General features: G+C 73.9%; 54 protein-coding genes and 1 tRNA gene (2 of these 55 only partly in view). 36 read left to right on the plus strand and 19 right to left on the minus strand.

Annotated elements, in window-relative coordinates; translation table 11 throughout:
* The 3 genes in view from ACI793_RS14675 to ACI793_RS14685 are tightly spaced (at most 45 nt apart) and all read left to right on the plus strand, a layout consistent with a single transcriptional unit that may run on beyond the window.
* Positions 1-224 carry the final stretch of a methyltransferase domain-containing protein gene (locus tag ACI793_RS14675; protein WP_456607116.1) on the plus strand. It extends 484 nt beyond the left edge of the window, so 224 of the gene's 708 nt are visible here — the last part of the coding sequence; its start codon lies beyond the left edge, outside the window; it ends in the stop codon at positions 222-224.
* Between the two features lie 36 nt (positions 225-260).
* Positions 261-1,289, plus strand: coding sequence for a type III polyketide synthase (locus ACI793_RS14680; RefSeq protein ID WP_456607117.1), 1,029 nt, complete (start codon positions 261-263; stop codon positions 1,287-1,289).
* 45 nt (positions 1,290-1,334) lie between these two features.
* Entirely contained in the window at positions 1,335-1,985 is a 651-nt protein-coding gene (locus tag ACI793_RS14685) for a response regulator (protein WP_456607118.1), read from the plus strand.
* A 10-nt stretch (positions 1,986-1,995) separates the two neighbouring features.
* Here ACI793_RS14685 and ACI793_RS14690 read toward each other — a convergent pair whose 3' ends face one another.
* The 3 genes from ACI793_RS14690 to ACI793_RS14700 all read right to left on the minus strand — a co-directional run bounded on the left by ACI793_RS14690 (position 1,996) and on the right by ACI793_RS14700 (position 4,346).
* Positions 1,996-3,630 (minus strand): GAF domain-containing protein, encoded by a 1,635-nt coding sequence (locus ACI793_RS14690; protein WP_456607119.1) that lies wholly within the window; start codon positions 3,628-3,630, stop codon positions 1,996-1,998.
* A gap of 93 nt (positions 3,631-3,723) precedes the next feature.
* A complete protein-coding gene (locus ACI793_RS14695) occupies positions 3,724-4,170 on the minus strand; it encodes a universal stress protein (RefSeq protein ID WP_456607120.1) in 447 nt (148 codons plus the stop codon).
* 102 nt (positions 4,171-4,272) lie between these two features.
* Positions 4,273-4,346, minus strand: a tRNA-Gly gene (locus ACI793_RS14700).
* A 184-nt stretch (positions 4,347-4,530) separates the two neighbouring features.
* Here ACI793_RS14700 and ACI793_RS14705 point away from each other — a divergent pair.
* From ACI793_RS14705 to ACI793_RS14715, 3 genes are read left to right on the plus strand one after another with little or no spacing between them, the layout of a single operon-like run.
* A complete protein-coding gene (locus ACI793_RS14705) occupies positions 4,531-4,857 on the plus strand; it encodes a hypothetical protein (protein ID WP_456607121.1) in 327 nt (108 codons plus the stop codon).
* Positions 4,847-6,301, plus strand: coding sequence for a sensor histidine kinase (locus tag ACI793_RS14710; protein WP_456607122.1), 1,455 nt, complete (start codon positions 4,847-4,849; stop codon positions 6,299-6,301). The genes ACI793_RS14705 and ACI793_RS14710 overlap by 11 nt, the downstream gene beginning before the upstream one ends.
* Positions 6,298-6,960, plus strand: coding sequence for a response regulator transcription factor (locus ACI793_RS14715; RefSeq protein WP_456607123.1), 663 nt, complete (start codon positions 6,298-6,300; stop codon positions 6,958-6,960). Before ACI793_RS14710 ends, ACI793_RS14715 begins: the two co-directional genes overlap by 4 nt.
* A gap of 83 nt (positions 6,961-7,043) precedes the next feature.
* On the opposite strand, the gene ACI793_RS14720 is transcribed toward ACI793_RS14715, so the two are convergent.
* From ACI793_RS14720 to ACI793_RS14730, 3 genes are all read right to left on the minus strand, one after another.
* Complete coding sequence (locus tag ACI793_RS14720; RefSeq protein WP_456607124.1) at positions 7,044-7,373, minus strand: hypothetical protein; 330 nt, start codon at positions 7,371-7,373, stop codon at positions 7,044-7,046.
* Positions 7,374-7,464: 91 nt separating this feature from the next.
* Positions 7,465-8,715: a hypothetical protein gene (locus tag ACI793_RS14725; RefSeq protein ID WP_456607125.1), complete on the minus strand. Its 1,251-nt coding sequence runs from the start codon at positions 8,713-8,715 to the stop codon at positions 7,465-7,467.
* A gap of 239 nt (positions 8,716-8,954) precedes the next feature.
* Positions 8,955-11,657 carry a S8 family serine peptidase gene (locus tag ACI793_RS14730; RefSeq protein ID WP_456607126.1) on the minus strand — a complete coding sequence of 901 codons (2,703 nt, stop codon included), beginning with the start codon at positions 11,655-11,657 and terminating at the stop codon, positions 8,955-8,957.
* Between the two features lie 163 nt (positions 11,658-11,820).
* Here ACI793_RS14730 and dcd point away from each other — a divergent pair, with 163 nt between their 5' ends.
* Positions 11,821-12,408: a dCTP deaminase gene (gene dcd / locus ACI793_RS14735; RefSeq protein WP_456607127.1), complete on the plus strand. Its 588-nt coding sequence runs from the start codon at positions 11,821-11,823 to the stop codon at positions 12,406-12,408.
* On the opposite strand, the gene ACI793_RS14740 is transcribed toward dcd, so the two are convergent.
* Both ACI793_RS14740 and ACI793_RS14745 read right to left on the minus strand, forming a co-directional pair.
* Positions 12,377-13,735, minus strand: a complete 1,359-nt coding sequence (locus ACI793_RS14740) for a CynX/NimT family MFS transporter (protein ID WP_456607128.1) — start codon at positions 13,733-13,735, stop codon at positions 12,377-12,379. The two genes, dcd and ACI793_RS14740, sit on opposite strands and share 32 nt — an antisense overlap.
* 119 nt (positions 13,736-13,854) lie before the next feature.
* Positions 13,855-17,502 carry a heterodisulfide reductase-related iron-sulfur binding cluster gene (locus ACI793_RS14745; protein ID WP_456607129.1) on the minus strand — a complete coding sequence of 1,216 codons (3,648 nt, stop codon included), beginning with the start codon at positions 17,500-17,502 and terminating at the stop codon, positions 13,855-13,857.
* 263 nt (positions 17,503-17,765) lie between these two features.
* On the opposite strand from ACI793_RS14745, the gene dnaK reads away from it, so the two are divergent.
* From dnaK to ACI793_RS14780, 7 genes are all read left to right on the plus strand, one after another.
* A complete protein-coding gene (dnaK, locus tag ACI793_RS14750; protein ID WP_456607130.1) occupies positions 17,766-19,637 on the plus strand; it encodes a molecular chaperone DnaK in 1,872 nt (623 codons plus the stop codon).
* On the plus strand, positions 19,634-20,326 hold the full coding sequence (gene grpE / locus ACI793_RS14755; protein WP_456607131.1) for a nucleotide exchange factor GrpE: 693 nt from the start codon (positions 19,634-19,636) through the stop codon (positions 20,324-20,326). The genes dnaK and grpE overlap by 4 nt, the downstream gene beginning before the upstream one ends.
* Before the next feature lie 22 nt (positions 20,327-20,348).
* Positions 20,349-21,581, plus strand: a complete 1,233-nt coding sequence (gene dnaJ / locus ACI793_RS14760; protein ID WP_456607132.1) for a molecular chaperone DnaJ — start codon at positions 20,349-20,351, stop codon at positions 21,579-21,581.
* Entirely contained in the window at positions 21,578-22,027 is a 450-nt protein-coding gene (locus tag ACI793_RS14765; RefSeq protein ID WP_456607133.1) for a heat shock protein transcriptional repressor HspR, read from the plus strand. Before dnaJ ends, ACI793_RS14765 begins: the two co-directional genes overlap by 4 nt.
* Positions 22,024-22,503: a MarR family winged helix-turn-helix transcriptional regulator gene (locus tag ACI793_RS14770; RefSeq protein ID WP_456607134.1), complete on the plus strand. Its 480-nt coding sequence runs from the start codon at positions 22,024-22,026 to the stop codon at positions 22,501-22,503. The genes ACI793_RS14765 and ACI793_RS14770 overlap by 4 nt, the downstream gene beginning before the upstream one ends.
* 143 nt (positions 22,504-22,646) lie before the next feature.
* Complete coding sequence (locus tag ACI793_RS14775; protein ID WP_456607135.1) at positions 22,647-23,138, plus strand: MarR family winged helix-turn-helix transcriptional regulator; 492 nt, start codon at positions 22,647-22,649, stop codon at positions 23,136-23,138.
* Between the two features lie 62 nt (positions 23,139-23,200).
* Positions 23,201-24,793, plus strand: a complete 1,593-nt coding sequence (locus ACI793_RS14780; RefSeq protein ID WP_456607136.1) for an MFS transporter — start codon at positions 23,201-23,203, stop codon at positions 24,791-24,793.
* A gap of 91 nt (positions 24,794-24,884) precedes the next feature.
* On the opposite strand, the gene ACI793_RS14785 is transcribed toward ACI793_RS14780, so the two are convergent.
* Positions 24,885-25,319 carry an OsmC family protein gene (locus ACI793_RS14785; RefSeq protein ID WP_456607137.1) on the minus strand — a complete coding sequence of 145 codons (435 nt, stop codon included), beginning with the start codon at positions 25,317-25,319 and terminating at the stop codon, positions 24,885-24,887.
* A gap of 84 nt (positions 25,320-25,403) precedes the next feature.
* Complete coding sequence (locus ACI793_RS14790) at positions 25,404-25,859, minus strand: MarR family winged helix-turn-helix transcriptional regulator (protein WP_456607138.1); 456 nt, start codon at positions 25,857-25,859, stop codon at positions 25,404-25,406.
* Between the two features lie 191 nt (positions 25,860-26,050).
* On the opposite strand from ACI793_RS14790, the gene clpB reads away from it, so the two are divergent.
* Both clpB and ACI793_RS14800 read left to right on the plus strand, forming a co-directional pair.
* Positions 26,051-28,642 (plus strand): ATP-dependent chaperone ClpB, encoded by a 2,592-nt coding sequence (gene clpB, locus ACI793_RS14795; protein ID WP_456607139.1) that lies wholly within the window; start codon positions 26,051-26,053, stop codon positions 28,640-28,642.
* Positions 28,643-28,731: 89 nt separating this feature from the next.
* The gene (locus ACI793_RS14800) at positions 28,732-29,454 is read left to right on the plus strand and encodes a hypothetical protein (RefSeq protein WP_456607140.1); all 723 of its coding nucleotides are present in this window, start codon (positions 28,732-28,734) and stop codon (positions 29,452-29,454) included.
* On the opposite strand, the gene ACI793_RS14805 is transcribed toward ACI793_RS14800, so the two are convergent.
* The gene (locus ACI793_RS14805; RefSeq protein ID WP_456607141.1) at positions 29,455-29,913 is read right to left on the minus strand and encodes a hypothetical protein; all 459 of its coding nucleotides are present in this window, start codon (positions 29,911-29,913) and stop codon (positions 29,455-29,457) included.
* Between the two features lie 92 nt (positions 29,914-30,005).
* Between ACI793_RS14805 and pyrE the strand changes: the two genes are divergently transcribed.
* On the plus strand, positions 30,006-30,560 hold the full coding sequence (gene pyrE, locus ACI793_RS14810; RefSeq protein WP_456607142.1) for an orotate phosphoribosyltransferase: 555 nt from the start codon (positions 30,006-30,008) through the stop codon (positions 30,558-30,560).
* Between the two features lie 119 nt (positions 30,561-30,679).
* A complete protein-coding gene (locus ACI793_RS14815; RefSeq protein WP_456607143.1) occupies positions 30,680-32,107 on the plus strand; it encodes an FAD-binding oxidoreductase in 1,428 nt (475 codons plus the stop codon).
* 5 nt (positions 32,108-32,112) lie between these two features.
* Here ACI793_RS14815 and ACI793_RS14820 read toward each other — a convergent pair whose 3' ends face one another.
* Both ACI793_RS14820 and ACI793_RS14825 read right to left on the minus strand, forming a co-directional pair.
* Entirely contained in the window at positions 32,113-33,213 is a 1,101-nt protein-coding gene (locus ACI793_RS14820) for a GNAT family N-acetyltransferase (RefSeq protein WP_456607144.1), read from the minus strand.
* 5 nt (positions 33,214-33,218) lie between these two features.
* A complete protein-coding gene (locus ACI793_RS14825; RefSeq protein WP_456607145.1) occupies positions 33,219-34,067 on the minus strand; it encodes a class I SAM-dependent methyltransferase in 849 nt (282 codons plus the stop codon).
* 158 nt (positions 34,068-34,225) lie between these two features.
* Between ACI793_RS14825 and ACI793_RS14830 the strand changes: the two genes are divergently transcribed.
* From ACI793_RS14830 to ACI793_RS14850, 5 genes are all read left to right on the plus strand, one after another.
* Positions 34,226-35,578, plus strand: a complete 1,353-nt coding sequence (locus ACI793_RS14830; protein ID WP_456607146.1) for an FAD-dependent oxidoreductase — start codon at positions 34,226-34,228, stop codon at positions 35,576-35,578.
* A gap of 3 nt (positions 35,579-35,581) precedes the next feature.
* On the plus strand, positions 35,582-36,190 hold the full coding sequence (locus ACI793_RS14835) for a pentapeptide repeat-containing protein (RefSeq protein ID WP_456607147.1): 609 nt from the start codon (positions 35,582-35,584) through the stop codon (positions 36,188-36,190).
* Positions 36,191-36,251: 61 nt separating this feature from the next.
* Complete coding sequence (fbaA, locus tag ACI793_RS14840) at positions 36,252-37,286, plus strand: class II fructose-bisphosphate aldolase (RefSeq protein ID WP_456607148.1); 1,035 nt, start codon at positions 36,252-36,254, stop codon at positions 37,284-37,286.
* The gene (locus ACI793_RS14845) at positions 37,286-37,708 is read left to right on the plus strand and encodes a DUF3151 domain-containing protein (protein ID WP_456607149.1); all 423 of its coding nucleotides are present in this window, start codon (positions 37,286-37,288) and stop codon (positions 37,706-37,708) included. Before fbaA ends, ACI793_RS14845 begins: the two co-directional genes overlap by 1 nt.
* A gap of 185 nt (positions 37,709-37,893) precedes the next feature.
* On the plus strand, positions 37,894-38,037 hold the full coding sequence (locus ACI793_RS14850) for a GPGG-motif small membrane protein (protein ID WP_456607150.1): 144 nt from the start codon (positions 37,894-37,896) through the stop codon (positions 38,035-38,037).
* Positions 38,038-38,085: 48 nt separating this feature from the next.
* Here the strand turns inward: ACI793_RS14850 and ACI793_RS14855 are convergent, their stop codons facing one another.
* The 3 genes from ACI793_RS14855 to ACI793_RS14865 all read right to left on the minus strand — a co-directional run bounded on the left by ACI793_RS14855 (position 38,086) and on the right by ACI793_RS14865 (position 40,667).
* Positions 38,086-38,883 carry an ATP-binding cassette domain-containing protein gene (locus ACI793_RS14855; RefSeq protein WP_456607151.1) on the minus strand — a complete coding sequence of 266 codons (798 nt, stop codon included), beginning with the start codon at positions 38,881-38,883 and terminating at the stop codon, positions 38,086-38,088.
* Positions 38,880-39,950, minus strand: coding sequence for an ABC transporter permease (locus ACI793_RS14860; protein WP_456607152.1), 1,071 nt, complete (start codon positions 39,948-39,950; stop codon positions 38,880-38,882). The genes ACI793_RS14855 and ACI793_RS14860 overlap by 4 nt, the downstream gene beginning before the upstream one ends.
* A 102-nt stretch (positions 39,951-40,052) precedes the next feature.
* The gene (locus tag ACI793_RS14865) at positions 40,053-40,667 is read right to left on the minus strand and encodes a hypothetical protein (RefSeq protein ID WP_456607153.1); all 615 of its coding nucleotides are present in this window, start codon (positions 40,665-40,667) and stop codon (positions 40,053-40,055) included.
* A gap of 115 nt (positions 40,668-40,782) precedes the next feature.
* On the opposite strand from ACI793_RS14865, the gene ACI793_RS14870 reads away from it, so the two are divergent.
* Positions 40,783-42,072: an adenylosuccinate synthase gene (locus tag ACI793_RS14870; protein ID WP_456607154.1), complete on the plus strand. Its 1,290-nt coding sequence runs from the start codon at positions 40,783-40,785 to the stop codon at positions 42,070-42,072.
* Between the two features lie 217 nt (positions 42,073-42,289).
* Here the strand turns inward: ACI793_RS14870 and ACI793_RS14875 are convergent, their stop codons facing one another.
* Entirely contained in the window at positions 42,290-43,318 is a 1,029-nt protein-coding gene (locus ACI793_RS14875; protein ID WP_456607155.1) for a glycerophosphodiester phosphodiesterase family protein, read from the minus strand.
* Positions 43,319-43,585: 267 nt separating this feature from the next.
* Here ACI793_RS14875 and rsgA point away from each other — a divergent pair, with 267 nt between their 5' ends.
* The 11 genes from rsgA to ACI793_RS14930 all read left to right on the plus strand — a co-directional run bounded on the left by rsgA (position 43,586) and on the right by ACI793_RS14930 (position 54,182).
* Positions 43,586-44,617 carry a ribosome small subunit-dependent GTPase A gene (gene rsgA, locus ACI793_RS14880; protein ID WP_456607156.1) on the plus strand — a complete coding sequence of 344 codons (1,032 nt, stop codon included), beginning with the start codon at positions 43,586-43,588 and terminating at the stop codon, positions 44,615-44,617.
* Between the two features lie 26 nt (positions 44,618-44,643).
* The gene (purD, locus tag ACI793_RS14885) at positions 44,644-45,912 is read left to right on the plus strand and encodes a phosphoribosylamine--glycine ligase (RefSeq protein WP_456607157.1); all 1,269 of its coding nucleotides are present in this window, start codon (positions 44,644-44,646) and stop codon (positions 45,910-45,912) included.
* Positions 45,909-46,307: a hypothetical protein gene (locus ACI793_RS14890; RefSeq protein ID WP_456607158.1), complete on the plus strand. Its 399-nt coding sequence runs from the start codon at positions 45,909-45,911 to the stop codon at positions 46,305-46,307. The genes purD and ACI793_RS14890 overlap by 4 nt, the downstream gene beginning before the upstream one ends.
* Positions 46,308-46,375: 68 nt before the next feature.
* Positions 46,376-47,683 carry an adenylosuccinate lyase gene (purB, locus tag ACI793_RS14895; protein WP_456607159.1) on the plus strand — a complete coding sequence of 436 codons (1,308 nt, stop codon included), beginning with the start codon at positions 46,376-46,378 and terminating at the stop codon, positions 47,681-47,683.
* Positions 47,680-48,537 carry a phosphoribosylaminoimidazolesuccinocarboxamide synthase gene (locus ACI793_RS14900; protein WP_456607160.1) on the plus strand — a complete coding sequence of 286 codons (858 nt, stop codon included), beginning with the start codon at positions 47,680-47,682 and terminating at the stop codon, positions 48,535-48,537. Before purB ends, ACI793_RS14900 begins: the two co-directional genes overlap by 4 nt.
* A gap of 134 nt (positions 48,538-48,671) precedes the next feature.
* Positions 48,672-49,550 carry a DUF559 domain-containing protein gene (locus ACI793_RS14905; RefSeq protein WP_456607161.1) on the plus strand — a complete coding sequence of 293 codons (879 nt, stop codon included), beginning with the start codon at positions 48,672-48,674 and terminating at the stop codon, positions 49,548-49,550.
* 137 nt (positions 49,551-49,687) lie between these two features.
* Positions 49,688-49,927, plus strand: coding sequence for a phosphoribosylformylglycinamidine synthase subunit PurS (gene purS, locus ACI793_RS14910; RefSeq protein WP_135143865.1), 240 nt, complete (start codon positions 49,688-49,690; stop codon positions 49,925-49,927).
* Positions 49,928-49,929: 2 nt separating this feature from the next.
* A complete protein-coding gene (gene purQ / locus ACI793_RS14915; RefSeq protein WP_456607162.1) occupies positions 49,930-50,601 on the plus strand; it encodes a phosphoribosylformylglycinamidine synthase subunit PurQ in 672 nt (223 codons plus the stop codon).
* On the plus strand, positions 50,598-52,967 hold the full coding sequence (purL, locus tag ACI793_RS14920) for a phosphoribosylformylglycinamidine synthase subunit PurL (RefSeq protein WP_456607163.1): 2,370 nt from the start codon (positions 50,598-50,600) through the stop codon (positions 52,965-52,967). Before purQ ends, purL begins: the two co-directional genes overlap by 4 nt.
* A complete protein-coding gene (locus ACI793_RS14925; protein WP_456607164.1) occupies positions 52,967-53,356 on the plus strand; it encodes a sterol carrier family protein in 390 nt (129 codons plus the stop codon). The genes purL and ACI793_RS14925 overlap by 1 nt, the downstream gene beginning before the upstream one ends.
* A gap of 58 nt (positions 53,357-53,414) precedes the next feature.
* On the plus strand, positions 53,415-54,182 hold the full coding sequence (locus ACI793_RS14930) for a thioesterase family protein (RefSeq protein ID WP_456607165.1): 768 nt from the start codon (positions 53,415-53,417) through the stop codon (positions 54,180-54,182).
* A gap of 56 nt (positions 54,183-54,238) precedes the next feature.
* Here the strand turns inward: ACI793_RS14930 and ACI793_RS14935 are convergent, their stop codons facing one another.
* Together ACI793_RS14935 and ACI793_RS14940 are read right to left on the minus strand one after the other, a co-directional pair.
* On the minus strand, positions 54,239-54,400 hold the full coding sequence (locus ACI793_RS14935; protein WP_456607166.1) for an MFS transporter small subunit: 162 nt from the start codon (positions 54,398-54,400) through the stop codon (positions 54,239-54,241).
* Entirely contained in the window at positions 54,397-55,812 is a 1,416-nt protein-coding gene (locus ACI793_RS14940; protein ID WP_456607167.1) for an OFA family MFS transporter, read from the minus strand. Before ACI793_RS14940 ends, ACI793_RS14935 begins: the two co-directional genes overlap by 4 nt.
* Positions 55,813-56,016: 204 nt before the next feature.
* Here ACI793_RS14940 and ACI793_RS14945 point away from each other — a divergent pair, with 204 nt between their 5' ends.
* Positions 56,017-56,139, plus strand: partial view of an S-(hydroxymethyl)mycothiol dehydrogenase gene (locus tag ACI793_RS14945; protein ID WP_456607168.1) — the start only. Its footprint extends 963 nt past the window's final position; the window shows 123 of its 1,086 coding nt (coding positions 1-123); the start codon lies at positions 56,017-56,019; the stop codon falls past the right edge of the window.

The raw sequence follows: 56,139 nt of genomic DNA on the forward strand, positions 1-56,139 counted from the left end.
TCCCCGGGGGCCCACCGCCGGGGATCCACGACCCGGCGCTGTTCGTCGACCGCGCCCGCCTCCTCGCCGCGGCCGACCGGCTGGGCCTGGACCTGCGGCTGGTGGGGCTGCGCCCCTCGCTGCGCGACGCCGTCCGCTGGCTCGCCGGGCGGCGCCCGGGCGTGCGCATGAAGCCGGTCCGCTCCACCGCCGCCCTCTTCGCCGGGTACGGGCGCAAGCGCTGAGCGGCAGGGGATGCCCACCGCACGTACCGTCGTGGCATGAGCGACGCCGTCCTGACCGGGGCCGGATCGGCCCTCCCCGCCGCGCTGGAGCAGGAGGCGGCCTGGGACGGCTTCTTCGCCGGCCACTACGCCGACGTCCGGGCCGCGAAGCGCATCTTCCTGGGCGCGGGGGTGCGCCGCCGGCACGCCGTGGCCAACCCGCTGGACGAGGACCTCAGCAACTGGGGCACCGGCGCGCGCATGGCGCGCTACGTGCAGGAGGCGCTGCCGCTCGGGAAGCAGGCCGTGGCCGGAGCGCTGGACGCCGCGGGGCTGGCGCCCGGTGACGTCGGCCTGTTCGCCGTCGCCACCTGCACCGGGTACGCCACCCCGGGCCTCGACATCCGGCTGGCCAGCGACCTGGGCATGCCCCCTGGACTGCAGCGGCTGCTGATCGGGCACATGGGCTGCTACGCCGCGATCCCCGGCCTGGCCGCGGTGGGCGACTTCGTCGCCGCGCGCTCCCGGCCCGCGGTGCTGCTCTGCTGCGAACTGACCAGCCTGCACGTCCAGCCGGCCGAGCGGGACCTCGAGCAGGTCGTGGCGCACGCGCTGTTCTCCGACGCGGCGGCCGCCGTCGTCGTCGAGCCCGGCGCGGGCCGCGGCCGCCGGCTGGCCGGCGTGGTGGCCCGCACCGATGCCTCCACCGCCGACCTGATGACCTGGGACGTCACCGACCTCGGCTTCCGCATGGGTCTGTCGCCGCGGGTGCCCGGCGTGCTGTCCAAGCACGTGGGCGAGGCCGTCGAGGAGCTGCTGGCCGGCGCCGGCCTGCGCGTCGAGGACGTCGCCGGCTGGGCCGTGCACCCCGGCGGGCCGCGCATCATCGACGTCGTCCGGGACGAGCTCGGGCTCGTGGAGGAGCAGGTGGCCGCCTCCCGCCACGTGCTCTCCGAGCACGGCAACTGCTCGTCGGCCACGGTGCTGCTGGTGCTGCAGGAGATGGCCGACGTGGACGGCCCGGTGGTCGCCATGGCCTTCGGCCCCGGCCTGACGCTGTACGCGGCGCTGTTGCTCCCGGCCTGACACGCCTAGTGTCTGTGGCTCGGGTCACAGCTCCGGAGGTGGTCGGTGGCAGGCCAGGGCGCGACCGTGCGGGTCTTCCTCGTCGACGACCACGAGGTGGTCCGCCGTGGCGTCGCGGAGGTGCTCGAGGACGATCCCGCCCTGGTCGTGGCCGGGGAGGCAGGATCGGTGGCCGAGGCGCTGGCGCGGGTGCCCGCGGTGCGGCCCGACGTCGTCGTCCTCGACATGCGCCTGCCCGACGGCAGCGGGGCGGATCTCTGCCGGTCGCTGCGCCAGCGTCTGCCGGGCCTGCCCTGCCTGGTCCTGACCAGCTTCTCCGAGCCCGAGGCGCGGGAGGCGGCGGTACGGGCCGGGGCGACGGGCTTCCTGCTCAAGCAGGTGCGCGGGCCGGCGCTGGTCTCCGCCGTCCACACCATCGCCGCCGGCGGCACGCTGCTGGAGGAGATGCCCGTGGCGCCGCCGCGCCCCCGCGCCCCCGCGGCCGGTGACCGCCTCGAGCTCCTCACCGACCAGGAGCGCATCGTGCTGCGGCTGATCGGCGAGGGCCTGACCAACCGGCAGATCGGCGCCCGCATGGGGCTGGCCGAGAAGACGGTGAAGAACTACACCAGCCACCTGCTGGCCAAGCTCGGGCTCGAGCGGCGTACGCAGGCGGCCATCCTGGCGACCCAGCTGAGGGATCCGGCCGCCGGCTGAGCAGGTGCGGTCAGCGGGCCAGCGGCACGGTCCACTCCACCTCGGTGCCCGACGGCCCGCCGGAGGCGGTGAGCCGTCCGCCCCGTCGTTCGGCGCGGTCGGCCAGGTTGGCCAGCCCGCTGCGCACGGTGATCGACGGCAGCCCGCGACCGTCGTCGGTCACCTGCACGCGGAGGACGTCGGTGACGGTGACCGTGACGGTGACCCGCTCGGCACGGGCGTGCCGCACCACGTTGGTCACCAGCTCGCGCACCGTCGCGACGACGTCGGGCACCAGGTCGGCGGGGAGCTCCTCCACCTCCCCGTGTACCCGGAGGTCCGGCCGCATGCCGTGGCCGTCGACCACCGAGCGGACGACCTCGGCGAGCCGGTGGCGCACGCCCTCGGGGGAGGCGTCCCGGTGCTGGAGCTCGAAGATCGACGACCGGATGCGGGAGATCGTGCCGTCGAGCTCGTCCACCCTCTCCGCGAGGCGTGCGGCCACGTCCGGCAGCTCCGCCTCGAGCGAGCGCCCGATGCGGTCCAGAGCGAGGGCGGTCGCGAAGATCCGCTGGACCACGTGGTCGTGCAGGTCGCGGGCGATGCGGTCGCGGTCGGACTGCACCTGCAGCCGGCGCTCCCGCTGCTGGCTGCGGACCAGCTCCAGCGCCACCGTCGCCTGTGCGGCGAAGGCGGCGGCGAGGTCGAGCAGCTCCGGTTCGAACGGCTCCCGGTCCTGCTGCCGGAGCACCACCAGCGTGCCCAGCGCGGGCGGCCCGCCCACCGGGATGAGCATGGCCGGGCCGTACTCGTAGGAGAACTCCGCCGCGAGCGCCGGAGCGGAGCCGGCCAGCCGCTGGAACTCGTCGTCGGTGACCAGCCTCGGGACGCCGGACGTGTGCGCCTCCCGCAGGAGCTCGTCGTCCATCGGCACGCGGACGCCCTCCGCGTCGGCGCCCTTCGGGCCGAAGGCCACCGTGACACGCAGCGCCGCGTCGTCCCCCGGGACGGGGACGAGCACCCCGCCTGCCTGCGCCTGGGAGAGCTCGGCGATCCGGCCCGCGGCGATGCGCAGCACCTCGTCGGGGTCCGCGCCCTCGAGGAGGGTGGTCGAGACGTCCATCCCCGCCTGCGCCCAGGCGCGCCGCCGCTCCGCCCGCTCCAGGAGGCGCGCGTTCTCGATGGCCAGCCCGGCGACCGCGGCCAGCGCCTGCGTCGCCTCGACGTCGGCATCGGTGAACGGGCCACCGCCCCGCTTCTCGGTCAGGTAGAGGTTGCCGAACACGGCGTCGCCCACGCACACGGGCACGCCGAGGAAGGAGCGCATCGGCGGATGCCCGTCCGGGAAGCCCCGGAAGGCCGGGTGGTCGGCGAGGTCGTCCAGCCGGAGGGTGACCGGCTCGGCCACCAGGAGCCCGAGCAGCCCCTGCCCGGTGGGCGGCGTGCCGATCCGCTGTCGGGTGTCCTGGTCCATCCCCTCGATGACGAACCGGTCGAGCCGGCGACCGTCGTCGCTGAGCACGCCCAGGGCGCCGTAGGTCGCCTCCACGTGCTGGACCGCTGCGTGCACAACCTCGTGCAGGGTCGCCTCGAGATGGTTGCCGGAGGCAGCGGCGAGGACGGCGGCGGCCAGCTCGGGAGTGCCCCGTGAGGCGTCCTCGCTCATCGGGCCACTCCCAGGTCGGGCGGGGTCACGGCCCGACGGTAGGGGGGGCCGTCGTCTCCGGGAAGGAGGTGCGGCGGCGGTCCGGACCGCCGGTCAGGCGCCACGCGAGACGCGACGGAGCGGTGGGCGGGGGAGGGCGGGACGGAGCACGCGCTTGCGCCCGGCGCCCACGACCACGAGGTCGGCACCGTGCACCGCCGCGTCCAGCGCCTCGAAGACGGGGCGCTCGAGAACCGCGGTGCGGGTCCGCCCGCTGATGCCGGTCTCCGCGACGGCGCGCAGGACCAGCGCCTCCAGGCGGTCCCGGGTCGCCTCCCGGGTGCGCGGCGGCATCCGGGAGCAGCCCGTCAGCGGATCGTTCCCGGGTGCGTCGAGGACGCTGACGGCCACCACGGTGGCCTCTCGCCGGGCGGCCTCGCGCAGCGCCCAGACCAGGGCGTGGTGCCCCTCCGCGGAGCCGTCCACCTCGACGAGCAGCCACGGGGCGCGGCGACGCGACGGCATCGGTGTCACGTGCGCGGACGGAACGGGCGTGCTCATGCGGACGATCCTGGCCCGTAGGGCGGCCCTGCCCCAGGGACCAAGGGCCCCCGTCGCGGAAGGCGTGTGGGGAGCGTCGAGCACGTGAGAGCGCCCCGGATGTGGAGCGGGTGACGAGAATCGAACTCGCACTGTCAGCTTGGGAAGCTGATGTTCTACCATTGAACTACACCCGCGTACCGCCCTGACCTGCACGTTCTCCCGGTCAGATGCCCGGCGCGGAGCCGGGCGTTCGGTCGGGGAGAGACTACACGCTGCCGCGCGCGGACCGGTGCCCGGCCGCCCTGACCGGCGAGGTGGATGAGAGCACTCTCATCCACCTCTCACGCGCCGGTCGCCGGTCCGGTGCAGGCTGGGGGCGTGCGGATCCGCCCGGCCCTGCTCGCTGCCTCGGCGGTGGTGCTCCTTGCCGTCCTGCTCGGGGGCTGGCTGCTGCTGCGTCCGGTGGACCCGGGCGGCGGCACCCTGCCCGCGCCCATCACCGTGCCCGAGCAGCCGTCCGCGCCGGCTGCGCCGACGCAGCTCCCGTCGGACCCGCCCCCGGCCCCGGTACCGAGCGACGTGGTCCCCCCGCCGCCGCTGCCCGACGACGACGATGACGACGACGGGCCCGACGACGACGGGCCCGACGACGACGGCCCCGGCGCCGACCTGGACGGCGACGGTCCCGACGACGATGACGACTGACCGCCGCGCGCTGCGACGGTGGGCGCCGCGTGCCGCGCGCACCCGGATCATCGGCTGGGTCCTGCTGCTGGTGCTGCTGGCCCTCGCCCTGGTCACCTTCGTCACGTGGCGGCTGCTGATCCGGACCATCGACGAGCGCATGGACACCGCGCTGCGGGCCGAGGTGGAGGAGTTCACCCAGATCGCGTCCGCGGACGTCGATCCCGGCACGGGGCTGCCCTTCGCCTCCGTCGACGACGTCCTGCAGACGATGATCACCTACAACCTGGCCCGCCCCAACGAGAAGTTCCTCGGCTACGTCGACGGGCGGTACCGCTTCCAGAGCCGGATCGAGGCACCGGTCCTGCTGAGCGAGGACGCCGCCTTCACAGAGCTGGCCGGCTCGGTCACCGGGACCGCCACCGGCACCTACGACAGCGCGGCCGGGGAGGTGCGGTACCTCGCCGTCCCGGTGTCCCTGGAGGGCGACCCGTCGCAGGGGGTCGCCGTCGTCGCCTACTTCGCCGACCAGGAGCGGGAGAGCGCCGACGACGCCGCGCAGACGATGCTGCTCGTGGGTGCGGGCACGATGCTGCTGGCCGCGGCCGGCGCGTGGGTGGTGGCCGGCCGGGTGCTCCAGCCCGTCCGCGACGTCGCGGCGACCGCCCAGGGCATCACCGAGACCGACCTGTCCGGCCGGATCCCGGTCGAGGGGCGGCCCGGCGACGAGCTCACCGAGCTGGCCGTCACGGTCAACGCCATGCTGGACCGGGTGGAGCGCGGCGTGGCCGCGCAGCGGCGCTTCCTCGACGACGCCGGCCACGAGCTGCGGACGCCCATCACGATCGTGCGCGGGCACCTCGACGTGCTGGACGCGGCCGACCCCGCCGACGTCCGGGAGACCGTCGCCGTCGTCGACGACGAGCTGGACCGGATGAACCGGCTGGTCTCGGACCTGCTGCTGCTGGCACGCGCCGAGCAGCCCCGGTTCGTGCGCCCGCAGCCGGTGGACGTCGCGGCGCTGACCGCCGACGTCTTCGGCAAGGTGCGCCGGCTGGCCGAGCGCGAGTGGGTGCTGGAGACCGCGGCGGAGGCCGACGTGCCGCTCGATCCGCAGCGGCTGACCCAGGCGCTGGTCGCGCTGGCCGACAACGCGGCCCGGTACACCGCCCCCGGCGACCGGATCGCGCTCGGCAGCCAGGTGGCCGGGGGTGAGCTGCGCTTCTGGGTGGCCGACTCCGGGCCGGGGATCGCGGAGGAGGACCGGGCGCGGGTGTTCGAACGGTTCGCCCGCGGCGCCGCAGGCGCCCGCCGGTCCGACGGCGCGGGGCTGGGGCTGTCCATCGTGGAGGCGATCGCGGCGGCCCACGGCGGCCGCGTCCTGCTCGACAGCCGGCCCGGAGCGGGCGCCACCTTCACCATCGTGCTGCCGGCCGAAGTCCAGGCTCCCGAGGAGGACGCATGAGCCGCGTGCTGATCGCCGAGGACGAACCCCGCATCGCCTCGTTCATCGAGAAGGGGCTGCGCGCCAACGGGTTCGCCACCTCGGTGGCGGCCGACGGACCCACCGCCCGCGCCCAGGCCGCCAGCGGCGAGTTCGACCTGCTGGTGCTGGACATCGGGCTGCCGGGTATGGACGGGTTCGAGGTGCTGCGGCGGCTGCGCGCGGAACGCAATCCGATCCCGGTGATCATCCTGACCGCGCGGGACAGCGTGCAGGACACCGTGGCCGGGCTCGAGGGCGGCGCGGACGACTACATGCCCAAGCCGTTCCGCTTCGAGGAGCTCCTGGCCCGGGTGCGGCTCCGGCTGGCGACCGACCGCACCGCCGAGCTCACCGTGCTCACCTGCGGCGACCTGTCGCTGGACCTGCGGACCCGCCGCGCGCGGGTGGGTAGCTCGACGGTCGACCTGTCGGCGCGCGAGTTCGCGCTCGCCGAGACGTTCCTGCGGCATCCGGGACAGGTGCTGTCCCGGGAACAGCTGCTCAGCCAGGTGTGGGGCTACGACTTCGACCCCGGCTCGAACGTGGTGGACGTCTACGTGCGGTACCTGCGCAGGAAGATCGGTGCCGAGCGGGTCGAGACCGTGCACGGGATGGGCTACCGCCTCGTCGAGACCTGACGACCCGCCCCGCACGACGAGATCGCCGATCTCGCACGCTTCCCGCGGGGAAGACGCGCGAGATCGGCGATCTCGCCGGTCGCTCAGTTGTCGGGGGAGGCGGCGGACTGCGCCGACTCGGCGCTCTGGACGTCGTCGGGGGTGGCGTCGTCGGGGCTCGCGGTGTCGGGCGAGGCGTCGTCCGCGCTGTCGGTGGCGCTCTCGTTCGGCGAGTCGGCGCTCTCCGGGGAGGCGTCCACGGGGGCGTCCGCGGGCGCGTCGGCCGGGGCGTCCACGCCGGCGACCGAGATACCGGCGGGCAGCGGCCGGTCGCGGTCGTCGTCGGCGGCCGCGACGCCGATGCCGGCGGCACCGAGGCCGGTCAGCGCGGCACCGAAGGTGACGATCTTCCAGGTGGCGGGGCGGGTGGTCATCTGGGGCTCCTCCTGCGGGTGGTTCTCTCTCGGACGACTCCAGGTTTCCCACGGCAGGTGAGGGCCCCGGGAGCTGCCGATGAGGGCTCTCTCATCCCCGCGCGGGAGCCGCCCACCGCTCGGCCAGCGCGATCCGGGCCTCGGTCCCGGCGGCCCAGTCCGCCTGCAGCACCCGGAACGGGCCGGTGGCCAGGCCCAGCAGCACGGCGGCGACGCGCGGCCGCAGCTGGGTGGCCGGCCATCGGCGGAGGGCTGCCCCCTCCAGCTCCGCGCGGTAGCGGCCGGCGCCGGCCGGCGCGGGCAGGATCGTCTCCAGCAGCGCCAGGTGCCCGAGCAGGGTCGCCCAGTCGTCGATGCGGTGCCCGCGGCCGACGGTGTCCACGTCGAGCAGGCCGACCACCGAACCGGCCTCGACCAGCAGCTGGGACTCGTAGAAGTCGCCGTGCACCGGCACCTCGGGGTGCTTCCCCGGCTCGGCGGCGCGCAGGACGGCGGTGAGCCGGTCCAGCCGGGGCCGCAGCTCCGGTGCGACCAGCCCGAGCACCGTCGCGTGGTCGCCGGCGCGTCCCCGGGCATCCCCGGGGCGGCTCCGGCCGACGGCGGTCACGTGCGCCGCTGCCTCGGGGAGCCCGTCGAGCAGGGCGTCCAGGGCTGTCGCGTCGGGCAGCCCGCCCCCGCCGGCGGCGATCAGGTCCCGCATCGGCGTCCCGGTCAGGCCCGGCAGCACGACCACGCCGTCGTCGGTGGCGGCCAGCACCGGCGGCACCGGCACACCGGTGAGGACGGCGTGCCGCTCCACCAGCCGGGCGACGGCGACCGGCCGCACCACCTTGAGGAAGAGCGATCCCGCCCCCGTCGTCGCCTCGATCACGGCGCGGCGGCCGGGCCGGTAGGAGCGCAGCCGCAGGCGCACGGGGCCGTCGGTCAGGCCGAGCTCCGCGAGCCGGGGAGCGGCGGCCGCGGCGCTGCTCGCCCAGGCCAGCGCCGGCAGCGCCGGGTCCAGGGGCCAGCGCCAGACCCCGACCGTGACGCGTTCGCCGTCGGCCTCGCCCTCCAGGACCGTCGCCCCGACCGGGATCCGGGCGCCGCTGGTGGCCGCGAGCGACTCACGGGTGGACCGGCCGTCGGCCCAGGTGACCTCGGCGGCGTACTGCACCGTCGCCGCCCCGCCGGGCTGCACGGACGTGCCGGTGGGGCGCAGCCGGGTCAGGCGGCCGCCGCCCGGAGCCAGGGCAGCGTCCCAGAGTTGCGCGGCCTCCTCTCCGAGCAGCAGGCGCAGCGCGGGTGGCCAGGCCCGCCGCAGCGACGGGGGTGCCGGCGGCTCGAGCACGGGCGGAGGCACCCGGTCACGCTAGAGCGCGCGCATGGCACTCGGATGAGAGCGGGATGAGCCGCCGCGCCTAGCGGCGCATCTCCGCCAGGAAGCAGATCGCCTCGGTGCGCAGCCGCTCGGCCACCCGCGACAGCCCCGGTGCGAGAGGGAGGACGGCACCGGGCCGGGACGACACCGTGCCCCGTCCGCACTGGGGAAGTCGGACGGGGCACGGTGGTCGGGGAGCGCCGGTCAGCCGCGCGGCGCGCTCAGATCGCGACGCCGGCGCAGGAGGCGGAGCAGTTCACCGACCAGATCCCGCGGAGCGCGGAGAAGGTCGCCGACCGGACCAGCCGCTCACCCGACGGGCCGGTGCGCTCGACCGGTCCGGTGCCCGGCGTGCCGGGGGTGGTCCCGGGGTCCGGGGTGCCGGTCGGGGGCGGGGTGGTGCCGGACCCCGGCGGCGTGCCGCCCGGGGCCGACCCGTCACCGGGCTGGGTGCCCGGAACAGGGGTGGCACCGGTGCCCGGCGGTGTGTCCGCGCGGTAGGTGAGCGCCGACGGCAGCACCGTCGAGCGCCCGTCGGCCGCGAAGACGGCGACGTCGTAGGCGCCCGCCACGCGTGCCGGCACCCGGAACTGCACGCGGGTCGCCGACTCCGTGACGACGGTGGCCCGGGCGGTGCCACCGATGAGGATCTGCGGCCGCGGCGGCAGGGCCGTGCCGGAGATCGTCACCAGCGTGCCGCCGTCGACCGAGACGGTGTTCGGGCTCAGCGAGGTGATGCCGAAGGCGCCGACCGAGGGATAGCTGGTCGTCGTGTCACCCGGGTCGCCGGGCGCGGTCCCACCGCCGGTGGGCGGCGTCGGGGCCGGGCCGGAGGCGCCCGGAGGCGTGCCGGTCCCGGGGGCGATGGGGGTGGTGCCGGTGTCAGGGGTGCCGGGGGCGCCGGGGGCCGGCGTGCCCGGGGTGGGCGCCGGCGTGCCCGGAGCGGGCGTGCCGGGGTTCGAGCCCCCACCCGGGGTCGAGCCATCGGGGCCGGGCGTACCGGGAGCGGGCGTACCGGGAGCGGGGGCGCCGGGAGTGGGCGCGCCGGGAGCCGGGGTGCCGGGCGTCGTGCCGGGGGCGGGTGCGCCCGGGATGGGTGCCCCGGGCGTGGGGGCGCCCGGCGTGGGGGTGCCGGGAGCCGGGGGCACGTCGCCGCCCGGGGCGGGCGCGCCCGGGGTGGGCGTGCCCGGCGTCGTCCCGGGCGTGCTCCCGCCACCGGAGCCGGGCAGGGAGGTGCGCACGAGCAGCGGAGCGGCCGACGCGCGGCCCACGGGGGTGCCGTCGCGGAGCAGCTGGACGGTCATGACGTAGCGGCCGTCGCCCAGGGGCAGGGACGGCGAGAGGCCGAGGCCGTCGAGGCTGGCGAGCCGGCCCAGGTCGAACACCGCGCTGCCGGTGTCGTCGGTGGTGACGGTCTCGCCGCCGAGCGTGACCGGCTTGTCCGCGAGGGCCCAGATGTCGCCCTCGAACTCCATGCCCAGGCCCAGGGCGACGGAGTAGTCGCCACCGGCGGCCGAGCCGCTCACGCCGATGCGCGGGGAGACGGTGCCCGCGGGCGCGCTCATCGAGGTGAACGCGTACCGGACCGACTCGGCCGGGGTGCCGGACAGCCGGCTGAGCGTCAGCCGGCCGCCGGTCACGGACTTGCCGGCGAAGACCGTGAGCTTGTCGACGTCGTCGAGCAGCGCCTGCTTCAGCTCGGCGTAGCCGGCGGTGGGCATCTGCTCGCGGTACAGCGCGTAGGCGGCTGCCACCTGCGGCGCCGCGAGGGAGGTGCCGCTCACCAGGCGGTAGCCACCGTCGTTCCAGGTGGTGGCGATCTTGTTGCCGGGGGCGAACAGGTCCACGACCGTGGCGCTCCAGGCGGAGGTCGGGGAGATCGTGTCGAGGGCGGTCGAACTGCCGACCGTCACGATGTTGTCGTCGGGCAGGCTGGCCGGGTACAGCACCTTCGTGTCCCGGTTGACGCCGTCGTTGCCGGCGGCCGCGACCACCAGGACATCCTTGGAGGCGGCGTACGCGATGGCCGACTTGAGGCTGTCCAGCGGCTGGCCGGCGATCGGGCCTCCCCAGGAGGCGTTGATGACGTCCGCGCCGTTGTCGACCGCGTAGCGGATGGCCTTGGCGCCCAGGTTGGCGTCCACCGAGTCCCCGCCGCCGATGACCAGCGGCATCATGGTGACCTCGGGGGCTACACCGGCCGAACCGACGCCGTTGTAGGCGCGGGCGCCGATGACGCCGGCGACGGACGCGCCGTGCGTCCCCAAGGCGCCGTTGTCGACGTCGGCGCTGTCGGTGTAGAAGTTCCAGCCGTGGCAGTCGCCGACCAGGCCGTTGCCGTCCTGGTCGGTGGGCCCGCAGCTCTGCCGGGGGTTGGTCCAGAGCGAACCCACGAAGTCGGGGTGGTCCGAGTCGAAACCGGTGTCCACGACCGCGACGACCATCCCGGTGCCGGTTCCGCTCTGCCACCCGTCGGTCGCATCCACGTCGGCGTCCGCCGTGGCTTCCTGCTGGTAGACGTTCGTGCCCGTGTTCTCCAGGTTCCAGCCGTAGGCACTCCAGTACGGGTCCTGCACCTGGCCCAGCACCGACACGGCGACGGACAGCTCTACCCCCGCGACCCCGGGCACCGAGGCCAGTGCGTCGGTGGGCACGTCGTCCACGGCGACCAGCGCGCGGGCGTCGTCCAGCGGCTGCGCGTGCGCCACGCCTTCGACGGCCTCCAGTTCGGCGAGCAGTGCGGCCTGATCGCTTCCGGAGGCCGTCACGACGTACCGGGTCAGCCCGTCGCCGGGGCCGAAGCCGGTGGCGACGGGGAGGGGCGGCACGGCGGGCGCGGCCCATGCCGAGTACGCCGCGGCGCCGGCGTACCCGAACGCCAGCGCCGAGACCAGGACCAGCGCCTGGATCCGCTTGCTCTTCATCCGTGGAGCCCTCCGCACGCCGCCACCCGGCCCATCCGGGATGGTCGGTGGCCCCGGAGGACCGCCGACGGGCGTCATCGCGCTGCCAACGGCGCGCACGCGGGCGGCCTTGAGCAGGTTCACCCGGACGGAGCAGGGAAGCCCGTTCCCTAGACTCCGCGCCATGCTGCTGAGCGACCGCGACATCACGGCCGCGATCGCCGAGGGACGCCTCGGCATCGAGCCCTACGACCCGGGCCTCGTGCAGCCCTCCAGCATCGACGTCCGGCTGGACCGGTTCTTCCGCGTCTTCAACAACTCGCGGTACACCCACATCGACCCGGCGGAGCAGCAGGACGACCTCACGACGCCGGTCGAGCCCGAGGGGGACGAGCCGTTCGTGCTGCACCCGGGGGAGTTCGTGCTCGGGTCGACGCTCGAGGTCATCAGCCTCCCGGACGACCTGGCGGCCCGGCTCGAGGGCAAGTCCTCGCTCGGCCGGCTGGGGTTGCTCACCCACTCCACCGCGGGCTTCGTCGACCCGGGCTTCTCCGGGCACATCACGCTGGAGCTGTCCAACGTGGCCAACCTGCCGATCACGCTGTGGCCCGGCATGAAGATCGGCCAGCTGTGCATGTTCCGGCTGAGCAGCCCGGCCGAGCACCCGTACGGCTCGGCCGTCTACGGCTCCCGCTACCAGGACCAGCGCGGGCCCACCCCGTCACGGTCCTACCGCAACTTCACCCGCGCGGAGACCCGTCGGCCGGAGTGATCTGGGCGTTCACCGGGGGCTCGGCACCGGCGCTCTCCAGCACCTCGGTGTCCGGACGGGCCCGTCCCGCCGTCGACCAGCCCGGGACGGAGCGGTCCACCTCGTCGTCGACGAACCGTGGCCGCGTCACCAGCCACCCCAGCGCCCACAGCCCGGCGACGCCGGCGAGCATCAGGACGAACATCCCGTCGTAGCCGCCGGTGGCGCCGCGCAGCACGCCGACCAGCAGCGGCCCGGCGCCGGCGATGAGGTATCCCCAGCCCTGGGCGACGGTGGACAGCGCCGCCGTCGTCTCGGGCGTGCGTGCCCGGAGCCCGAACAGGGTGAGCACCATCGAGAACGTGCCCAGGCCCAGGCCGAGCAGCACCATCCACAGCCACGGAGCGGCCAGCGGCGCCGTCCAGAGGCCGATCCAGCCGGCCAGGTAGCAGCACATGAAGAACGACAGCAGCGGCCACTGGACCCGCGGCCGCACGGTGAGGGTCGGCACGAGCGCGTTCACCGGGATGGCGACGATCGAGTTCACGCCCAGGAGCAGCCCGGCCGTGGCGGCGGACAGCCCGGCGTCGCGCAGGTACTGCGCCGACCAGCCGACGATCACGTAGGCCTGCATCGCCTGCAGGCCGAAGAACGCGGTCAGGGCGATGGCCAGGCGGCTGTGCACCAGGTCCCGCATCCGGACGGCGACGTGCGAGGCGCGCGACACCCCTGGCGTGGCCCGGACGAAGAACCAGGAGAGGGCGGCGACCAGCGCGAGGGCGGCCCACACGCCGAGCCCCCAGCGCCAGCCGTCGTCGGTGCCCACGGCGTCGGCGATCGGCTGGGTGCTCACCGACACCACGGCGGCGCCGGCGCTCAGCGCCGTGCCGTAGGCGCCGACCATCAGCCCGGTGCGGTCGGGGAAGTAGCGCTTGACCAGCCCGGGGAGCAGCACGTTGCCCAGGGCTCCGCCGACCATGGCCAGCACGGTGCCGACGAGGAACAGCCAGAAGGAGCCGGCCAGCGAGCGCAGCACCATCCCGGCGGCCATGGTGAGCAGGGCCCCGCCCAGCACGTGCGCGTCGCGGAAGCGGGCCGACAGCGGCGGGCCCGCGAACCCGATCGCGGCGAAGCAGAGCACCGGCAGCGAGGTGATCAGGCCGGCCACCCCGCTGGAGAGGCCCAGGGCGTTCTCGATCTCCTCCAGCACCGGGCCGACGCTGTTGACGGCGGTGCGGAGGTTCAGGCCGGTGAGCACGATCGCCACGCCGATGAGGACGAGTCCGCCGGCCGGTGAGGCGGGGGCGGGCGCGGTGCTCCTGGCTGCGGTGCGGGTCACTCCGCTCATGGTCCTCCGTGGCGCGAGCCACACCGCCCGCGGGGGACGGCGCGTCCCCGCACCCCGGGAACGACGACGGCGCGTGCTCCCCGGCCGGGGAACACGCGCCGTCGCCGGTGCGGGTGGGGCTACTTCGGGTCGTGCTCCGTCGCGGCGGAGTCCAGGCCCACGACGTCGTCGCCCTTGGTGCCGACGTCGGCACCGGAGGCCGCGCCCTGGACACCGGCGGCGACCGGCTGCATCGAGCGCAGCAGGATCTGGCTGACGTCGAGGACCTCGACGTGCTCGCCGGCCTCGCCGTTCTGCTTCTTCGACGTGAGGGCGTCGGAGAGCATCGTGATGCAGAACGGGCACGCGGTCGAGATGACGTCCGGATCCAGCTCGAGCGCCTCCTCGGTGCGCTCGACGTTGATCCGCTTGCCGATCTTCTCCTCCATCCACATGCGGGCACCGCCGGCGCCGCAGCAGAAGCCGCGGTCCTTGCAGCGGTGCATCTCCTGCGTGGTGAGGCCCTGGACGGAGTCGAGGATCTCGCGCGGAGGCGTGTAGACCTTGTTGTGCCGGCCCAGGAAGCACGGGTCGTGGTAGGTCACCTTGCGGTCGATCGGGGTGACCGGCACGAGCCGGCCCTCCTCGATCAGCTGGCCGAGCAGCTGCGTGTGGTGGATGACCTCGTACTCGCCACCGACCTGCGGGTACTCCTTGCCCAGCGAGTTGAAGCAGTGCGGGCAGGTGGCGACGATCTTGCGGGTGCCCGGCACGCGGCCCTCGAAGACGCCGTTGAGGGTCTCGACGTTCTCCATGGCCAGCTGCTGGAACACGAACTCGTTGCCCAGGCGGCGGGCCGGGTCGCCCGAGCAGGTCTCCCCGTTGCCGAGGACGGCGAACTCGACGCCCGCCGTGTGCAGCAGCTCCGCGACGGCCTTGGTGACCTTCTTGGCGCGGTCGTCGACGGCGCCGGCGCAGCCGACCCAGAACAGGTACTCGACGTCCGCGGGCAGCGGGCCGTCGGCCATCCGCACCTCGAAGTCGAGCTCCTTGATCCAGTCCTCGCGGACGTTGCCGCCCATGCCCCACGGGTTGCCGCGCTTCTCCAGGTTGGTCAGCATCACGCCGGCCTCGGAGGGGAAGTTCGACTCGATGAGCACCTGGTAGCGGCGCATGTCCTCGATGTGGTCGATGTGCTCGATGTCCACCGGGCACTGCTCCACGCAGGCGCCGCAGTTGGTGCAGCTCCACAGGACGTCGGGGTCGATGACCCCGCCCTCCTCGAGGGTGCCGACCAGCGGGCGGTGCGCCTGGGCGTCGTTGGTGCCCTCGATGCGGGCGTAGCCGCTGGCCCAGACCTGCTCGTCGCTGGGCTTGAGGACGTCGTAGTCCGGCGCGGTCTCGCTGGCCGTCTTCTCACCCAGGAGGTAGGGAGCCTTCGCGTAGAGGTGATCGCGGAGGTCCATGATCACCATCTTCGGGCTGAGCGGCTTGCCCGTGTTCCACGCCGGGCACTGGCTCTGGCACCGCCCGCACTCGGTGCAGGTGGTGAAGTCCAGCATCCCCTTCCAGGTGAAGTCCTCGATCTTGCCGCGACCGAAGATGTCGTCCTCGCCCGGGTCCTCGAAGTCGATCGGCTTGCCGCCGCTGGTCATCGGCAGCAGCGGGCCGAGCGCGGGGGCGCCGTCGGCGTTGCGCTTGAAGTAGATGTTGAAGAACGCGCTGAACCGGTGCCAGGCCACACCCATGTTCAGGATCCGGCTGAGCACCACGAGCCAGGCCAGCGACACCATGATCTTGATGAACGCCACGACGGTGAGCAGGTCGGGGCTGTCCGGGAGGATCTGGCCGAGGGCGCCGGAGATCGGGTGCGACCAGCCGGGGGCGTCGGTCAGGTCGGAGGAGACCTTGAGCGCGCGGATCAGCAGGATGCAGATGCCGACGGTGAGGACGATCGCCTCGACGAAGTAGCCACGGCCCTCGTTGCTGCCGGCGAAGCGGCTCTTGCGGCCCTGCCGGCGCGGGTGGTCCCGCTGGCGGCGGTAGATCAGGTAGAGGATCCCGAGGATCGTCGCGGTGCCGATGAGGTCGGCGAAGAGGTTCCAGATGGCCCACTCGCCGATGAGCGGCAGGTGGAAGGCCGGGTTGAACACCTCACCGAAGGCCTCGACCAGCGTGAGGAACAGCCCGTAGAAGCCGACGAAGACGAACCAGTGGGCGATGCCGATGCTCGACCACTTGAGCATCCGGGTGTGGCCCAGCGACTCGATGGCCAGGGTCTTCAGGCGGGTCTTCACCGGCCCCCACCGGGTGCCGTCGGGCTGGCCGGAGCGGATGATCCGCACCTGGGCCCGCACCGCGCGGTAGGCCAACACCGAGGCCACGATCAGGAACAGGACGCTGATCGTCCCCAGGACGATCTGCAGCGGGCCCGTCATCTTTTCCTCCCCGCACGCCTGTCGGCGTCGGTTGACTCCCGTGCGCCCGTTCGGCGACGGCGAAGCTCTGGTCGGTACGCGCGCCGTCGTCCGCGCCGGTCCGGGACCGGCGCGCGGAACGCATGCGGGCACGGCGTGCCCGCACGGATCGCACGATAGCTGGCGCGCCCGCAGGCTACTCGGGCCCAGGCGAAGGGCGGCGATCACGATCCGGCCATCACCCCGTCGGGCTGCGTTCACCGGAGCCGCCGTGTCGCCCCCGGAGCCGCCGTGTCGCCCCCGGAGCCGCCGTGCGCCGCGGCTCCCGCTGCTGCGCGGTGGCTCCCGTGGCGTCAACCGCTGCGGCGCAGTCCTCGCGCACGCGGATGCACCGTGAACCGCCGGGCGACCGGCCCGGTCGACGACGTCAGCTGCCGCAGGCGCTGTTCCATCGCCGCCCACCCTGCGCCCCACGTCGGCGTCGGCGATGCGCACGACGCGGATGTCGAGGGCCCGGAGTGCGTCCTCACGGCGCTTCTCCTCCCACAGCACCTGGCCTGCGGAGCGGTCCCGCGACGGATCGGTGTACTTCACACGCCCGTCGAACTCCACCGCGACGGCGGCGTCGTCGAACCAGCCGTCGACGACGGCGACGAGCCGCCCGCCGGCCCGGATCTCCACCTGCAGCTCCGGCGTCGGCAGCCCCGCACCGACGATCCGCAACCGGCCCCGGGTCTCGAGGGGCGATTCCGCCCGCCCGTCGGCCAGCCCGACCGCGCGCCCGGCGCCGCGCGCTCCCGGCCACGACGTGACGGCGGCCGCCGTCTCCCTCAGCTGCTCCGGCGTCACCCGATCCGCGAGCAGTGCGGCGTCGAGGGCGATGACGGCGTCCTCCGGCGGCCACTCGCGTGCGCAGTCGACGAGCGTCCGGGCGACGGACGTGAGCCGCAGCGGCCCGCGCGTGACCACCTCGCCCGGCCGCAGCGGGGCCCGCGACATCACGAATCCCCGCCCTCGGCGCCAGCGCTCGGGGTCGGTCAGCCGGACGGCCGGGTCGAGCGAGCGGGGGAGCGGCAGTCCGCGGAGCGCAGCAGCGGTCGCATGGCTGAGCGCGGCGTGCGGCCTGCCGAGATGGAGGAGCACCGCCATGCACTCCACCTCGCGGCGCGCACGCCCGTCCCCGGCTGGGGGCAGGTCTCCGGCAGCGATGTAGACGCCGCGCCGCAGGCGGATCCAGCGGCCGGACGCGCACAGGTGCCGCACCTCCGCGTGGTCGTAGGCGGCCCGCCGGACGTCGGCGGCGGTGAAGACGCCGAGCCGGCGCTCGGCTGCGGCCCGGAGCATCGGATGCACCGCGCGAGTGTCGGCCACCGTGGGGACGCTGCGGGGCGATCCAGGGCCGCGCTGTGGACGACGGCCACGCCGGAGCCGGCGTGCGGACTCGTAGCCGGGGTGTGCGGTGGCTCGGGTGCTGTGCCGCGGCTCTCGGGCACGTCACCCCGCCCCGGGAACACGTTCCCGCACCCTGCCGTTATGGTGGGCAGGAAAGTTGAGCGGACCACGCGCAAGGCGGTCCGGGCTCGACTCCCACACGGACCAGCACCACCCCCGCACACGGAAGAGAGGCCATCCCCATGGCACGAGCTGTCGGTATCGACCTCGGCACCACGAACTCCGTCGTCACCGTCCTCGAGGGCGGTGAGCCCACCGTCATCGCCAACTCGGAGGGCTCGCGCACCACCCCGTCGGTTGTCGCGTTCGCCAAGAACGGCGAGGTCCTCGTCGGCCAGTCGGCCAAGAACCAGGCCGTCACCAACGTCGACCGCACCATCCGGTCCGTCAAGCGCCACATGGGCACGAACTGGACCACCGACGAGATCGACGGCAAGAAGTACACCGCGCAGGAGATCAGCGCCCGCACGCTGCAGAAGCTGAAGCGCGACGCCGAGACCTACCTGGGCGAGCCGGTCACCGACGCCGTCATCACCGTCCCGGCCTACTTCGAGGACGCGCAGCGCCAGGCCACCAAGGAGGCCGGTGAGATCGCGGGCCTCAACGTCCTGCGCATCGTCAACGAGCCGACCGCGGCCGCGCTGGCCTACGGCCTGGACAAGGGCGAGACCGAGCAGACGATCCTCGTCTTCGACCTCGGTGGCGGCACCTTCGACGTCTCCCTGCTCGAGATCGGGGACGGCGTCATCGAGGTGAAGGCCACCGCCGGTGACAACCACCTCGGTGGTGACGACTGGGACCAGAAGGTCATGGACCACCTGGTCAAGACCTTCAACGCCTCCAACGGCATCGACCTGTCCAAGGACAAGCTGGCCATGCAGCGCCTCCGCGAGGCCGCCGAGAAGGCCAAGATCGAGCTGTCGGGCGCGCAGTCGACCAACATCAACCTGCCCTACATCACCGCCGGTGCCGAGGGCCCGCTGCACCTCGACGTCACGATCACCCGTGCCGAGTTCCAGCGGATGACCCAGGACCTGCTCGACCGCACCCGCGCGCCGTTCAACCAGGCGATCCGCGACGCCGGCATCTCGGTGAACCAGATCGACCACGTCGTCCTCGTCGGTGGCTCGACCCGCATGCCCGCGGTGTCCGACCTGGTCCGCGAGCTCACCGGGGGCAAGGAGCCGAACAAGGGCGTCAACCCCGACGAGGTCGTCGCCATCGGTGCCGCGCTGCAGGCCGGTGTCCTCCGCGGCGAGGTGAAGGACGTCCTGCTCCTCGACGTCACCCCGCTGTCCCTGGGTATCGAGACCAAGGGCGGGATCATGACCAAGCTCATCGAGCGCAACACCACGATCCCGACCAAGCGCTCGGAGATCTTCACGACGGCCGACGACAACCAGCCGTCGGTGCAGATCCAGGTCTTCCAGGGCGAGCGCGAGATGGCCGCCTACAACAAGAAGCTCGGCATGTTCGAGCTGACCGGTCTGCCCCCGGCGCCGCGCGGCGTCCCGCAGATCGAGGTGGCCTTCGACATCGACGCCAACGGCATCGTGCACGTCCACGCGAAGGACCTCGGCACGGGCAAGGAGCAGTCGATGACCATCACCGGCGGCTCGGCCCTCCCGAAGGACGACATCGAGCGGATGATGAAGGACGCCGAGGCGCACGCCGAGGAGGACAAGAAGCGCCGCGAGGAGGCCGAGACCCGCAACCTGGCCGAGTCGCTGCAGTACCAGACCGAGAAGTTCCTGGCCGAGAACGGTGACAAGATCCCGGCCGAGAAGAAGGACGAGCTCGGCGAGGCGCTGACCGAGCTCCGCTCCTCGCTGGGCGGCTCGGACATCGAGGCGATCAAGACCGCTCAGGAGAAGGTCGCCCGGATCTCCCAGGAGGTCGGCGGCGCGCTGTACGCGCAGAACGCCGAGGCCGCCGAGGGTGCGCCCGGTACCGAGGGTGCTGCCCCCGGCGGGGCGCAGGCCGGTGGGTCCACGACCGCGGACGACGACGTCGTCGACGCCGAGATCGTGGACGAGGACGACGACCGCCGATGACCAGCGGGGAAGAGCAGCCGCGGGTCGTGATCCGCGACAAGCGGCGCATCGACCCGATCAGTGGTGAGGTGCGGGCACCGGCCGGCGAGCAGCCGGCCGGTGCCCGGCCGGACCCGACCGTCGCAGGGGAGCAGATGAGCGAGCACGAGATGCCCGTGGACGACCAGCCGCAGGCGGAGGCCCCGCCGGCGGCGGGTGCAGCCGGGGACGACCTGGCCGCGCAGTTGGCCGAGCGCACCGAGGACCTGCAGCGGGTCACCGCGGAGTACGCCAACTACCGGCGTCGGGTGGACCGCGACCGGACCCTCGTCGTCGACCAGGCGGCCGAGCGGTTCGCCACCGGCCTGATCCCGATCGTGGACGACATCGAGCGGGCGCGGGACCACGGTGACCTGACCGGCGCGTTCAAGCTGGTCGCCGAGCGCATCCTGGGGCTGCTCGACGGTCTCGGGGTCGAGGCGTTCGGCAAGGCCGGCGACGAGTTCGACCCGGCGCTGCACGAGGCGGTCATGCACGACACGTCCGCCGACGTCACGGTCCCGACCGCGACGACGGTCCTGCGGCAGGGTTTCCGCCGCGGGGACCGGGTGCTGCGGACGGCGATGGTCGCGGTCACCGAGCCGGAGAACCCGGCACCCGCCGGCGACGGCGCCGTGCCGGCCGACCCGGGCGCCGCGGCGTCCGACTGACTCCCAGGAAGGGGGACACCCGATGAGCACCCGGGACTTCATCGAGAAGGACTACTACGGCGCGCTGGGCGTCCCCCAGAGCGCGGACGCGGCAGAGATCAAGAAGGCCTACCGCAAGCTGGCGCAGGAGCTGCACCCGGACAAGAACCCGGGCAACGCCGAGGCGGAGACCCGGTTCAAGGAGGTCTCCGAGGCCTACGACGTCCTCTCCGACCCGAAGCGGCGCGGCGAGTACGACGAGGCGCGGCGGCTCTTCGGCGCCGGAGGAGCGGGCGCTCGCGCCGGCTTCCCGGGCGGCGGGGGCGGTTTCCCCGGCGGCGGGCAGACCTTCGACTTCGGCGACCTCTTCGGGGGCGCCGCGGGCGGCCCCGGCGCGGCCGGCGGTCCGGGAGCCGCCGGCCGCGGACCCGGTGGGCTGGGGGACCTGCTCGGCGGCCTCTTCGGCGGTGCCGCGGGCGGAGCCCGCGCGCGCAGCCAGGCGGCGTCGGGCCCGGCGCGTGGTCAGGACGTCGAGACCGAGGCGACCCTCTCCTTCGAGGAGGCCGTCCTCGGCGTCACGGTGCCCCTGCGCATGCAGAGCCCGGGCAGCTGCCCGACCTGCGCGGGCAGCGGCGCGAAGCCCGGGACCAGCCCGCACACCTGCCCGGTGTGCCAGGGGGCCGGTGTCACCAGCCGCAGCCAGGGGGCCTTCGCCTTCTCCGAGCCCTGCCGCAACTGCCGCGGCACCGGCTCCGTCGTCGACGACCCCTGCCCGACCTGCTCGGGCAGCGGCATCACCAGCCAGACCCGCACCATCACCGTCCGGATGCCGGCCGGTGTCAAGGACGGCCAGCGCATCCGGCTGGCCGGCAAGGGCGCGCCCGGGCGGCGCGGAGGACCGGCCGGTGACCTGTTCGTCGTCGTCCACGTCGCCGAGCACAGCCTGTTCGGCCGCAAGGACGACGACCTGACGCTCAGCGTGCCGATCACGTTCGCGGAGGCGGCCCTGGGAACGACCCTGACGGTGCCGACGCTCGACGGCACGGTCTCGCTCAAGGTGCCCGCCGGCACCGCGAGCGGCCGGACGCTGCGGGTGCGCGGACGGGGCGTCCCGGCGAAGGGGCGCACCGGCGACCTGCTGGTCACGCTGGACGTCGCGGTGCCCGTGCGGCTCACGCCGGCCCAGCGGAAGGCCATAGAGGCGCTCGCCGAGGAGATGGACGAGGACCCGCGCCCGCACATCACCGCGGCCCTGCAGGCGGGAGCCGACCGGTGACCGGGCGGGTCGACCCGGTCCCGGGCGCCGCCCGGTCCGTCGCCGAGGACGCGCCGGTCTTCGTGATCTCGGTGGCGGCCGAGCTGGCCGGCATGCACGCCCAGACCCTGCGCCAGTACGACCGGCTCGGGCTGGTCCGCCCCGGGCGCACCCCCGGGGGCGGTCGCCGGTACAGCCCCCGTGACGTCGCACTGCTGCGTGAGGTCCAGCGGCTGTCGCAGGAGGACGGCGTCAACCTCGCCGGGATCAAGCGGATCATCGAGCTCGAGTCGCAGGTCGAGGCCCTGCAGGCGCGGGTGCACGAGCTGCTGGCCGAGCTCGAGCACAGCGAGCACCGCCGGATCGCCGCCGAGGCCGCGGTCCCGGTGGGGTACCGCGCGGAGCTGGTGCCGCAGCGCCGGCCGGGCAACGCGCTGGTCGTGTGGCGCCCGCGGAGCGGCCGGTGAGCCGGCCCGACCCGCACGCGGCCTTCGTCGACCTGGAGCGGGAGATCGGCCTGCTGCTGCGCCGCTCGCGGGCGATCTCGGCCCGGCTCGCCGGCCAGCTGCACCCCGACCTCGACGGCGCCGCCTTCGGCCTGCTCGCCCTCCTCCAGGACGCCGGTCCGCTGCGGGCCAGCGACCTGGTCGCGCGGCTGGGCCTGGACAAGAGCACGGTGAGCCGGCAGGTGGCCAGCCTCGTGGCGCTGGGCCTGGTGGATCGCAGCGCCGATCCCGACGACGGCCGGGCGCAGGTGCTGACGCCGTCCGCCGAGGGGGCGGCCCGGCTGGCCCACATCCGCACCGCCCGGCGGGAGCTCTGGGAGGCCGATCTCGGCGACTGGCCGGCCGAGGACGTCGCCACGCTGGCCGAGCTGCTGGCTCGTCTCAACCGGCTCGGGGATGCACGGGCGCGCGAGGCCGGGGAGGACCCGGAGGCCTAGGGGCGCGGGTCAGCCGGGTCGGACGGGTCGCGCGGGAGCGGACGGTCAGGACGGAGGACTGTGTCCGGTCGTTCGTTGCAGACCGCAACCAAGCGGTTTATGGTTGCACTCTGCACACGTCTCGACCGTCAGGAACTCCGCTCATGTCCATCAGTCCCGACACGCGGGACCGGCTGACCGCCAGCATCGCCTCGCTCATCCGCACGGGCCGGCAGATCAGCACCCGCGCGGCCAACCAGCTCTACGGCGAGCTGCCGTCCTATGGCTGGACGCTGCTGCTGCCGCTGGAGCAGGACGGCGACCAGCGCTGCAGCGCGCTCGCCGCGCGCGCCGGCATCGACGTCTCGGTGGCCAGTCGGCAGCTCGCCGTCCTGGAGCGGTCGGGGTACGTGGAGCGCCACCCCGACCCGCGCGACGGGCGGGCCACCCTGCTCCGGCTCACGCCGCAGGGCGCCGAGGCCCTCGCCGCCACGCGCGCCATGCGCGCCGACTGGGCGCTCGCCGCGCTGTCCGGCTGGTCCGAGCTCGACGCCCGCCGGCTCACCGACCTGCTCGACCGCCTGCGCGCCGACATCGAGGTGGCCGTCCCGGCGGCGCCGTCCGCCGGCCGCGAGCCGCTGGGCGCCGGGCGATGACCCGCGCCCGCGCCGTCCCGGCCACCGCGCACGACCGCCCCTCGCACGAGCCCAGGAGACCCATGACCAGCACCGCCGACAGGCCGGCCGCCGAGGCCCCCGTCGAGCAGCAGGGGCGGATGACGCACCGGCAGATCCTGTCGGCGCTGTCCGGGATGATGCTCGCGATGTTCGTGGCGTTCCTGTCGGGAACCATCGTCTCCAACGCGCTGCCCACGATCATCACCGAGCTGCGGGGCTCGCAGGGCCAGTACACCTGGATCGTCACGGCCACCCTGCTGTCCTCGACCGCCTCGACCCCCATCTGGGGCAAGCTCGCCGACCTCTTCAGCAAGAAGCTGCTGCTCCAGCTGGCCATCGTGGTGTTCATCGTCGGATCGATGCTCGCCGGCGTCTCGCAGTCGGTGGAGACGCTGATCGCCTGGCGGGTCGTGCAGGGCCTGGGGCTCGGTGGGTTGCAGGCCCTCGTGCAGATCGCGATGGCCGCGATGATCAGCCCGCGGGAGCGCGGTCGGTACTCCGGCCTGCTCGGCAGCGTCATGGCCGTGGCCACCGTCGGCGGCCCGCTCATCGGCGGCCTGCTGGTGGACACCAGCTGGCTGGGCTGGCGCTGGTGCTTCTTCGTCGTCGTCCCCTTCGCCCTGGCGGCCCTGGTGCTGCTCCAGCGGACGTTGCACCTGCCGGTGACCAAGCGGGACGTGCACATCGACTACATGGGCGCGGTCTTCCTGACCGCCGGCGTCTCCACGCTGCTCATCTGGGTCACCCTCGCGGGCGGCAGCTTCGCCTGGGCGTCGGTCGAGACGGCGTACTACGTCGGTGGCGGCGCGCTGGCGATCGCCGCCTTCATCGTCACGGAGCTCCGGGCCAAGGAGCCGATCGTCCCGCTGCGGCTGTTCCGCGACCGGACCACGACGCTGGCGATCGCCGCGAGCGCGGCGATCGGCGTCGCGATGTTCGGGTCGACCGTCTTCCTGGGGCAGTACCTGCAGATCTCGCGCGGCTACTCGCCGACCGCCGCCGGCCTGCTCACCGTGCCGATGGTCGGCGGGATCCTGCTCTCCTCGACGGGCTCGGGGCTCATGATCACCCGGACCGGCCGCTGGAAGCGCTTCCTGGTCGGCGGCTCGCTGCTGGTCGTCGCCGGGTTCGCGATGCTGTCCACGCTCGACCACGACACCAACATCGTCGCGATGTGCGGCTTCCTGTTCGTGCTGGGCACCGGCATCGGGGCCACCATGCAGAACCTGGTGCTGGCGGTGCAGAACACCGTTGCCGCCAAGGACCTGGGGGCGGCGAGCTCGGCGGTCGCCTTCTTCCGCAGCCTGGGCGGGACGGTGGGTGTGTCCGTGCTCGGTGCCGTGCTGTCCAGCCGGGTGAGCGGCATCATCGCCGAGCGGCTCGAGGGCATCCCGGGTGCGGCCGAGGCGGCCGGGTCGGGGACGGTGGGGCTGGCCGACCTCGCCGATGCCCCGCCCGCCGTCGAGGAGCTCATCCGGCTCTCCTACGGCGACGCGACCGGCCGGATCTTCCTCGTGTCGGCGGTGGTCGCGGTGATCGCGGTGGCCGCCATCCTGCTCATCCGCGAGATCGCGCTCGGGACGGAGAGCGGCGAGGAGCGGCTGCAGCGCGAGGCCGGCGAGCAGGCGCAGTAGGACCGACGACGGCCCGCCTCCAGGAGAGGCGGGCCGTGCGGCCCCCTCCCTGCCCCCTGGGGGGTCCGAGGGGTGGGGAGGGGGGCCTTCGTCAGTCGAGCGAGGCGTCGAGGGTGATCTCGGTGCCGGCCAGCGCCTTGCTGACCGGGCAGCCGACCTTCGCCGCCTGGGCGGCCGTCTGGAAGGCGTCGGCGTCGAGCCCGTCGACCTCGCCGCGGACGGTGAGGGCGATCCCGGTGATGGCCGAGGCGCCGTCCTTCTTGCCGAGGGTGACCTCCGCGGTCACCTCGAGCGCGGTCGGCGTCCCCCCGGCCTTGCCGATCTCGTTCGAGAGCGCCATGGCGAAGCACGACGAGTGGGCGGCCGCGATGAGCTCCTCGGGGCTGGTGGTGCCCCCGGCCTCGTCGGCGGCCCGCTTGGGGAACGAGACCTCGTAGGTGCCGATCTTGGAGCTGGACAGCTCGACCTGGCCGGAGCCCTCCTGGAGGGTGCCGTTCCAGGCGGTGCGTGCGGTGCGAGTGGGCATGTTCCTTCTTCCGTGCCGGGCGCCGCCCGCTCCTGGACGGCGCGTCGACGCCCCCCTACCCGGTGACGAGCGCGGTCAACGCACTCAGCAGACGGCCTCTCCGCTGTTCACCCGCTCGATGACCACCTGCAGCCGGGCCTTGAGCTCGTCGAACTCACCGCTGTCGAAGCCGATGGCGCCGATCATCTCCTCGGAGATGGCATACGCCTTGTCCTGCAGCGCACGACCGGCGTCGGTCAGGGCGATGGCCACCGAGCGCTCGTCCTCGACGCGGCGGTGCCGGGTGACCAGGCCGGCGGCGGTGAGCCGCTTGAGGAGCGGGGACAGCGTGCCGCTGTCCAGCGCCAGCCGGGAGCCGAGCTGGCCCACCGTCTGGTGGTCCTCTTCCCAGAGCAGCATCATGACCAGGTACTGCGGATAGGTCAGGCCGATGGCCTCGAGCATGGGCCGGTAGCGCGCGGTCACGGCTCGCGAGGCTGCGTACAGCGCGAAGCAGAGCTGGTCGTCGAGCGCCACGCTCGGAGCCGGCAGTGCAGTCATGCCCCGAGTCTAGGGCGCGTCGGGGCGGATACCAGTGCCTGTGCCCGCTCGGGTGGCCCGAGACCGACGGTGCGGTGGGTGGACTCAGCCAGGTTGAGTGGAACAGACTCAACTCCCCGGTCGTTCGAACCCATGACAGCCCAGACCGCCGGGCCGGCGGTACGACCGACGAGAGGACGCGGACCACGACCATGGAGAGCAAGCTGACCACCCGTTCGCAGGAGGCCATCGCCGCCGCCCAGCGGCTCGCGGTCGCCCGTGGCCAGGCCGCCCTCGAGCCGCTGCACCTGCTGGCCGCGCTGCTCGAGCAGGACGACGGCATCGCCGGGCCGCTGCTGAAGGCCGTCGGTGCCGACGCCGCCGACGTCCGCGCCAAGGCGGACGCCGCCGTGCGCCGCCTGCCCAGCGTCTCCGGGGCCACCGTCCCGGCGCCCTCGCCCAGCCGCGAGTTCCTGCGCGTCATGAACGACGCCGGGGAGCAGGCGAGCGCACTGGGCGACGAGTACATCTCCACCGAGCACCTGCTGGTCGGGCTGGCCGGCTCGGAGGGCGAGGCCGGTTCCGTGCTGACCGGTGCCGGTGCCACGCGGGACGCGCTGCTCGCGGCGTTCCGCACCGTCCGTGGCACCCGCAAGGTCACGACGCCGGACCCCGAGGGCACCTTCCAGGCGCTGGAGAAGTACGCCGTCGACCTCACCGAGCGCGCCCGCGAGGGCAAGATCGACCCGGTCATCGGGCGCGACACCGAGATCCGCCGCGTGGTGCAGGTGCTGTCGCGCCGCACCAAGAACAACCCGGTGCTCATCGGTGAGCCCGGCGTCGGCAAGACCGCCATCGTCGAGGGTCTGGCGCAGCGCATGGTGGCCGGCGACGTGCCGGAGAGCCTCAAGGGCAAGCGGCTGATGGCGCTGGACCTGGGCTCGATGGTCGCGGGCGCCAAGTACCGCGGCGAGTTCGAGGAGCGGCTCAAGGCCGTGCTGCAGGAGATCACCGACGCCGAGGGGCAGATCGTCACCTTCATCGACGAGCTGCACACGATCGTCGGCGCCGGAGCGACGGGTGACTCCGCCATGGACGCCGGCAACATGATCAAGCCGATGCTCGCCCGGGGCGAGCTCCGCATGGTCGGTGCGACGACACTGGACGAGTTCCGCGAGCACATCGAGAAGGACCCCGCGCTCGAGCGCCGCTTCCAGCAGGTCTTCGTGGGCGAGCCGAGCGTCGAGGACACCATCGGCATCCTGCGCGGGCTCAAGGAGCGCTACGAGGTGCACCACGGTGTCCGCATCACCGACACCGCGATCGTCGCCGCCGCCACCTTGTCGGACCGGTACGTCACGGCCCGGTTCCTGCCGGACAAGGCGATCGACCTCGTCGACGAGGCGGCCAGCCGGCTGCGCATGGAGATCGACAGCCGCCCCGTCGAGGTCGACGAGGTCGAGCGCGCCGTGCGCCGGCTGGAGATCGAGGAGATGGCGCTGTCCAAGGAGGACGACCCCTCCTCGATCGAGCGGCTGGCGGCCCTGCGGTCCGACCTGGCCGACCGGCGCCAGGAGCTGGCCGAGCTGACCGCCCGGTGGCAGCAGGACAAGAGCGCGATCGGCCGCATCCAGCAGATCAAGGAGGAGCTCGAGCGGGCGCGTCTGGAGGCCGAGCGGGCCGAGCGGGACGGCGAGCTCGCCAAGGCTGCCGAGCTCCGCTACGGCCGGCTCCCGGAGCTGGAGCGGTCGCTCACCGACGCCGAGACGTCGGTGGCGACCGGCGAGTCGATGCTCAAGGAGGAGGTCGGCCCCGACGACATCGCCGAGGTCGTCCAGGCCTGGACGGGCATCCCCGCGGGCCGGCTGCTCGAGGGCGAGACCCAGAAGCTGCTGCGGATGGAAGAGGGTCTCGGCGCGCGGGTCGTCGGTCAGCCCGACGCCGTCCGCGCGGTCTCCGACGCGGTGCGCCGGGCACGCTCCGGCGTCGCCGACCCCGACCGGCCCACCGGGTCGTTCCTGTTCCTCGGCCCCACCGGCGTCGGCAAGACCGAGCTGGCCAAGGCGTTGGCGGAGTTCCTGTTCGACGACGAGCGGGCGATGGTCCGCGTCGACATGAGCGAGTACTCCGAGAAGCACTCCGTGGCGCGGCTGGTCGGGGCGCCCCCCGGCTACGTCGGCTATGAGGCCGGTGGCCAGCTCACCGAGGCGGTGCGACGGCGCCCGTACACCGTCGTGCTGCTCGACGAGGTGGAGAAGGCGCACCCCGACGTCTTCGACGTCCTGCTGCAGGTGCTGGACGACGGCCGGCTCACCGACGGTCAGGGCCGCACGGTGGACTTCCGGAACACCATCCTGATCCTGACGTCGAACCTGGGCTCGCAGATCATCGCGGACCAGTCGGTCCCGGAGGACCGCCGGCGCGAAGCCGTCATGGACGTCGTCCGGACGCACTTCAAGCCGGAGTTCCTCAACCGGCTCGACGACGTCGTGGTCTTCCGGGCGCTCGGCACCGACGAGCTGGCTGGCATCGTCGACATCCAGGTCGCCGTGCTGGGCCGGCGACTGGCGGCGCGACGGCTCACCCTGCGGGTCACCGACGCCGCACGCGAGTGGCTGGCGCTCAACGGCTTCGACCCGGTCTACGGCGCCCGGCCGCTGCGCCGCCTGGTGCAGTCGGCCATCGGCGACCAGCTCGCGCGGGCACTGCTGGCCGGGGAGATCCGGGACGGCGACGAGGTCGTCGTCGACTGGCCGGCCGACGTCGCCGAGGGCGACGCCGGGCTGAGCGTCACCCGCGGCTGAGCCGCGAGCCCGCCGGGGTCCACCCGACCCCGGCGGGCCGCACGCGCGTCCGACATGATCAGGGGGCACACCGAGGCGGGGAGGTAGCGATGACGTCCGACCAGGGCGGCCGGTACGGCGAGCCCACGGGCCGCCCCGAGGACGGCTCCGACGGGCCCCCGCAGCAGCAGGGCTGGAACGCGCCACCTCCGCCGCAGGGCTGGAACGCGCCGCCCCCGCAGCAGGGCTGGGGTGCGCCGCCTCCGCAGCAGGGCGGCTGGAACGCCCCGCCCCCGGGATGGCAGCCGCAGGAACAGCAGTGGTCCGGCTACGGCGCCCCGTACGTCCCGCCGCCCCCGCCCGGTTCGGCCGAGCGGCCGCTGACGGTGCGGGCCGGCATCGGCGCCTTCGTCGTCAACTTCGTGCTCGGGCTCGTGGGTTCGCTGGTGGCGTTCTCCGACATCGACTCGCTGGTCCAGGAGGCGCTGCGGACCACCGACGACCCCGCCGTCACCGAGGAGATCCTGCGCACCGCCTTCCTGATCGGCGCGGTGATCGGGCTGGTGCTCGTCGTCCTGCACGCGCTGTTCATCTGGTGGGCCTGGCGGGGCCGCAACTGGGCGCGGATCATGCTGTGGGTCTTCGGGGGCATCGCCGTCCTCGCCGGGCTCAGCATGCTGGGCGGCAACACCAACGGGACCGACTTCCTCTCGGCCCTCAGCGTCTTCCAGTTGCTGGCCCTGCTCGCCGGCATCGTGCTGCTGGCGCTCAAGCCCAGCAACGACTGGTACCGGTACATGGGCTGGGCGCGCACCTACGGCCAGCACCGCTGATCACGCCGCGCCGGCTCCCTGCAGCCAGGCGCGGGTCGTGCCCGCCATCAGGCTGGTCAGCCCCGCGACGGACAGCACCAGCAGGAGCAGCGAGGCCACGCTGACGCCACCGGTCGCCAGCACGCTCAGGATGGTGAGCAGAGTGAGCAGCGCCGTCGCGGCCACGCCGGCCCACCGTGCCCAGCTGCGCCGCCGCGCCACGAACACCGCGGCAACGACCAGGAGCAGTCCCAGCAGGAGGTAGGGGACCAGGGACAGCAGCACGAACTGCTCGGCGTCGGCGCGCGAGACGTCGTCGGCCTCCTCGAGGATGCGGTCCACGGCGACGTCGAAGCCGACCCAGAGCAGCACGGCGTTGGACAGCAGCAGGAGCGCGAGCACCGCCATCACCCCGACCGCGACCCGGGCCGAGGGGGGCATGACCGGCGCGGGGTCACCGGGGACAGGAGGCTTGGCCACGGGCCCACCCTGGCAGACCGGCCGCCGCCGACCGTCGAGGACGCCCGGATCCGCCGGCACACCATCACCGTCCGAGCCCTAGGGTCGGTGCCATGACGGCCCCCGCTGCCCTGCCCGACCGCGACCGCCTGCTGGAGCTGATCGTCGACCTCGCGGTGGTGCACGGGAAGGTGACGCTCTCCTCCGGGCGGGAGGCGGACTGGTACATCGACATGCGCCGGCTCACCCTCCACCACGAGGGCGCCCCCCTGGTCGGCCGCGTCATGCGCCAGCTCACCGGCGACCTGCGCTACGACGTCGTCGGCGGGCTCACCCTGGGTGCCGACCCGGTGGCGACGGCGATGCTGCACGCCGCCGCGGCCGGCGAGGGCTTCCTCGACGCCTGCGTGGTGCGCAAGGAGGGCAAGGCGCACGGCCTGCAGCGCCGGATCGAGGGCCCGGACGTCGCGGGCCGCGCCGTCCTGGTGGTCGATGACACCTCGACGACCGGCGGCAGCCCGCTCACCGCGGCGGAGGCGCTGCAGGAGGCGGGTGCGGAGGTCATCGCGGTAGCGGTGATCGTCGACCGCGGCGGCCGCGAGGCCGTCGAGGCGGCGGGATTCGAGTACCGGGCGGCCTACACCGCCGCCGACCTCGGCCTCGTCTGACCCGACCACGATCAGGTGACCTGATCCCCGAGCGTCCTCCCTGACCGTGGGACGTGAGGGAGGACGCAGCACGATCAGGGTCCCTGATCCCGGCGGGGAAGCCGTCGTACCGTGTGACGGTGACCACTTCCTGGGTGACCGACCTGCAGGATGCTCTCGGCGCCGACAGCGTCCTCACCGATCCCGACGTCACCGCCGGGTACGCCCGCGACGCGGCGATGATGGCGCCGGCGGGCACCCCCGCCGCCGTCGTGCTCCCGCGCAGCACCGCCGACGTCGTCGCGGTCATGCAGGTGGCCAGCCGGCACGGCGTGCCGGTCGTGCCCCGGGGGGCCGGGTCGGGGCTCGCGGGGGCCAGCAACGCCGTGGACGGCGCGATCACCCTGGTCATGACCCGTATGGACGCCGTCCTGGAGGTCTCACCCGCCGACCGGCTCGCCGTGGTCCAGCCCGGCGTGGTCAACAAGACGCTGCGCGACGCCGTCGCGGACTTCGGCCTGTTCTACCCACCGGATCCCTCCAGCTACGACTGGTGCACGATCGGCGGCAACCTCTCCACCAACTCCGGTGGCCTGTGCTGCGTGAAGTACGGCGTGACCACCGACTACGTGATGGGGCTCGAGGTCGTGCTCGCCGACGGGCGGGTGCTGCGCACCGGACGGCGCACCGTCAAGGGCGTTGCGGGCTACGACCTGCCTCGGCTGTTCGTCGGGTCGGAGGGCACGCTGGGCGTCATCACCGAGGCGACGCTGGCCCTGCGCCCGGCCCCGAAGCGCCCGGTCACCCTCGCCGCATCGTTCGCGACGACGGCCCAGACCGGCCAGGTCGTCGAGCGCGTGGTCACCAGCGGCCTGGTGCCCAGCCTGCTCGAGGTCATGGACAACACCTGCATCTGCGCCGTCGACGACCTGCTCAAGGCCGAGCTCGACCGCGGCGCGCACGCGCTGCTCGTGGCCCAGTCCGACTCCGGGGGCGCGGTCGCCACCGAGGAGATCGAGGCGCTCGCCCAGATCTGCCGGGAGGCGGGTGCGGAGTTCGTGCACACAACCGAGGACCCCGCCGAGGGCGACCTCCTGCTGCAGGCCCGCCGGATGGCGCTGCCGGCGCTGGCCCAGCTGGGCAGCGGCATGCTCGTCGACGACGTCGCCGTGCCGCGGTCGCACATCGCCACCTTTCTCGACGGCTGCGACGCCATCGCCCGGCAGCGCGGGCTGACCATCGGCGTCACGGGGCACGCCGGCGACGGCAACATGCACCCGGGCATCTGCTTCGACGCCGCGGACGCCGACCAGCGGGAGCGGGCCTACGCCGCCTTCGACGACATCTGCGAACTCGGGCTCTCCCTCGGCGGCACGATCACCGGGGAGCACGGCGTGGGCTCGATCAAGCTCGACTGGCTCGAGCGCGAGATCGGACCGGTGGCGCTGGACGTGCACCGCGCGATCAAGGACGCGCTCGACCCGATGGGGCTGCTCAACCCCGGCAAGGTGTTCCGCCGGGTGAGCGTGCGCGACCTGGCGGCGGTGGCGGAGCTGACGGGACGCTGAGCCGGTCAGGCGGGGTGGCGGAGCGAGAGCCGGACGGCGTCGATCCACATCGCCTGGGAGGGCCAGAGGACCCGCTCGGCCTCGTCGAGGGCGATCCAGCGGAACGCGAAGCGGTACTCGACGACGTCGCCACCGGACCGCTCCTCCCACTCCCACCGCTCGTGCCGCGGAGGTCCGCCGAGCCGTAGGTGGAAGGCGTGCTGGATCTGCTCCTCCAGCCCCGCCGGCACGTTGCCGGGCTCCGACCTGTTCCACGCCTCCCCGAGCTTCCGGACGACGACGGCGGAGTCGAGACCGGACTCCTCGGCGAGCTCCCGGAGCACGGCGCCCTCGGCGGACTCGCCGACGTGGATGCCTCCCCCGGGGACCTGCGTCCCCGCCGCCACGTCGAGGTGGTCGAACACGAGGAGCCGCCCGGAGGGATCGGTGAAGTAGGCGATCGCCCGCTGGTAGCAGTCGGGATGCCAGCCGGCCATCGCCGTCAGCCGTCGTGCCGGCCGCGCTCCTGCGCCGCCACCCGCCGCTCCGGCCCGCTCGTGGCCACCGTCGGCGCGGCCGTCCGCAGCGAGCCCCAGCGGACCGACGTAGACGTACTCGTCCAGCGGCTCCGCGCCGGCGATCCTCACGGGCACCTGTCCCAGCCTGCGCCACCCGGATCGCTCGTAGAGCGCGATCGGCCCGGCGAGGTGGGTGGCCACGTCGAGGACCGGGATGCGGCCGAGGCGGACGACCTCCGCCAGCGCCTCGGCGAGGAGCGCCCGGGCCGTCCCGCGCCGACGATGCGATCGCGCGACCACGAGCCTGGCCACCACCGCCAGCCGCTGCTCCGGCACACCCAGCGCGCGCCGGGCGAGGTCGAGCACCTCCGGCGAACCCGAGGGGCTGACGCACACGTGGCCGACCACCTGCCCGTCGCTGACGGCGACGAACGCCGCGAGCGCGCCGGGGGCGGCGATGAACCGGCCGAGGTCCGGCGGTACCCGCGGCGGATAGCCGTCGCGCTGCAGCACGGCCTCGGCCAGTCGGCGGAGCGCCGGCAGGTCGTGGTCCGACCGACGTCGGACGTGGACGGCCCCGGTGCGCCCCGCGGCCGTGGTCCCCTCCATGCCGGCTACCTCTCGCCGGATGCCGCGCGACCGTCCGCCGCGGCCCCGGTGCGCGCGGTGAGCTGCCAGAAGCGCGCGGTCCGCCAGTAGGGCTCCCGGTCGCACAGCAGCAGCTCGAGATCCAGCAGCTGCCGGTAGAAATCGGGCTCGGACTTGCGCTCGTCGTCGGCGATGAGGTCCATCAGGCAGCGGATGCCGAACCGGTGCTCGACGGTGCCCCCGGCCTCGGCCAGCGCCTGCTCCACCTCGTCCGCCCCCAGGCGCCGCATCGGGTGGTCGAACGTCTCACCGTGCACCGTGGGGGAGTCCAGCACGGCGCGGGCGCGCGCCGGGTCCATCCGGCGGATCGCGGCGGAGAGCACGTCCATCGCGGGGTTCGGGGCCATCACCGACACCACCCCGCCGGGCCGGGCCAGCGACGCGACGAACCGCACGGTGGCCGGGACGTCGGCACGGTAGTGCAGCACGTTGTGGCACAGCACGACGTCGAAGGCGCCCAGGTCCACGTCCGCGGGCAGCTCGCCGCGGACCAGGTCGTCCAGGTCGGCGTGCACCACCCGGACGCGGCCCGTGAGGCCCCGGGCCTCCGCCGCCCGCTCCGCCTGCGCCAGCAGGTCCGGCGCGAAGTCGAGCACCGTCACGTCGTGCCCCCGGACCGCCAGCGGCAGGCTGTCCGCGCCGTCGCCACCGCCGACGTCGATGACCCGCAGCGGTCCGGGCAGCGCTGCCACCGCCCGCGCCGTCGTCTCTCGGACGACGTCGTAGCGCAGCCTGCCCCAGGGCGATGCCTGCCAGGAGGCCCACTCGCCGGCGCGATCGCCGAAGACGCCGGCCGCCGCTCTCCCGTCGGTCATGCGGCGACCGTACGAGAGCCCGCGCCGATCCGGGGACAGCCGCTGCGCGCCGTCGGAGCCGCTGCACGGCGCGGCTCCGGTGACGCACGGCGGCCCTCGCGGGTGATCGCGCCACGACGGGGCTGCGGATCGTCGGTCGCGGGTGACACGCTGTCGCCGTGAGCACCGATCGGCTGGTCGTCATCGGCGGGGACGCCGCGGGGATGTCGGCGGCGGCGCAGGCCCGGCGGCTACGGGCGGCCGACGACCTGGAGATCGTCGTCCTCGAGCAGGGCGACGTCGTCTCCTACTCCGCCTGCGGCATCCCGTACTGGATCGGCGGGCAGGTCGAGGAGCGGGGCGACCTGATCGCGCGCACGCCGGCGGAGTTCGCCGCCCGGGACATCGCCGTGCGCACCGGCACCCGGGCGGTGGAGATCGACGCCGACGCCGGGAAGGTCGTGACCGACGGCGGCGAGCGGATCGGCTACGACCGGCTGCTGGTGGCCACCGGCGGCCGCCCGAACCGACCGCCGATCCCGGGCCTGGACGCCCCGGGCGTCTTCGGGGTCCACCGGCTCGACGACGGTGCCGCGATCCGGGCCGCCCTGGACGCGGGGCCGCGCCGCGCGCTCGTGCTGGGTGGCGGCTACATCGGGCTGGAGATGGCCGAGGCGCTGCAGCGGCGCGGGCTGGAGGTCACCGTCGTCCTCGCCGATCCGCTGCCGATGCAGCTCCTGGACAGCGACATGGCCGAGCGCGTGTGCGCCGGCATGGGCGCCATGGGCATGGAGATGCACCCGGACCAGGCGGTCCGCGAGATCCTGGTCGACGAGTCCGGCCGGGCGCGCGGCGTGCGCACCGACGCCGGCAGCTACGACGCCGACCTGGTCGTGCTCGGCCTCGGCATGGGCCCCGAGGTCGCGCTGGCCGAGCAGGCCGGCATCCGGCTGGGCACCACCGGCGCCATCGCCGTCGACCGCACCCAGCGCACCCGCTCGCACCCGGAGATCTACGCGGCGGGGGACTGCTCGCAGACGTTCCACCGGGTCACCGGCGAGGCCACCCACGTCGCGCTGGGCACCCACGCGAACAAGCAGGGCCGGGTGGCCGGCTCGGTCATCGGTGGGCGCGCGGCCCGCTTCGCCGGGGTGCTGGGCACGGCCCTGACCAAGGTGGGGGAGCTCGAGATCGGCCGTACCGGGCTGTGCACCACCGAGGCGGAGCAGGCGGGATTCGACTACCGCACCGACACCATCGAGGCGACGACGAAGGCCGGCTACTACCCCGGCGCCGAGGAGATGGCGATCAAGCTCCTGAGCGAGGCCGGGTCGGGGCGGCTGCTCGGTGCCCAGCTCGTCGGCGGACCCGGGTCGGGCAAGCGGATCGACGTGCTGGCCGCCGCCATCTGGGCAGGCATGACCGCCGAGGACCTCGCCGGGTCCGACCTCTCCTACGCACCGCCCTTCTCGCCGACCTACGACCCGGTGGTCGTCGCCGCGCGGGTGGTCAGCCGGATCGAGCAGGGCTGAGACGTGAGCGAGCCGACGGCGGGCACCGAGGTCCGGGACGCGGACTGGTACGGCGAGGACCTCTCCGGCCGGGAGCACACCGGCGTCCGGTTCTCCGGCGTGGACCTCACCGAGGCCACCGGTGAGGGCGCGGTCTTCACCGACTGCGCATTCGTCGACTGCAGGTTCAGCGCCACCCGCTTCACCGACGCCGCCTTCCTCAACTGCTCGTTCGCCGGCTGCTCCTTCTTCCAGGCCGAGTTCACCGCGTGCAAGTTCGTGGGCAGCCGGTTCCAGCGCTGCACCTTCGACCTGATGAGCGTCGACGGCGGGGACTGGTCCTTCGTCCTCCTGCCCGCGGCCGACCTCGCGCGCGCCACGCTCGCCGGCGCCCGCATGCGCGAGGCCGACCTGACCGGGGTGCGGGCGGCGGGGGCCACGCTGCGCGGGCTCGACCTCTCCGCTGCCGAGCTGTCCGGCGTCGACCTGAGCGGCGCCGACCTCCGGGGCAGCGACCTGAGCGCCCTCGACCCCCGCGACGCCGAGCTCGCCGGTGCGCGGATCGACGTCACCCAGGCGGTCGTACTCGTCACCACCCTGGGGTTGCACGTCGGCCCCGACGCCCCGGAGTAGCGGGGACGGCGCGATACTGGGCGCCGATCAGTGCAGATCGTCAACGACAGGAGCGCCCCGCATGCCCATCGCGACCCCCGAGGTCTACGCCGACATGATCAGTCGGGCCAAGGAGGGTGGGTTCGCCTACCCCGCGATCAACTGCACCTCGTCGGAGACGATCAACGCGGCCCTCCGCGGCTTCGCCGACGCCGGCAGCGACGGGATCATCCAGTTCTCCACCGGCGGTGCGGAGTTCGGCTCCGGCACCAAGGTGAAGGACATGGTCACCGGCGCGGTCGCCCTGGCCGAGTTCGCGCACGTCGTCGCCGAGAAGTACCCGGTCAACGTCGCGCTGCACACCGACCACTGCCCCAAGGACAAGCTCGACGGCTACGTCCGCCCGCTCATCGCGCTGTCCCAGGACCGCGTGGACGCCGGCCAGGAGCCGCTGTTCCAGTCGCACATGTGGGACGGCTCGGCCATCGAGCTCGGCGAGAACCTGGACATCGCCGAGGAGCTCATGGAGAAGTCCGCGGCGGCCAAGCTGGTGCTGGAGCTGGAGATCGGCATCGTCGGCGGCGAGGAGGACGGCGTCGTCGCCGAGATCAACGAGAAGCTCTACACCGCCGACGGCGACTTCCTGCGCACCGCGCAGAAGCTCGGCCTGGGGGAGCGCGGCGTGTACCTGCTGGCGGCCACCTTCGGCAACGTGCACGGCGTCTACAAGCCGGGCAACGTGCGGCTCCGTCCCGAGATCCTCCGGCAGGGACAGGACGTCGTCGCGAAGGAGTTCGGTCTCGGTGAGGGCGCCAAGCCGTTCAACCTGGTCTTCCACGGTGGATCGGGTTCCGCCGAGTCGGAGATCCGCGAGGCGATCTCCTACGGCGTCGTGAAGATGAACGTCGACACCGACACCCAGTACGCCTTCACCCGCCCGGTCGCCGCGCACATGTTCACCAAGTACGACGGCGTGCTCAAGATCGACGGCGAGGTCGGCGACAAGAAGGCCTACGACCCGCGCAGCTACCTCAAGGCAGCCGAGGCCGGCATGGCCGCCCGTGTGGTCGAGGCGTGCGAGCACCTGCTGTCCGCCGGCCAGTCGCAGGCAGCCTGATGAGCCACAGCCACGGCAACCTGCTCGGCGAGCCGGACCCGACGCTGCTGCCGGCGAACCCGGAGGCCGACGGCGCGCTGGCCGCAGGCATCCCGGCCGCCGAGGTCGCCGCCCACCACCCCACGGTCAGCGCCGCCTGGGCGGCCCTGGCCGAGGAGGCGCTGGGGCGCACCGAACGGCTGCTGTCCGACACCATCCAGGCCTACGCCTACGCCCGCACCGGCTACCACCGCGGGCTGGACGCGCTGCGCCGCAACGGCTGGAAGGGCTTCGGCCCGGTGCCGTGGTCGCACGAGCCCAACCGCGGGTTCCTGCGCTGCGTCACCGTGCTGGCCGCCGCGGCCGAGGCGATCGGGGAGCACGACGAGCACGAGCGCTGCATCCAGCTGCTGCGCGACTGCGACCCCACCCTGGCGCCCTGATCCCGCACCGCCCCGGGGGTGACGCACCGCGGGTGTAACGGTGCGTCACCCCTAGTTGGATCGGCACATCGGTTGCGCCCTATTTACCTGCGGTTTTCTGATCAGGTTTCCGAGTCGACCGTGATGGTCACTACTCAGAGTGCACGGCGCCGTGTCGCGGCGCCCGCACGAACGGAGACAGTCGCATGGAATTTCTGCTGTGGATCCTTGCCGTCGTACTGGTCGTCGCGGGGGTCGTCGCGATCGTCCGCAAGCAGATCATCTGGGGCATCGTGCTGATCGTCGTCGGCCTGCTCGTGGGCCCCGGCGGGGTGAGCATCCTCACCTGAGCGCGCCCCGGGCCCCGCTCGCCGGGTCCCGGGGCTGTCCGCTCGGCGTCAGCGGCCGCCGAGCTCCGGGTGCAGTGCCGTGAGTGCGTCGGTGAGCACGTTCAGCTGGTCGCCGCCGGCCATCAGCGCGGTGAGGCCGTCGGCGTCGACGTCCTCCCGCGTGAGGTTGCCGGCCACCTGGCCGCCCGCCAGCAGCAGGAACCGGTCGCCGATGAGATGCGCGTACCGCGGGTTGTTCGTGACGACGACCACGGCCAGTCCCTGGGCGCGGGCGGCGAGGATGGCCTGCCCGAACAACGTCTGACGGGCCACCGTCATCGGCGCCGTCGGCTCGTCGATGACCAGCGCGCTGGCGCCGAAGTGCAGCGCCCGGGCCACCGCGAGGCTCTGCCGCTCGCCGGCCTGCAGCCGGCTGGCCGGCTGGTCGGGGTCCAGCCCCGGCACGCCCACGCGGGCCATCGCCCGTGCGGTCGTCTCCCGCGCCGAGTCGAGGTCGAGCCGGCGCAGCGGCCACACGCCCCGGGTCGGCTCGGCGCCCAGGAAGAAGTTCCGCCAGACCGAGAGCAGCGGGGCGACCGCGAGGTCCTCCCAGACGGTCGCGATGCCGGCGGCCCGGGCCGCCCGGGGCGACCGGAAGCGGACCGCCGTGCCCGCCACCCGGAGCTCGCCCTCGTCGTGCCGGCGCAGCCCGGACAGCAGTGCGACCAGGGTGGACTTGCCCGAGCCGTTCTCGCCCAGCACGCAGCTGATCTCCCCGGCGGGGAAGGCTGCGGTCACCCGGGACAGCGCGGGCACGCTGCCGTGGCGCACGGTCACCCCCCGCAGCTCGAGACCGCCGTCGCTCACGAGCGCGGCACCCCCTTCAGCCGGTGCCCGACCACGCCGTTGGCGACCAGGGCCACCACCAGGAGGACGCCGAGCAGGGCCTGGAACCACGGCGGGTCCCAGCCGGCCAGCGCTATGCCCTGCCGGGCGACGGCGTAGAGGAGTGCGCCGATCGAGGCGCCGAGTGCGGAGCCGTAGCCGCCGGCGAGCAGGCAGCCGCCGAGCACCGCCACCACGATGAAGTCGATCCCGGTGGCCAGCCCGGCACTGCTGACCTGGACGCCGCCGAGCCGCACCAGGGTCAGCGCGCCGATCAGCCACCCCGCCGTGGCGCTGAGGCAGAACAGCGCGACGGTCGTGCGGCGCACCGGCACGCCGAGCTCCCGGGCGGCGGTGCGGGCCCCGCCGCTGGCGAAGACGGCGTTGCCGAACTTGGTGCGCCACAGCACCCAGGTGGCCACCGCGGTCACGCCGAGCCACCACAGCAGCGAGACGCGGAACCGGCCGTCGCCCAGTTGCGCGGTCGACCCGAGCAGCGTGGCGGCCGACTCCCATCCCGGTGCGCCCTCCAGGCCGTCCACCCGCCCGGAGCCGGCGATGGCCCGCACGCCGGCCAGCGTCGTCCCCTGCAGGACGAGGAGGGTCGCCAGCGTGACCAGGAAGCTGGGCAGCCCGGTGTTGACGACGAGCACGCCGTTGACCAGGCCGACGAGCAGGGCGCAGGCCAGGGAGGCCAGCAGTGCCGGCCACGTGCTCCAGCCGGCGTGACCGATCAGCAGGGCGGTCATGGCCGCGCTGGAGATGGCGAGCACCCCGACGGACAGGTCGAACTGGCCGGCGATCAGCAGCAGCGCCACGGCCACCCCGCCGATGCCGAGGGTGGCGGCGACGTCGAGGACGCCGGCCAGTCCACCGGAGCTCAGCAGCTCGGGGGCCTGCAGTGCGAAGAACGCCAGCACGAGGACCAGTCCGACCAGCGCCGGCAGGCTGGGCCTGGTCAGCGCGCGCTGCAGCACCCATCTGCTCCGCGCGTCCCGGGCCGTGGCGGCGCGGGGCGCCACGGACGTGGACAGGCGGTCGGCTCTCACCGGCGGTGTCCGGCGGGACGGGGGGACGACGGCAGCGGGGCCTCCTCGACGAGCGTGCCCCCAGTGTCCACGACGCGTCCGGCCGGTCGCACGGCGCTCCGCTCAGGGGTGGAGCAGCCAGCGCACCCGGTCGTCGGCGAACCACGTCCAGCGGTGCACCGCCCGCGGGTAGCGCACGCCGTCGCGGATGACCCGGGCCGGGTCGGAGGCCACCTGCAGCGCGCGGCCGCTCGTCCGGCGGGTGGGCCGCAGCGGCAGCGTCATGACCGTGACGCCGATCGTGTCGACGGCGGTCCAGTCGGGCCGTACGTCGATGCGGGTGATCTCGCCGTTGGCCACCCGGATGTCGTCGTGGTGCGCCTGCAGGCCCAGCCGGCGGCTCAGCGAGCGCCGCCCGTCGCCGTCGGCCTCGATCCGGCCGTGGTGCAGCAGCACGCCGCCGTGGTCGTCCCGGACCAGCGAGAGCTCCCGCGGGCCGCCGGAGCCGATGCCGAGGTCCCGGGCCAGCCCGGTGGAGTCCTTGTCGCCGCCCGGCTCCCAGGACACCGGCACCTCGGCCGTCCGCCCCGCCTTGAGCAGCACCGTGAGAACGGCCGCCAGCCCGGCCACCGGTCCCCGGACCAGCACCGACCCGGCGTCGGCGGCCCCGGACACGGAGGCCGCGCGCGGGGCCTCGCCGGCCGCCAGGCGCCGCAGATCCAGCTCCAGCGAACCCATGCGGATACCCTGCCATCCGACCGGCCGTGCGCCCGGTACGGCCACGCCCCACCCGCCCTACCCCGCCGCACCGAGCGACCGGCCAGCCGTCCCGACCGAAGGAGAGCCAGCCCCGATGCCCGCAGTCGTGCTGATCGGCGCCCAGTGGGGCGACGAGGGCAAGGGCAAGGCCACCGACCTGCTCGGTGGGCGCGTCCCCTACGTCGTCCGCTACCAGGGCGGCAACAACGCCGGCCACACGGTGATCACCCCGGACGGCGAGAAGTACGCGCTGCACCTGATCCCGTCGGGCATCCTGACGCCGGGTTGCACCCCGGTCATCGGCAACGGCGTGGTCATCGACCCCGAGGTGCTGATCCACGAACTCGCCGGCCTGGAGGAGCGGGGCGTGGACACCTCGCGCCTGACCATCTCCTCGGACGCGCACCTGATCATGCCGCACCACCGGGCGCTGGACAAAGTCACCGAGCGCTTCCTGGGCAAGCGGAAGATCGGCACCACCGGCCGCGGGATCGGCCCCGCCTACGGCGACAAGGTCGCCCGCACCGGCATCCGCGTGCAGGACCTGCTCGACCTCTCCATCCTCCGGCAGAAGCTCGAGGGCACCCTGCAGGAGAAGAACCAGATCCTGGTCAAGGTCTACAACCGCAAGGCCATCGACGTCGACGAGGTCGTCGAGGAGTACGCCGGGTACGCCGAGCGGCTCAAGCACCGGATCGCCGACACCCGGCTGCTGCTGGGCAAGGCCCTCGACGCCGGCGAGTGGGTGCTGCTCGAGGGCTCGCAGGGCACGCTGCTCGACGTCGACCACGGCACGTATCCGTTCGTGACGTCGTCGAACCCGACCGCCGGTGGCGCCGCCGTCGGCGCCGGGGTGGGCCCCACCCGCATCGAGCGGGTCGTCGGCATCCTCAAGGCCTACACGACCCGGGTGGGCTCCGGCCCCTTCCCGACCGAGCTGTTCGACCAGTGGGGCGAGTACCTGCGCAAGCAGGGCGGCGAGGTCGGCGTGACCACCGGCCGCGACCGCCGCTGCGGCTGGTTCGACGCCGTCGTCGCCCGGTACGCCAGCCGGGTCAACGGCATCACCGACTACTTCCTCACCAAGCTGGACGTCCTCTCCGGCCTGGAGACGGTGCCGATCTGCGTGGCCTACGAGATCGACGGCGTCCGGCACGAGGAGATGCCGATGACGCAGACCGACTTCCACCACGCGAAGCCGGTCTACGAGGAGATGCCGGGCTGGTTCGAGGACATCCGGCACTGCCGCACCTTCGACGAGCTGCCCGCGAACGCCCGGGCCTACGTCCAGCGCCTCGAGGAGCTCTCCGGCGCGCGGATCAGCGTCATCGGCGTCGGCCCCGGCCGCGACGAGAACGTGGTGATCCGGGACTTGATCGGTTGAGCGGTGTCACGGTCGGCCTCCGGCCGACACCGCGGCCAGGAGCCGTTCCCCTGCTGCGCTGAGCGTGTCCCGGTCCCTCCTCTGGAGAGCCTTCGGCCCTCCGTCGTCGGGACCGCCTCGCAGGGCGGCTCACGTCGGGGTTACGAGGCTCCCGCGGGGCGTGCCTTCGTGCCGCGGCAGCGACGGCCTTCCTCGGGGAGCCTCCGGCCCCCACTCGTCAGGCCGTCAGGCTCCGCTGGCGGGTGCGGCTGCGCAGCGCGGTGACGGCGAGATCCGGGGAGTCGGTGATCAGACCGTCGAGCCCGAGGTCCAGCAGGTGCCGGGCGTCGGCGACGGCGTCACCGTGGGCGCCGGGCTCCTCGCCGCGGCGCAGATGCGCGGGCAGGAAGACGTTCTCCGCCCGCAGCGTCCAGCAGAAGACCGACAGGGCGGCGCGGTGGGCCTCGACGACCAGCGGGCAGGTCCCGCCCCGGCCTTCGGCGGACCGAAGGATCCGCTCGCGGCTGGGCCCGATGCCCTGCGCGTAGGTCGAGATCTCGCGCAGCCCGGCTCGGGTGACCATCCGGTCGCCCTCCGCGCCGTTCCCCACGAGCTGGATCATGCGGGGGCCCTGGTCGCCGAGCCGGGCGCGCAGCTCCCGCAGCAGGGCCGTGTCGAAGGACTGCACCAGCACCGGACCCGCCGCCGAGGCCACGCCGAGCCGCTGCAGCTCGTCGGCGGCCAGCGCGGCCAGCGTCGGGCCGGTGCCGTCGGGCCAGGTCACGTTCTTGAGCTCCACGAGCACCTGGACCAGGCGGTCGGGCGTGGAGCGGCGCTGGGCCAGCTCGACGACCTCGGCGAGGGTCAGGATCCCGAACCGGCCGTCGTAGGCGGTGTTCAGCGGGCGGAGGTCGGGCATCCGCTCGAGAGCGCGCAGCGTGCGCAGCTCGGCGAGGGTGAAGTCCTCGGTGAACCAGCCGGTGACCGGCTTGCCCTTCACCGTGCGGGTGGTGCGCCGGTCGGCGAACTCCGCGCGCTGCGCCACGTCGGTGGAGAGCGACAGCTCGCTCTCGTGGCGGACGACGAGGGCGCCGTCGCGGCTGACCACGACATCGGGCTCGATGAGGTCGGCGCCCATGTCGATCGCCAGCTCGAAGCTGGCGGCCGTGAGCTCGGGCCGGTAGGCCGGGGCACCGCGGTGCCCGATGACAGCGGGGCGGGGAAGGCGGGTCACGGGCGGCATGGCCAGCGACTCGGTCGCGTGCATGGATCCCACAACACCTCAATCGGATGGCGAGTGGGCGAACTGGAGGGAACGTGTTGCGCACGATCGGACGCACAGGGCGTTGACCAGCAACGGTGCATGGGTCCAGTGACGCATCTCTCACGGTTGAGACCGTGTTGCGGCACGGAAGCCGCAGGTCACGGGCGTCCCGCTCGTCCCCGGCGTCCCAGCGACCCCTTCCCGCCCGCCGCGCCGGGGCCCCATCAATTCGGGTGACACCGTGCCGGGCCGGCGCCCACCATCGTCGGCGTGACTCCCCTTCCGGCCCTGGGCTGGCGCCCCGAGCTGGCCGCGCACCTGCCGGCCGGGACGGCGCCCGCCCGCGTGGTGCGCGTGGACCGCGGCCGGCTCGGTGTGCTCACCGAGCACGGGGAACAGCGGGTGCACCCCGGCGCCGGCCTCTACGCCGACGCCGCGCTCGGTGGCCCCGCGGTGGGCGACTGGGTCGCGGTGCGCGACGAACTGGCGGTCGCCCTGCTGCCCCGGGCGAGCGCCTTCGTGCGCACGGGTGCCGGGCGCTCGTCGGCGGCGCAGGTCGTGGCGGCCAACCTCGACCTCGTCCTGGTCGTCGACGCGCTGACCGCCGATCCCCGGCTGCGCCGCGTGGAGCGGTACCTGGCCGTCGCCTGGAGCAGCGGTGCGACGCCGGTCGTCGTCCTCACCAAGGCCGACGTCTGCGACGACGTCGTCGCCGCGGTGGAGGCGGTGCGCGAGGACGCCCTCGGTGTCCACGTCGTGGCGGTCAGCTCCCTGACCGGCGAGGGGATGGACGCGCTGCGGGCGCTGCTCGCACCGGGCCGGACGGCGGCGATGGTCGGGCCGTCGGGGGTCGGCAAGTCCAGCCTGCTGAACGCCCTGGCCGGCGAGCCGCTCGCGGGCACCCGGGAGATCCGCGAGGACGGGCGGGGACGGCACACGACGACCGCCCGGGAGCTCCACCCGCTTCCCGGTGGCGCCCTGCTGATCGACACCCCCGGCATGCGGGAGCTGGCGCTGTACGACGACGCCGCAGGGGTGGAGGCCACCTATGCCGACGTCGCCGACCTGGCCCTGGACTGCCGGTTCCGGGACTGCACCCACGGCGGCGAACCGGGCTGCGGGGTGGCCGCGGCCCTCGACGACGGCCGGCTGGACCCCGCGCGGTTCCGCGGGTGGCGCAAGCTCCAGGCCGAGGCCCACCGGCAGCGGCTCCGGGTCGACGCCCGGGCCCGCGCGGAGGAGCGGGCCCGGCTGCGGACCCTGCACCGCTCGCTGCGCGACCAGCCGAACCGTTCGCGCTGACGTCGGCGTCGGTAGCGTTGCGCCCCGTGCGCGTGCTCGTGATCGGCTCCGGTGCCCGGGAGCACGCCCTGTGCGTGGCTCTGACGTCCGACCCCGCCGTCGAGGCGCTCGCCTGCGCGCCCGGCAACGCCGGCACCCGCGCGCTCGCCGAGGCCGTCGCGTTGGACGTCCGCGACCCCGAGGCGATCGCCGGCCTGGCCCGGACGTGGGGGGCGGACCTCGTCGTCGTCGGCCCGGAGGTGCCGCTGGTGGCCGGCGCGGCCGACGCGGTCCGCGACGCCGGCATCGCCTGCTTCGGCCCGTCGGCGCAGGCGGCGCAGCTGGAGGGCAGCAAGTCCTTCGCCAAGCACGTGATGACCGCCGCCGGCGTGCCGACCGCGCAGGCCTGGCCGGTGGGTGGACCGGCGGAGCTGGAGACCGCGCTGGACGAGGTCGCGGCCCTCACCGGCGGTGCTCCCTACGTGGTCAAGGACGACGGGCTCGCGGCCGGCAAGGGCGTGCTGGTGACGCCGGACCGGGAGGCGGCCCTGGCCCACGGGCGCGGCGTGCTGGACGCCGGGGGAGCGGTGCTGGTCGAGGAGTACCTCGACGGACCCGAGGTGTCGCTGTTCGCCGTCACCGACGGGACGACGGTGCTGCCGCTGGTGCCCGCCCAGGACTTCAAGCGCCGTGACGACGGCGACGGCGGCCCGAACACCGGTGGCATGGGGGCCTACGCGCCGCTGCCCTGGGCGCCGGCCGGCCTGGTCGACGAGGTCATGGCCACGGTGCTGCAGCCGACCGTGGACGAGATGGCCCGCCGTGGTGAGCCGTTCAGCGGTCTGCTCTACGCCGGCCTCGCGCTGACCTCGCGCGGCGTCCGGGTGGTCGAGTTCAACGCCCGCTTCGGCGACCCCGAGACGCAGGTGGTGCTGCCGCTGCTGGCGACCCCGCTGGCCGGGCTGCTGCACGCCGCGGCCACCGGCACGCTCGCCGGCCACCCGCCGCTGGAGTGGCGGGCGGGCTCGGCGGTCACCGTGGTGGTGGCCTCCTCCGGCTATCCCGAGGCCCCGCGCACCGGTGACCCCGTCACCGGCGCCGACGGGGAGGGCGTCCTGCACGCCGGGACGACCGTCGCCGACGACGGCACCGTCCTGTCCGCCGGGGGGCGGGTGCTCTCGGTGACCGCGGTGGGCGGGGACCTGGCGGCGGCCCGGCAGGCCGCCTACGAGCGGGTGGCGGCCGTGCGGCTGGCCGGCGCCCACTGGCGCACCGACATCGCGCTGGCGGCCGTCGAGGGGCGGATCGTCCTGTGAGCAGCGAGGACGAGATCTGGAACCGCGCCTGCGATCCGAACGGCCCGTTCACCCACCCCGGCGACGCCGCTCTCGCCGCCGTCCTGATGTGCCACGGGATGGCCATGAACGGGGGACTGCTCCATGCCGTCCAGGGGCTGGAGGTGGACCAGCGGGAACGTGTCGTGGCCGGCTTCCGTCTCCTCGGCCTGGACGACGCCGCCCGCGCTGTGGAGGCCGTCGCGCAGGGGGCGGCCAGGCTGGCGGCGGGCGATCTCGCGGCCGAGGAGCGCCTCGAGGTCGAGGCGGGCCGGCGATACGACGAGGCGCTGCCGGAGTGGGATGAGACGATCGAACGCGCGTTCCGGGCTCACCTGGAGCGTCACCCGGAGGCCTACGCGCCGCTCGATCCCTGAGCCGGGCGCACCGGCGGCTCCGCGCTGCGGGAGACTGTGCCGGTGCTGAGGGCGACGAGGTGGGCCGGATGATCGAGCGCTACACGCTCCCCGAGATGGGGCGGGTCTGGAGCGACCAGCACAAGTACGAGCTCTGGTGCCGGGTCGAGACGCTGGTGCTGGAGGCGCACGCCGCCGCGGGCCGGGTGCCCGCCGACGTCGTCGAGCCGGTGCGCAACGCGCCGCCGCCGACCCCGGAGCGGGTCGCCGAGATCGAGGAGACGACGCAGCACGACGTCATCGCCTTCCTCACCGCGTGGGCGGACAACACCGAGCCCCGCTCGGCCGCGGCCTACGTGCACCACGGCATGACGTCGTCAGACCTGCTGGACACCGCGCTGGCCGTCCAGCTGACCGACGCCACCGACGTCCTGCTGGCCAAGGCCGACCGGCTGGTGGCCGCGCTGCGCGACCACGGCCTGGCGCACCGGAACACGATCCGGGTGGGCCGTACGCACGGCGTGCACGCCGAGCCCGTCGTCTGGGGCCACCGGGTCGCCGACCTCGCCTTCGCCGCCGCCCGCTCCCGGGACCGGCTGCGGGCGGCGCGCGAGCGCGTCGGCGTCGTCGCCATCTCCGGCGCCGTCGGCACCTACTCGCTGATCGACCCCTCGGTCGAGGTCGCCGTGGCGTCGGCACTCGGGCTGAAGCCGGCCGACGCCTCGACCCAGGTCGTGCTGCGCGACTCGATCTCCGAGTGGGTCTCGGCGCTCGCGGTGATCTCGACCGTGTGCGAGGCGATCGCCCTGGAAGTCCGGCACGGCCAGCGCACCGAGGTGCGGGAGCTGTCGGAGGCGTTCGGGTCGGGCCAGAAGGGCTCGAGTGCGATGCCGCACAAGAAGAACCCGATCCGCTCCGAGCGCATCGCCGGCCTGGCCCGCGTGGTGCGGGCGGCGATCGTGCCGGTGATGGAGGGCATCCCGCTGTGGCACGAGCGCGACATCTCGCACTCGTCCACCGAGCGGGTCTTCCTGCCCGACGCCGCGATCACCACCGACTACCTGCTCGACCTCACCGCCGGCCTGGTCGAGAACCTGGTCGTGGACGCCGACCGGATGCGGGCCAACCTGGAGTCCACCGGCGGGCTGATCTACACCTCGTCGGTGCTGCTGGAGCTGGTCGAGGGCGGGCTGTCCCGCGAGGACGCGTACTCGCTGGTGCAGACGGCGGCGATGGAGACGTGGAACAGCGGCACGCCGTTCCGGGAGACGCTGCGGGCCCGGGCCGCCGCCTCGGACGTGACACTGGACGAGGCCCGGCTGGACGAGATCTGCCGGCCGGAGCGCTACGTGGCCAACCTGGGCCCGCTGTTCGACCGGCTGGCGGCGCTGTCGTGATCGACCTCCCGCTCGTCGCCCGCGGCAAGGTGCGGGAGATCTACGACGCGGGCGCCGACCGGCTGCTGCTGGTGGCCTCCGACCGCATCTCGGCCTACGACTTCGTGCTGCCGACGCCGATCCCGGACAAGGGGCGGGTGCTCACCCAGCTGTCGGTGTGGTGGTTCGAGCAGCTCGCGCCGGTGCTGGCGCGGTTCGGGGCCTCGCACCACCTGGTATCGGCGTCGGACGTGCCCGCGGAGGTCGCCGGGCGGTCGATGCTGGTGCGCCGCCTGGAGATGCTGCCCGTCGAGTGCGTGGCCCGCGGCTACCTCTCCGGAGGCGGCACCAAGGAGTACGAGCGCACCGGCTCGATCCGCGACGTCGTCCTGCCGGCCGGGCTGGTCGAGGGGTCGCAGCTGCCCGCGCCGGTGTTCACGCCGTCGACCAAGGCGGAGATCGGGGAGCACGACGAGCCGATCGACTTCCCCGCCGTCGTCGCGGCCGTGGGTGCCGAGCGCGCCGAGGAGCTGCGCGACCTCACGCTGGCGCTGTACTGGCGCGGGGCCGAGATCGCGCGCGACGCGGGGATCGTGCTGGCCGACACGAAGTTCGAGTTCGGCACCGACGGCGGCTCGCTCGTGCTGGGCGACGAGGTGCTCACCCCCGACTCGTCCCGGTTCTGGCCGGCCGACACGTGGGCGCCCGGCCGCGCGCAGCCCTCCTACGACAAGCAGTTCGTGCGCGACTGGCTGACCTCGTCGGGCTGGGACCGCGTCTCCGAGCCGCCGGAGCTGCCCGCCGACGTCGTCGCCGCCACCCGCGAGCGCTACGTGACCGCCTACGAGCGCCTGACCGGCACCCCGTTCGCCTGACCCCCCGAGCCCAAGGACGCCCACATCGGCGATATGGGGCCCAACGGCGCCTCCTCAGCCCCACATCGCCGATGTGGGCGCTGGCGCTGTGGACGGCGCGCATGCCGTGGCCGGCGACCGTCCATGCTGCGCCCGTGCCCAAGCGAAGGCCGCGTTCGCGGATCACCGGCCCGACGACGCGGAGGGCGGTGCGCGAGGCCGGGCTGAGCCTGGAGGAGCTCAGGCACCCCGAGGTCACCCGGCTGTCCCGCGACACGTACCTGCCGACGTCGCTGAGCGGGGAGCTGACGAGCCGCCTCGCCGCCGTCCTGCTCACCGCGCCACCGGGCAGCGTCGTCAGCCACCTGTCCGCCGCTGATGTCTGGGGGCTGCAGATCCCGCTGCGCGACCGCGCCGACCGGCGGGTCCACCTGACCGTCCCCAGCGCATCCCGGGCGGAGAGCAGGGGCGACCGCCGCCTGTACCGGTCTGACGTGGCGGAGGAGGACGTCCGGCGGCGCCGCTCGCTGCCGGTGACGTCACCGGCGAGGACGTGGCGCGACTTGGCTGCAATCCTCGAACCGGCGGCTCTCCTGGCGGCCACGGACCAGGTGCTGAACGGCATCGCCAGCCGGGACGAACTCCGAGAGGAGCTCGCCCGCCGCCCCACCGGCCGCGGTTGTGCTCGTGCGCGCGAGGTGCTGCCTCTAGGGGACGCCAGAGCGGAGTCGCCGATGGAGTCGGTCGTCCGCTGGCTGGTCCTCCATGCGGGCATCCCGGCACCGGAGCTGCAGTTCGAGATCCGCGACGGGCTCGGCGCCCTCATCGCCCGCGCCGATCTGGCCTGGCCCGAGCGGAAGGTGCTCGTGGAGTTCGACGGCGACGTCCACCGGGAGCGGGATGTCTTCGTCCGCGACCTGCGGCGGCAGAACCGGCTCGTCGCGTCGGGGTGGACGGTTCTCCGGTTCACGTCCGCGGACGTGCTCGGTCGCCCCGACGAGGTGCTCGCCGAGATCCGACGGGCGCTCCGCTAGGCCCGAGATCGCCGATCTCGCGCTCATGAGACGCGGGAAGGCCCCAGATCGCCGATGTGGGCGAGTCGGAGCAGCGGGCGGCGGGGGGAGATGAGGGTCACCGGGGCGGTGGCGAGCGTCCCGGTACCCTCGTCGGCGTGTCCAGGGTGGTCGTCGACGTGGTCCTCAAGCCGGAGATCTCCGACCCCCAGGGGCAGGCGGTGCTCGGCGCGCTCGGCCGGCTGGGCCACGACAGCGTCCGCAGCGTCCGCCAGGGCAAGCACTTCGTGCTCGAGGTCGACGGGACGCCCGACGAGGCCGAGCTGAAGCAGATCGCCGAGACGCTGCTGGCCAACCCGGTCATCGAGGACGTCGAGCTCCACATCCCCAAGGACTGATCGTGCGCATCGGTGTCATCACCTTCCCGGGCTCCCTGGACGACGTCGACGCCGCCCGCGCGGTGCGTCTCGCCGGCGGGGAGCCGGTCGCGCTGTGGCACGGCGACCACGACCTGAAGGACGTCGACGCCGTCGTCCTGCCCGGGGGCTTCTCCTACGGCGACTACCTGCGGGCCGGGGCCATCGCCGCCCGCTCGCCGCTGATGCAGGACGTCGTGGCCGCCGCGAAGCAGGGCCTGCCGGTGCTCGGCATCTGCAACGGCTTCCAGGTGCTCTGCGAGGCCGGCCTGCTCCCCGGCGCGCTGACCCGCAACAGCCACCTGCACTTCCGCAACCGCGACCAGCTGCTGCGCGTCGAGCGCGCCGACACGGCGTGGACGGTCGACTACAGCGAGGGCCAGCAGATCCTCATCCCGGTCAAGAACGGCGAGGGCCGCTACGTGGGCTCCGACGCCGACCTCGACCGCCTCGAGGGGGAGAACCGGGTCGTGTTCCGCTACGTCGGGGGCAACCCGAACGGCAGCTCCCGCGACATCGCCGGCGTGACCAGCGAGAACGGCCGGGTCGTCGGCCTCATGCCGCACCCCGAGCACGCGGTCGAGGACCTCACCGGCCCGAGCACCGACGGGCTCGGCTTCTTCACCAGCATCCTGAAGGCGGTTGTCAGCGCGTGAGCGAGGACGTGACGGCGGGACAGGCCAGCGCCACCGCAGGGCTGTCCGACCTCGACACCGGCCCGGGCCGGCTGGCCAACCGCCTCGACACCGTCGAGCTCGCGGCGAGCACCCCGGACGACGAGCAGCCCTGGGCCGAGCTCGGCCTCAAGGCCGACGAGTACGCCCGCATCACGGAGATCCTCGGCCGCCGGCCCACCACGGCCGAGCTCGCCATGTACAGCGTCATGTGGAGCGAGCACTGCTCCTACAAGAGCTCCAAGGTGCACCTGCGGCAGTTCGGCGACCTGCCGAGGAGCGAGGCGCTGCTGGTCGGCATCGGCGAGAACGCCGGCGTCGTCGACGTGGGCGAGGGCTACGCGGTCACCTTCAAGGTCGAGAGCCACAACCACCCCAGCTACGTCGAGCCCTACCAGGGCGCGGCCACGGGTGTGGGCGGCATCGTCCGCGACATCCTGACCATGGGCGCCCGCCCGATCGCGGTCATGGACAGCCTCCGCTTCGGCCGCGCCGACGCTCCCGACACCGCCCGCGTGCTGCCCGGCGTCGTCGCCGGCGTGGGCGGCTACGGCAACTGCCTGGGGCTGCCCAACATCGGCGGCGAGCTGCTCTTCGACGAGTGCTACGCCGGCAACCCGCTGGTCAACGCCCTGTGCGTCGGCGTGATGAAGCACGAGGACGTGCACCTGGCCAAGGCCGAGGGCGCCGGCAACAAGGTCATCCTGTTCGGCGCGCGCACCGGCGGTGACGGCATCGGCGGCGTCAGCGTGCTGGCCAGCGAGACCTTCGACGCCGAGGGTCCGGCCAAGCGCCCCGCCGTCCAGGTGGGCGACCCGTTCACCGAGAAGCTGCTCATCGAGGCCTGCCTCGAGCTGTTCCAGCAGAACCTGGTCACCGGCATCCAGGACCTCGGCGGCGCGGGCCTGTCCTGCGCGACCTCCGAGCTGGCCAGCGCCGGCACCGGCGGCATGCACGTCGACCTCGACACCGTCCCGCTGCGCGACAGCACCCTGACGCCCGCCGAGATCCTGATGAGCGAGTCGCAGGAGCGGATGTGCGCGATCGTCGAGCCGGGCAAGGTCGAGCAGTTCCTCGCCGTCTGCCGCAAGTGGGACGTCCGCGCCGCCGTCATCGGTGAGGTCACCGACGGCGACCGGCTCACCGTCGACTGGCACGGCGAGCGCATCGTCGACGTCCCGCCGCGCACCGTCGCCCACGAGGGCCCGGTCTACGAGCGCCCCATGGCCCGCCCGGCCGACCTCGACGCCCTGCAGGCCGACGACCCCGGCCGGCTGCCCCGGCCCACCACGCCGGCCGAGCTCCAGGCGCACTGGCTGGCCGTCGTCAGCAGCCCGGACGGCGCGGACAAGAGCTGGGTCACCGAGCAGTACGACCGCTACGTGCGCGGCAACACGGTGCTCGCCCAGCCCGAGGACGCCGGCGTCGTCCGCATCGACGAGGAGAGCAACCGCGGCATCGCGCTCTCCCTGGACGGCAACGCCCGCTTCGCCCGCCTCGACCCCTACGCCGGCGCGCAGCTGAACCTCGCCGAGGCCTACCGCAACGTCGCGGCCACCGGTGCGAAGCCGCTGGCGGTCACCAACTGCCTGAACTTCGGCTCGCCGGAGAACCCCGAGGTCATGTGGCAGTTCGCCGAGGCCGTCCGCGGTCTCGCCGACGGCTGCCGCGAGCTCGGCCTGCCGGTCACCGGCGGCAACGTGAGCCTCTACAACCAGACCGGCGACGTCGCCATCAACCCGACGCCGGTCATCGGCGTGCTGGGCGTGCACGAGGACGTGCGCACCCGCGTGCCCGCCGGCTGGCGGACGGAGGGGGAGACGGTCCTGCTGCTCGGCGAGACCCGGCCCGAGTTCGGCGGCTCCGCCTGGGCCAGCGTCGTGCACGGGCACCTCGGCGGCCGGCCCCCGGCATTGGACCTGGCGGCCGAGCGCGCCCTCGCCGACCTGCTCGGCGCGCTGGGCGGCGAGGGCCTGGTGAGCTCCGCCCACGACCTGGCCGACGGCGGGCTGGCGCAGGCCCTCACCGAGTCCGCGCTCCGCTACGGCACCGGAGCCCGGCTCGCCCTGGACGACGACGCCTTCACCGCACTGTTCAGCGAGTCCACGGCGCGGGTCGTCGTCACCACCGCCGATCCCGGCGGCGTGAAGCGCGCCGCGGAGTGGGCCGGCGTCCCGGTCACCGAGCTGGGGACGACGGGCGGCGACGCGCTCGTGCTGGACGGGCTGCTGGACCTGCCGCTGGCCGAGCTGCGGGCCGCGTGGAGCGCCACCCTCCCCGCTCTGTTCGGCGGGCCGGAGCACGGCACGACGTTCACCGTCCCGGCGGGCACCGTCCCGACCAGCTGATGGCCGGCACCGCCCCCATCCCGGCCGACGAGCTGCGGGCCGCCCTCGAGCCGGTGCGCGCGTGGCTCGACGGCGGGGCCGAGCGTCCGCCTCGCGCCGTCGTGGGCACCGCGGTGAGGACGAGCACCCGCTGGCTGGCCCAGCAGGTGCCCGGCCGCTCCGTGGAGCTGCGGGTGCCACCCCACGTCGCCGTCCAGTGCATCGAGGGGCCCCGGCACACGCGCGGCACGCCGCCCAACGTGATCGAGACCGACGCCGCCACCTGGCTGCGCCTGGCCAGCGGCCGGCTCGGCTGGGCCGAGGCCGTCGCCGAGGGGAAGGTCGTGGCCAGCGGCAACCGCGCCGACCTGTCGCACCTGCTGCCGCTCCGGCCGCTGAGCCGCCCCTGACGGCCGTCGGGCATGCTCGACCTCCGGGCGGACCGGCCGCCCTCCGCACGGAGGTGTCATGCAGGCGTCGTTCATGCCCGACGGGGACCTGCTGGTGCCGACGGCGACAGCAGCGAGCCCGTGGTCGGACGAGATGGTCAACGGCCACCACATCGGCGGTCTGGTGGCGTGGGGCGCGCAGCGCGACGAGCCGGACCCCGAGCTGCAGCTGGCCCGCATGACCGTCGACATGGTCCGGGCCGTGCCCATGCGGCCGCTGCGCGTCGAGACGCGCCCCGGCCGGGAGGGACGCCGGCTCCGGGTGCTGGACGTCTCCGTCCTCGACGGGGAGGTCGAGGTCATCCGGGGCTCGGCCCTGCTGCTCCGCCGCTCCGAGCACCCGGACGCCGAGCCGTGGGCGCCCGAGCCGTGGGACGTCCCGCCGCCCGAGCAGATCGAGGGCACGGCCGGGGGGCCGATGCCGTGGGAGGTCCGCAGGATCACCCCCTGGGGCGACGGCGGGCCGGGCAAGGTGTGGATGCGGGAGACGGCCGAGTTCGTCGCCGGGCAGCCGCTCACGCCGATGCTCCGCGCCGCGCTGATGGCCGACTTCACCAACCCGCTGGCCAACTCCGGCACGGGCGGGCTGGCGTTCATCAACGTCGACGTGACGATGTACCTGACGCGGGACCCGCGCGGCGAGTGGATCGGCATGGAGAGCGCCGGCCACCTCGGTGCCGACGGCATCGGCTTCGGCACCACGTGGATGTACGACCGGGAGGGCCGGATCGGGCACTGCGTCGCCGCCGCGCTGCCCGACCCACGGATCCAGGCCCGCCACCGGTAGCGCGACGCCCCCGCCCGCGGACGTCGCGGGCGGGGGGCGTCGGGTGCTGCGGGCCGTCAGCCGAAGAGCGCGCTGGCGGCCTTCACGGTGTTGTACAGCCCGTACGCCAGCGGGACGCCCACCAGCGCCCAGGCGAAGGCGATGAGCCCCACGGGCGTGTGGGTGGTGGGCTGCTCGTTCCCGGTCGGGTCGTTCCGTGTCGAGGCGGGGGTGCTCATCGGACCGTGCTCCGTTCGGGTGCGGCTGCGGCGGTGGGGACGTCGGTGGGCTTGGGCTCCCACCACTTCTCGGCGACCGGCTTGATCAGCAGGTTGGCCACGAAACCGATGGCCAGCAGGCCGACCATGATGAACAGCGCCGGCCGGTAGTCCCCGGCGACCAGCTCACCCGGGGTGCCGCGGGCGTCCAGGACGCCGTTGATGATCAGCGGCCCGGCGATGCCGGCAGCGGCCCAGGCGGTCAGCAGTCGGCCGTGGATGGCGCCCACCTGGTAGGTGCCGAACAGGTCGCGCAGGTAGGCCGGGACCGTCGCGAACCCGCCGCCGTAGAAGCTGATGATGATCGCGGCGGTGAGGACGAAGATCCAGGTGGCCGTGCTGCCGAGGGTCGCCAGGATGACGTACAGGATGATCCCGACACCCAGGTAGACCATGTAGATGGGCTTGCGCCCGATGTAGTCCGAGGTCGAGGACCACACGAACCGGCCAGCCATGTTGAACAGCGAGAGCAGGCCGACGAACCCGGCGGCCGTGGCGGCGAGGACCGTGGAGGTCTCCCCCTCGCGGAAGAAGTCCTGGATCATCGGCGCGGCCTGCTCGAGGATGCCGATGCCGGCGGTCACGTTGCAGAAGAGCACCGTCCAGAGCAGCCAGAACTGCGGCGTCCGGATCGCGTTGTTGGCGGACACGTTCTCCGTCGTCACCAGTGACTTGGACTTGACCGAGGACGGGTCGAAGCCGTCGGGCCGCCAGTTCGCGGCGGGGACCCGGATGATGAAGGCGCCGAACATCATGAAGACCAGGTAGATCAGGCCCAGGGTCAGGAACAGCCCGGCGACGCTCATCCCGTCGGGCACGGTGCCGGCCGTCCCGTCGTAGCTCGGGTCGTACCAGTTCATGAGCTGGCGGGACAGCGGCGAGGCGATGAGGGCGCCGCCGCCGAAGCCCATGATCGCCATGCCGGTGGCCAGGCCCGGGCGGTCGGGGAACCACTTGATCAGCGTGGACACCGGCGAGATGTAGCCGATGCCCAGGCCGATGCCGCCGAGGAAGCCGTAGCCGAGGTACAGCAGCCACAGCTGCTCGGTGTAGATGCCCAGGGCGCCGACGAGGAAGCCGGACACCCAGAAGACGGCGGAGGTGAACATCGCGGCCCGCGGGCCGTTCGTGTCCACCCACGTCCCGAACACCGCGGCCGACAGGCCGAGCATCACGATGGCGATCGAGAAGATGATCCCGATCTGGGTGAGGCTCGCGTCGAAGTGCTCCACGAGCGCGGTCTTGTAGACGCTGGTCGCGTACGCCTGGCCGATGCACAGGTGGACGGCGAGGGCGGCCGGCGGGATCAGCCACCGGTTGAAGCCTGGCCGGGCGACGATGCGCTCTCGGGCCAGGAAGGCGGGAACGGCCACGGGCGGGACCTCCGGGGACGGGACGCGACGCGGCCGGTCGGACGCGCCTCGGCTGCGCCCGTGGTGTGAGTCACAGCCTCGAGGAACGTACGACGCCGTGCCGGTGCTGGCGCGTTCAACCGGTGGACCGGAATGCTCTCGTGACCGTCGACGGGGGCGAGGGGCCGCCGGGTCGCTCCGGCGTTCCCCGCCTAGGCTCGGCGCATGGCCTACGAGGTGAAGGGCGTCGTCGCCCGCAGCAAGGGTGCTCCGGTCACGATCGAGACGATCCTGGTGCCCGATCCGGGGCCGGGTGAGGCGGTCGTCGACATCGCCGCGTGCGGTGTC

It is taken from the genome of Blastococcus sp. SYSU DS0617 (assembly GCF_054051075.1).

Coding starts and splice junctions, on each gene's coding strand:
- ACI793_RS14820 (WP_456607144.1), bottom strand. CDS start 33,213: ATGGAGGGGACCACGGCCGCGGGGCGCACCGGGGCCGTCCACGTCCGA.
- fbaA (WP_456607148.1), top strand. CDS start 36,252: ATGCCCATCGCGACCCCCGAGGTCTACGCCGACATGATCAGTCGGGCC.
- dnaJ (WP_456607132.1), top strand. CDS start 20,349: ATGAGCACCCGGGACTTCATCGAGAAGGACTACTACGGCGCGCTGGGC.
- ACI793_RS14800 (WP_456607140.1), top strand. CDS start 28,732: ATGACGTCCGACCAGGGCGGCCGGTACGGCGAGCCCACGGGCCGCCCC.
- ACI793_RS14865 (WP_456607153.1), bottom strand. CDS start 40,667: ATGGGTTCGCTGGAGCTGGATCTGCGGCGCCTGGCGGCCGGCGAGGCC.
- purB (WP_456607159.1), top strand. CDS start 46,376: ATGATCGAGCGCTACACGCTCCCCGAGATGGGGCGGGTCTGGAGCGAC.
- ACI793_RS14785 (WP_456607137.1), bottom strand. CDS start 25,319: ATGCCCACTCGCACCGCACGCACCGCCTGGAACGGCACCCTCCAGGAG.
- ACI793_RS14935 (WP_456607166.1), bottom strand. CDS start 54,400: ATGAGCACCCCCGCCTCGACACGGAACGACCCGACCGGGAACGAGCAG.
- ACI793_RS14870 (WP_456607154.1), top strand. CDS start 40,783: ATGCCCGCAGTCGTGCTGATCGGCGCCCAGTGGGGCGACGAGGGCAAG.
- ACI793_RS14680 (WP_456607117.1), top strand. CDS start 261: ATGAGCGACGCCGTCCTGACCGGGGCCGGATCGGCCCTCCCCGCCGCG.
- dcd (WP_456607127.1), top strand. CDS start 11,821: ATGCTGCTGAGCGACCGCGACATCACGGCCGCGATCGCCGAGGGACGC.
- grpE (WP_456607131.1), top strand. CDS start 19,634: ATGACCAGCGGGGAAGAGCAGCCGCGGGTCGTGATCCGCGACAAGCGG.
- ACI793_RS14825 (WP_456607145.1), bottom strand. CDS start 34,067: ATGACCGACGGGAGAGCGGCGGCCGGCGTCTTCGGCGATCGCGCCGGC.
- ACI793_RS14720 (WP_456607124.1), bottom strand. CDS start 7,373: ATGACCACCCGCCCCGCCACCTGGAAGATCGTCACCTTCGGTGCCGCG.
- clpB (WP_456607139.1), top strand. CDS start 26,051: ATGGAGAGCAAGCTGACCACCCGTTCGCAGGAGGCCATCGCCGCCGCC.
- ACI793_RS14710 (WP_456607122.1), top strand. CDS start 4,847: ATGACGACTGACCGCCGCGCGCTGCGACGGTGGGCGCCGCGTGCCGCG.
- ACI793_RS14925 (WP_456607164.1), top strand. CDS start 52,967: ATGGCCGGCACCGCCCCCATCCCGGCCGACGAGCTGCGGGCCGCCCTC.
- pyrE (WP_456607142.1), top strand. CDS start 30,006: ATGACGGCCCCCGCTGCCCTGCCCGACCGCGACCGCCTGCTGGAGCTG.
- dnaK (WP_456607130.1), top strand. CDS start 17,766: ATGGCACGAGCTGTCGGTATCGACCTCGGCACCACGAACTCCGTCGTC.
- ACI793_RS14715 (WP_456607123.1), top strand. CDS start 6,298: ATGAGCCGCGTGCTGATCGCCGAGGACGAACCCCGCATCGCCTCGTTC.
- ACI793_RS14690 (WP_456607119.1), bottom strand. CDS start 3,630: ATGAGCGAGGACGCCTCACGGGGCACTCCCGAGCTGGCCGCCGCCGTC.
- ACI793_RS14930 (WP_456607165.1), top strand. CDS start 53,415: ATGCAGGCGTCGTTCATGCCCGACGGGGACCTGCTGGTGCCGACGGCG.
- ACI793_RS14790 (WP_456607138.1), bottom strand. CDS start 25,859: ATGACTGCACTGCCGGCTCCGAGCGTGGCGCTCGACGACCAGCTCTGC.
- ACI793_RS14780 (WP_456607136.1), top strand. CDS start 23,201: ATGACCAGCACCGCCGACAGGCCGGCCGCCGAGGCCCCCGTCGAGCAG.
- ACI793_RS14730 (WP_456607126.1), bottom strand. CDS start 11,657: ATGAAGAGCAAGCGGATCCAGGCGCTGGTCCTGGTCTCGGCGCTGGCG.
- ACI793_RS14740 (WP_456607128.1), bottom strand. CDS start 13,735: ATGAGCGGAGTGACCCGCACCGCAGCCAGGAGCACCGCGCCCGCCCCC.
- ACI793_RS14695 (WP_456607120.1), bottom strand. CDS start 4,170: ATGAGCACGCCCGTTCCGTCCGCGCACGTGACACCGATGCCGTCGCGT.
- ACI793_RS14845 (WP_456607149.1), top strand. CDS start 37,286: ATGAGCCACAGCCACGGCAACCTGCTCGGCGAGCCGGACCCGACGCTG.
- ACI793_RS14775 (WP_456607135.1), top strand. CDS start 22,647: ATGTCCATCAGTCCCGACACGCGGGACCGGCTGACCGCCAGCATCGCC.
- ACI793_RS14850 (WP_456607150.1), top strand. CDS start 37,894: ATGGAATTTCTGCTGTGGATCCTTGCCGTCGTACTGGTCGTCGCGGGG.
- ACI793_RS14875 (WP_456607155.1), bottom strand. CDS start 43,318: ATGCACGCGACCGAGTCGCTGGCCATGCCGCCCGTGACCCGCCTTCCC.